This window comes from Pseudomonas sp. QS1027, assembly GCF_002814235.1.
Taxonomy (GTDB): domain Bacteria; phylum Pseudomonadota; class Gammaproteobacteria; order Pseudomonadales; family Pseudomonadaceae; genus Aquipseudomonas.
The window spans coordinates 1-57,032 of the sequence record NZ_PHSU01000039.1 but is presented as its reverse complement, the minus strand read 5'-3'; the positions used below and the strand labels follow the sequence as shown (position 1 = coordinate 57,032).

At 64.1% G+C, this 57,032-nt stretch carries 51 protein-coding genes (1 of these 51 running past the window's edge); 34 read left to right on the top strand and 17 right to left on the bottom strand.

Going from position 1 to position 57,032, the window contains the following annotated elements; all coding sequences use genetic code 11:
* Both CWE01_RS30395 and CWE01_RS30390 read left to right on the top strand, forming a co-directional pair.
* Nucleotides 1-846: the end of a hybrid sensor histidine kinase/response regulator gene (locus CWE01_RS30395; RefSeq protein ID WP_100944278.1), read on the top strand. Its footprint begins 1,941 nt before the window's first position; 846 of the gene's 2,787 nt are visible here — the last part of the coding sequence; its start codon lies beyond the left edge, outside the window; it ends in the stop codon at nucleotides 844-846.
* Nucleotides 847-962: 116 nt separating this feature from the next.
* Entirely contained in the window at nucleotides 963-1,562 is a 600-nt protein-coding gene (locus CWE01_RS30390) for a MarC family protein (RefSeq protein WP_100944277.1), read from the top strand.
* 58 nt (nucleotides 1,563-1,620) lie between these two features.
* On the opposite strand, the gene cobJ is transcribed toward CWE01_RS30390, so the two are convergent.
* The 4 genes from cobJ to cobG are packed head-to-tail and all read right to left on the bottom strand — an operon-like array spanning nucleotide 1,621 to nucleotide 5,999.
* Nucleotides 1,621-3,327: a precorrin-3B C(17)-methyltransferase gene (cobJ, locus tag CWE01_RS30385; protein WP_100944276.1), complete on the bottom strand. Its 1,707-nt coding sequence runs from the start codon at nucleotides 3,325-3,327 to the stop codon at nucleotides 1,621-1,623.
* A complete protein-coding gene (locus CWE01_RS30380) occupies nucleotides 3,324-4,055 on the bottom strand; it encodes a precorrin-2 C(20)-methyltransferase (RefSeq protein WP_100944275.1) in 732 nt (243 codons plus the stop codon). The genes cobJ and CWE01_RS30380 overlap by 4 nt, the downstream gene beginning before the upstream one ends.
* On the bottom strand, nucleotides 4,055-4,681 hold the full coding sequence (locus CWE01_RS30375; RefSeq protein WP_100944274.1) for a precorrin-8X methylmutase: 627 nt from the start codon (nucleotides 4,679-4,681) through the stop codon (nucleotides 4,055-4,057). The genes CWE01_RS30380 and CWE01_RS30375 overlap by 1 nt, the downstream gene beginning before the upstream one ends.
* Nucleotides 4,674-5,999, bottom strand: coding sequence for a precorrin-3B synthase (gene cobG / locus CWE01_RS30370; protein WP_256346865.1), 1,326 nt, complete (start codon nucleotides 5,997-5,999; stop codon nucleotides 4,674-4,676). The genes CWE01_RS30375 and cobG overlap by 8 nt, the downstream gene beginning before the upstream one ends.
* A gap of 137 nt (nucleotides 6,000-6,136) precedes the next feature.
* Here cobG and cbiE point away from each other — a divergent pair, with 137 nt between their 5' ends.
* The 25 genes from cbiE to ureC all read left to right on the top strand — a co-directional run bounded on the left by cbiE (nucleotide 6,137) and on the right by ureC (nucleotide 30,972).
* Nucleotides 6,137-7,339 (top strand): precorrin-6y C5,15-methyltransferase (decarboxylating) subunit CbiE, encoded by a 1,203-nt coding sequence (gene cbiE, locus CWE01_RS30365; RefSeq protein ID WP_100944272.1) that lies wholly within the window; start codon nucleotides 6,137-6,139, stop codon nucleotides 7,337-7,339.
* Nucleotides 7,340-7,366: 27 nt separating this feature from the next.
* A complete protein-coding gene (locus tag CWE01_RS30360; protein WP_100944271.1) occupies nucleotides 7,367-8,464 on the top strand; it encodes a cobalt-precorrin-5B (C(1))-methyltransferase in 1,098 nt (365 codons plus the stop codon).
* Nucleotides 8,461-9,192: a cobalt-precorrin-6A reductase gene (locus CWE01_RS30355; RefSeq protein ID WP_100944270.1), complete on the top strand. Its 732-nt coding sequence runs from the start codon at nucleotides 8,461-8,463 to the stop codon at nucleotides 9,190-9,192. Before CWE01_RS30360 ends, CWE01_RS30355 begins: the two co-directional genes overlap by 4 nt.
* Before the next feature lie 46 nt (nucleotides 9,193-9,238).
* Nucleotides 9,239-9,562, top strand: a complete 324-nt coding sequence (locus tag CWE01_RS30350; RefSeq protein ID WP_100944269.1) for a DNA-binding protein — start codon at nucleotides 9,239-9,241, stop codon at nucleotides 9,560-9,562.
* A 145-nt stretch (nucleotides 9,563-9,707) separates the two neighbouring features.
* Nucleotides 9,708-10,109, top strand: coding sequence for a DUF2946 domain-containing protein (locus CWE01_RS30345; RefSeq protein WP_100944268.1), 402 nt, complete (start codon nucleotides 9,708-9,710; stop codon nucleotides 10,107-10,109).
* Nucleotides 10,110-10,157: 48 nt separating this feature from the next.
* Nucleotides 10,158-10,652, top strand: coding sequence for a copper chaperone PCu(A)C (locus tag CWE01_RS30340; protein WP_100944267.1), 495 nt, complete (start codon nucleotides 10,158-10,160; stop codon nucleotides 10,650-10,652).
* Between the two features lie 21 nt (nucleotides 10,653-10,673).
* The gene (locus CWE01_RS30335) at nucleotides 10,674-11,099 is read left to right on the top strand and encodes a DUF2946 domain-containing protein (protein WP_100944266.1); all 426 of its coding nucleotides are present in this window, start codon (nucleotides 10,674-10,676) and stop codon (nucleotides 11,097-11,099) included.
* A gap of 97 nt (nucleotides 11,100-11,196) precedes the next feature.
* Nucleotides 11,197-13,317, top strand: coding sequence for a TonB-dependent copper receptor (locus CWE01_RS30330; protein ID WP_100944265.1), 2,121 nt, complete (start codon nucleotides 11,197-11,199; stop codon nucleotides 13,315-13,317).
* A 163-nt stretch (nucleotides 13,318-13,480) separates the two neighbouring features.
* Nucleotides 13,481-14,863 (top strand): PepSY domain-containing protein, encoded by a 1,383-nt coding sequence (locus CWE01_RS30325; protein WP_100944264.1) that lies wholly within the window; start codon nucleotides 13,481-13,483, stop codon nucleotides 14,861-14,863.
* Nucleotides 14,864-15,016: 153 nt separating this feature from the next.
* Nucleotides 15,017-17,143 carry a TonB-dependent siderophore receptor gene (locus CWE01_RS30320; protein ID WP_100944263.1) on the top strand — a complete coding sequence of 709 codons (2,127 nt, stop codon included), beginning with the start codon at nucleotides 15,017-15,019 and terminating at the stop codon, nucleotides 17,141-17,143.
* Nucleotides 17,144-17,233: 90 nt separating this feature from the next.
* Nucleotides 17,234-18,022 carry an ABC transporter ATP-binding protein gene (locus CWE01_RS30315; protein WP_100944262.1) on the top strand — a complete coding sequence of 263 codons (789 nt, stop codon included), beginning with the start codon at nucleotides 17,234-17,236 and terminating at the stop codon, nucleotides 18,020-18,022.
* A complete protein-coding gene (locus tag CWE01_RS30310; RefSeq protein ID WP_100944261.1) occupies nucleotides 18,019-18,969 on the top strand; it encodes an ABC transporter substrate-binding protein in 951 nt (316 codons plus the stop codon). Before CWE01_RS30315 ends, CWE01_RS30310 begins: the two co-directional genes overlap by 4 nt.
* A complete protein-coding gene (locus CWE01_RS30305; protein WP_100944260.1) occupies nucleotides 18,966-19,976 on the top strand; it encodes an iron ABC transporter permease in 1,011 nt (336 codons plus the stop codon). The genes CWE01_RS30310 and CWE01_RS30305 overlap by 4 nt, the downstream gene beginning before the upstream one ends.
* A gap of 267 nt (nucleotides 19,977-20,243) precedes the next feature.
* Nucleotides 20,244-20,672: a hypothetical protein gene (locus CWE01_RS30300; RefSeq protein WP_100944259.1), complete on the top strand. Its 429-nt coding sequence runs from the start codon at nucleotides 20,244-20,246 to the stop codon at nucleotides 20,670-20,672.
* A gap of 225 nt (nucleotides 20,673-20,897) precedes the next feature.
* Nucleotides 20,898-22,163 (top strand): urea ABC transporter substrate-binding protein, encoded by a 1,266-nt coding sequence (gene urtA / locus CWE01_RS30295; RefSeq protein WP_100944258.1) that lies wholly within the window; start codon nucleotides 20,898-20,900, stop codon nucleotides 22,161-22,163.
* 159 nt (nucleotides 22,164-22,322) lie between these two features.
* On the top strand, nucleotides 22,323-23,825 hold the full coding sequence (gene urtB, locus CWE01_RS30285) for an urea ABC transporter permease subunit UrtB (RefSeq protein ID WP_100944256.1): 1,503 nt from the start codon (nucleotides 22,323-22,325) through the stop codon (nucleotides 23,823-23,825).
* Nucleotides 23,825-24,904 (top strand): urea ABC transporter permease subunit UrtC, encoded by a 1,080-nt coding sequence (gene urtC / locus CWE01_RS30280; protein WP_100944255.1) that lies wholly within the window; start codon nucleotides 23,825-23,827, stop codon nucleotides 24,902-24,904. Before urtB ends, urtC begins: the two co-directional genes overlap by 1 nt.
* Nucleotides 24,901-25,761: an urea ABC transporter ATP-binding protein UrtD gene (gene urtD, locus CWE01_RS30275; RefSeq protein WP_100944254.1), complete on the top strand. Its 861-nt coding sequence runs from the start codon at nucleotides 24,901-24,903 to the stop codon at nucleotides 25,759-25,761. The genes urtC and urtD overlap by 4 nt, the downstream gene beginning before the upstream one ends.
* Nucleotides 25,762-25,787: 26 nt before the next feature.
* Nucleotides 25,788-26,486, top strand: coding sequence for an urea ABC transporter ATP-binding subunit UrtE (urtE, locus tag CWE01_RS30270; protein WP_100944253.1), 699 nt, complete (start codon nucleotides 25,788-25,790; stop codon nucleotides 26,484-26,486).
* A gap of 30 nt (nucleotides 26,487-26,516) precedes the next feature.
* Entirely contained in the window at nucleotides 26,517-27,356 is an 840-nt protein-coding gene (locus CWE01_RS30265; RefSeq protein WP_100944252.1) for an urease accessory protein UreD, read from the top strand.
* 43 nt (nucleotides 27,357-27,399) lie between these two features.
* A complete protein-coding gene (gene ureA, locus CWE01_RS30260) occupies nucleotides 27,400-27,702 on the top strand; it encodes an urease subunit gamma (RefSeq protein ID WP_007907366.1) in 303 nt (100 codons plus the stop codon).
* An 8-nt stretch (nucleotides 27,703-27,710) separates the two neighbouring features.
* Nucleotides 27,711-28,244 (top strand): GNAT family N-acetyltransferase, encoded by a 534-nt coding sequence (locus CWE01_RS30255; RefSeq protein WP_100944251.1) that lies wholly within the window; start codon nucleotides 27,711-27,713, stop codon nucleotides 28,242-28,244.
* A 6-nt stretch (nucleotides 28,245-28,250) separates the two neighbouring features.
* Nucleotides 28,251-28,784, top strand: coding sequence for a GNAT family N-acetyltransferase (locus tag CWE01_RS30250; protein ID WP_100944250.1), 534 nt, complete (start codon nucleotides 28,251-28,253; stop codon nucleotides 28,782-28,784).
* Entirely contained in the window at nucleotides 28,781-29,089 is a 309-nt protein-coding gene (locus tag CWE01_RS30245; RefSeq protein ID WP_100944249.1) for an urease subunit beta, read from the top strand. The genes CWE01_RS30250 and CWE01_RS30245 overlap by 4 nt, the downstream gene beginning before the upstream one ends.
* 182 nt (nucleotides 29,090-29,271) lie before the next feature.
* On the top strand, nucleotides 29,272-30,972 hold the full coding sequence (gene ureC, locus CWE01_RS30240) for an urease subunit alpha (RefSeq protein WP_100944248.1): 1,701 nt from the start codon (nucleotides 29,272-29,274) through the stop codon (nucleotides 30,970-30,972).
* Between the two features lie 30 nt (nucleotides 30,973-31,002).
* Here ureC and CWE01_RS30235 read toward each other — a convergent pair whose 3' ends face one another.
* Nucleotides 31,003-31,257 (bottom strand): hypothetical protein, encoded by a 255-nt coding sequence (locus CWE01_RS30235; protein WP_100944247.1) that lies wholly within the window; start codon nucleotides 31,255-31,257, stop codon nucleotides 31,003-31,005.
* Nucleotides 31,258-31,454: 197 nt separating this feature from the next.
* Between CWE01_RS30235 and CWE01_RS30230 the strand changes: the two genes are divergently transcribed.
* Nucleotides 31,455-32,594 carry a sensor histidine kinase KdpD gene (locus CWE01_RS30230; RefSeq protein WP_100944246.1) on the top strand — a complete coding sequence of 380 codons (1,140 nt, stop codon included), beginning with the start codon at nucleotides 31,455-31,457 and terminating at the stop codon, nucleotides 32,592-32,594.
* Between the two features lie 65 nt (nucleotides 32,595-32,659).
* Here the strand turns inward: CWE01_RS30230 and CWE01_RS30225 are convergent, their stop codons facing one another.
* Nucleotides 32,660-32,965 (bottom strand): chaperone modulator CbpM, encoded by a 306-nt coding sequence (locus CWE01_RS30225; protein ID WP_100944245.1) that lies wholly within the window; start codon nucleotides 32,963-32,965, stop codon nucleotides 32,660-32,662.
* Between the two features lie 3 nt (nucleotides 32,966-32,968).
* Nucleotides 32,969-33,919: a DnaJ C-terminal domain-containing protein gene (locus CWE01_RS30220; RefSeq protein ID WP_100944244.1), complete on the bottom strand. Its 951-nt coding sequence runs from the start codon at nucleotides 33,917-33,919 to the stop codon at nucleotides 32,969-32,971.
* Nucleotides 33,920-34,230: 311 nt separating this feature from the next.
* Between CWE01_RS30220 and CWE01_RS30215 the strand changes: the two genes are divergently transcribed.
* The gene (locus CWE01_RS30215; RefSeq protein ID WP_100944243.1) at nucleotides 34,231-35,496 is read left to right on the top strand and encodes an Hsp70 family protein; all 1,266 of its coding nucleotides are present in this window, start codon (nucleotides 34,231-34,233) and stop codon (nucleotides 35,494-35,496) included.
* 134 nt (nucleotides 35,497-35,630) lie between these two features.
* Here the strand turns inward: CWE01_RS30215 and CWE01_RS30210 are convergent, their stop codons facing one another.
* From CWE01_RS30210 to CWE01_RS30200, 3 genes are all read right to left on the bottom strand, one after another.
* Nucleotides 35,631-36,641, bottom strand: a complete 1,011-nt coding sequence (locus tag CWE01_RS30210) for an AI-2E family transporter (RefSeq protein WP_100944242.1) — start codon at nucleotides 36,639-36,641, stop codon at nucleotides 35,631-35,633.
* 373 nt (nucleotides 36,642-37,014) lie between these two features.
* Nucleotides 37,015-37,401, bottom strand: coding sequence for a PsiF family protein (locus CWE01_RS30205; RefSeq protein WP_100944241.1), 387 nt, complete (start codon nucleotides 37,399-37,401; stop codon nucleotides 37,015-37,017).
* Nucleotides 37,402-37,485: 84 nt separating this feature from the next.
* Nucleotides 37,486-38,271, bottom strand: coding sequence for a helix-turn-helix transcriptional regulator (locus CWE01_RS30200; RefSeq protein ID WP_100944240.1), 786 nt, complete (start codon nucleotides 38,269-38,271; stop codon nucleotides 37,486-37,488).
* Nucleotides 38,272-38,371: 100 nt separating this feature from the next.
* Here CWE01_RS30200 and CWE01_RS30195 point away from each other — a divergent pair, with 100 nt between their 5' ends.
* Entirely contained in the window at nucleotides 38,372-39,247 is an 876-nt protein-coding gene (locus CWE01_RS30195) for a DMT family transporter (protein ID WP_100944239.1), read from the top strand.
* Nucleotides 39,248-39,270: 23 nt separating this feature from the next.
* Here CWE01_RS30195 and CWE01_RS30190 read toward each other — a convergent pair whose 3' ends face one another.
* The 4 genes from CWE01_RS30190 to CWE01_RS30175 form a co-directional block, all read right to left on the bottom strand.
* The gene (locus CWE01_RS30190) at nucleotides 39,271-40,392 is read right to left on the bottom strand and encodes a GNAT family N-acetyltransferase (RefSeq protein ID WP_100944238.1); all 1,122 of its coding nucleotides are present in this window, start codon (nucleotides 40,390-40,392) and stop codon (nucleotides 39,271-39,273) included.
* Nucleotides 40,393-40,554: 162 nt separating this feature from the next.
* Nucleotides 40,555-41,058: an OmpA family protein gene (locus CWE01_RS30185; protein ID WP_100944237.1), complete on the bottom strand. Its 504-nt coding sequence runs from the start codon at nucleotides 41,056-41,058 to the stop codon at nucleotides 40,555-40,557.
* Between the two features lie 4 nt (nucleotides 41,059-41,062).
* Nucleotides 41,063-42,334, bottom strand: coding sequence for a diguanylate cyclase domain-containing protein (locus CWE01_RS30180; protein WP_100944236.1), 1,272 nt, complete (start codon nucleotides 42,332-42,334; stop codon nucleotides 41,063-41,065).
* The gene (locus CWE01_RS30175; protein ID WP_100944235.1) at nucleotides 42,331-42,906 is read right to left on the bottom strand and encodes a YfiR family protein; all 576 of its coding nucleotides are present in this window, start codon (nucleotides 42,904-42,906) and stop codon (nucleotides 42,331-42,333) included. Before CWE01_RS30175 ends, CWE01_RS30180 begins: the two co-directional genes overlap by 4 nt.
* Before the next feature lie 332 nt (nucleotides 42,907-43,238).
* Here CWE01_RS30175 and CWE01_RS30170 point away from each other — a divergent pair, with 332 nt between their 5' ends.
* The 4 genes from CWE01_RS30170 to CWE01_RS34090 all read left to right on the top strand — a co-directional run bounded on the left by CWE01_RS30170 (nucleotide 43,239) and on the right by CWE01_RS34090 (nucleotide 47,725).
* Entirely contained in the window at nucleotides 43,239-44,090 is an 852-nt protein-coding gene (locus tag CWE01_RS30170; protein WP_100944234.1) for a sugar phosphate isomerase/epimerase, read from the top strand.
* A 12-nt stretch (nucleotides 44,091-44,102) separates the two neighbouring features.
* Nucleotides 44,103-45,161, top strand: coding sequence for an isopenicillin N synthase family oxygenase (locus tag CWE01_RS30165; RefSeq protein WP_100944233.1), 1,059 nt, complete (start codon nucleotides 44,103-44,105; stop codon nucleotides 45,159-45,161).
* A gap of 43 nt (nucleotides 45,162-45,204) precedes the next feature.
* A complete protein-coding gene (locus CWE01_RS30160; RefSeq protein ID WP_100944232.1) occupies nucleotides 45,205-45,993 on the top strand; it encodes an ABC transporter substrate-binding protein in 789 nt (262 codons plus the stop codon).
* Nucleotides 45,994-46,171: 178 nt separating this feature from the next.
* The gene (locus CWE01_RS34090) at nucleotides 46,172-47,725 is read left to right on the top strand and encodes an amino acid ABC transporter permease/ATP-binding protein (protein WP_100944231.1); all 1,554 of its coding nucleotides are present in this window, start codon (nucleotides 46,172-46,174) and stop codon (nucleotides 47,723-47,725) included.
* Here the strand turns inward: CWE01_RS34090 and recD are convergent.
* Genes recD through recC form a run of 3 tightly spaced genes read right to left on the bottom strand, consistent with a single transcriptional unit; the run spans nucleotide 47,688 to nucleotide 56,919 of the window.
* Nucleotides 47,688-49,784 (bottom strand): exodeoxyribonuclease V subunit alpha, encoded by a 2,097-nt coding sequence (gene recD, locus CWE01_RS30150; protein WP_100944230.1) that lies wholly within the window; start codon nucleotides 49,782-49,784, stop codon nucleotides 47,688-47,690. The genes CWE01_RS34090 and recD overlap by 38 nt on opposite strands.
* Entirely contained in the window at nucleotides 49,781-53,464 is a 3,684-nt protein-coding gene (gene recB / locus CWE01_RS30145) for an exodeoxyribonuclease V subunit beta (RefSeq protein ID WP_100944229.1), read from the bottom strand. Before recB ends, recD begins: the two co-directional genes overlap by 4 nt.
* Nucleotides 53,461-56,919: an exodeoxyribonuclease V subunit gamma gene (gene recC, locus CWE01_RS30140; RefSeq protein ID WP_100944228.1), complete on the bottom strand. Its 3,459-nt coding sequence runs from the start codon at nucleotides 56,917-56,919 to the stop codon at nucleotides 53,461-53,463. The genes recB and recC overlap by 4 nt, the downstream gene beginning before the upstream one ends.
* Nucleotides 56,920-57,032 lie beyond the last annotated feature (113 nt).

Below are 57,032 nucleotides of genomic sequence, written 5' to 3'. Positions count from 1 at the left end.
GACAACGACACCTGCCGCAAGGTACTGGTGCAGCAATGCAGCGCCTGGGGCCTGAACGTCAGTGCCGTGCCGTCGGGCAAGGAGGCCCTGGCACTGCTGCGGACCAAGGCCCACCTGCGCGACTACTTCGATGCGGTGCTGCTGGACCAGAACATGCCCGGCATGACCGGCATGCAACTGGCGGCGAAGATCAAGGAAGACCCGAGCCTGAACCACGACATCCTGCTGATCATGCTCACCGGCATCAGCAACGCGCCGAGCAAGATCATCGCGCGTAATGCCGGGGTCAAGCGCATCCTCGCCAAGCCGGTGGCCGGCTACACCCTCAAGACCACCCTGGCGGACGAACTGGCCCAGCGCGACAAGCGGCCCGGATCGGGGCCGACGCCGCCGCCAGCCGCGAGTCCCGAGCCGGTGGAACCGATCACCGTGCCCAGCGACTTCCGCATCCTGGTGGCCGAAGACAACAGCATCTCCACCAAAGTGATCCGCGGCATGCTCGGCAAGCTCAACCTCAAGCCCGACACCGCCAGCAACGGCGAAGAGGCCCTGCGGGCGATGAAAGCCCAGCGCTACGACCTGGTGCTGATGGACTGCGAGATGCCGATCCTCGACGGTTTTTCCGCTACCCAGCAGCTACGGGCCTGGGAAGTCGGCAACCAGCGGGTGCGCACCCCGGTGGTGGCGCTGACCGCGCACATTCTCACCGAGCACAAGGAGCGCGCGCGCCAGGCCGGGATGGACGGGCACATGGCCAAGCCGGTGGAGCTGTCGCAATTGCGTGAGTTGGTGGAGCACTGGGTGGCCGAACGCGCGCTGCAGCAGGCCCAGGTTCCGACCCCCTGACGACGGGACAGAAAGCCGCCCCGTGACAATCGCCCCGGCCCGTCCCCGGACAGAGCCGACAGCGTGCGCAACCCCTGATAGACTGCCGTCGCCCTCCTCCGTTGCGAGCCCACACCATGCTCCACGTGTTATTCAGCGTTTACCTGAAGATGCTGGTGCTCTACAGCCCGTTCTTCGTCCTGTCCTGCTTTATCAGCCTGACCCGTGGTTACTCCAGTAGGGAGCGGCGGCGCCTGGCCTGGAAGGTCGCGCTGGCGACGCTGGTGTCCAGCGTGCTGCTGTATCTGTTCGGACGGGTGATCTTCAGCGTGTTCGGCATCACCGTGGATGCCTTCCGCATCGGCGCGGGCAGCGTGCTGTTTATTTCGGCGCTGGGCATGGCCCAGGGTAAATCGGCGGTGCAGACCGACAACCTGCAGCAGGACGTGACCATCGTCCCGCTGACCATCCCCCTGACCGTCGGCCCCGGCACCATCGGTGCCCTGCTGGTCATGGGGGTCAGCCAGCCGCACTGGGACGACAAGCTCTCGGCCATCGTCAGCATTGCGCTGGCGAGCCTGACCGTCGGCGTGGTGCTGTACCTGTCCCACCGGATCGAACGCCTCCTCGGCGACCAGGGCTTGCAGATCGTCAGCCGCCTGATGGGACTGTTCGTCTGCGCCCTGGCGGCGCAGATCATCTTTACCGGGGTGCGCGGGTATCTGGTGCCTTTATAGTCTTTTATAGACGATTATAGAGAATTATAGACGCCGTCCTTTTTGAGCCCGCAGCCCCTCAAGACCGTGGCTTTTCACCGTACCAGCGAGGGGTGTACACCCACTCGCCGCCCTCGGCACGGGGGAAGGTACAAGTGGTGGACGAGCCGATGATAACCATCGTGCGCATATCCACCTGGTCCGGCGTCAGCTCACCCAGGGTGGTCACCCGCAAGGTCTGTCCCGGCCGACCGATATCCCGTCCCAATACCACCGGCGTCTGCGCCGTGCGGTGCGTGGCGACGATCTCCAGGGCCCGGCCCAACTGCCAGGGGCGCGAGCGCGAGATCGGGTTGTAGAAAGCCAGGGCCAGGTCGGCCTGGGCCGCCAGGTCGAGACGCGTCTCGATGATGCTCCAGGGCTTGAGGTTGTCCGAGAGCGACATCACGCAGAAGTCATGCCCCAGCGGCGCACCAGCCTGGGCCGCCGTCGCCAGCGAGGCGGACACCCCCGGCAGGATTTCCAGGTCGACGCTGTGCCAGAGCGGGTCAGCCGACTCGTGCAAGGCTTCGAGCACCGCCGCCGCCATGGCGAATACGCCCGGATCGCCGGACGACACCACCACCACCGAACGCCCCTCGGCCGCCAACTCAAAGGCGTGTCGGGCGCGCTGCATCTCTTCGCGGTTATCGGTGCAATGCAGCACCTGATCGGCACGGAACGGGCCGGCCATGCGCACATAGGTTTCATAACCCAGCACATCGTTGGCCTTCGCCAATTCGGCCTTCACCGCCGGCACCATCAGTTCGGCGGCACCGGGACCGAGGCCGATCACCGCCAGGCGACCGCGCGGACGACCGATGCGCTCCGGTTCCAGTGGCTGGCTGGCGACCGCGATCGCCAGGCCCTCGCCGACAGAGATCGGCGGCAGCAACTGCGGTATCGCCTGTTGCGCCATTTCCGCGACCGAGCCGGTCGAGGCGACAAAACGCAACGGCACGCCCAACTCGACGGCCGCTTCGCGCAGCGCGGGACTGGCCATCTCGCTGTCCGCCGCCAACAGGCAGGCCAGCGACTGGCGGGCGATATTCGCGCCATGCAAGGCGTCGCGTACCGCACTGGCCAGCTCCGGCACACGGGCCGTGACCGCCACCAGCACGCTACGCGGATAAATCAGCAATTCATTGGCGGCCGGCACACGCTCGGCACTGCCGACATGAATCGACAGGCGCGCGTGGCTGTCTTCCGGCAAATGCGCCTGGGCCAGCCAGGGCGCCGCACCTTCGATACGCACGCTTTCACCGGCCAGCAGGTCCGAGACAAAACGCTTGCCCAGTTCCAGGTCGCCCAGGGCATAACCGCTCGGCGGGTTCAGCAGGCAGGTGCCGAAACGCAGCTCGCCGCTGGTGGTAATGGCGGCCGCGACACCGAGGCCGGCGGCCATTTCCCGGGCCATGACATTCACTCCGCCCAGACCGCCCAACAGCGGCACCACCGCACTACCGTCCTCGGCCACGGCCAGCACCGGCGGCTCGGCACCTTTTTCCAGCAGCACCGGAGCCAAGGTGCGGATCACGATACCAGCGGCGCACAGGGCAATGATCGGCGTGTCCTGCTGATAGAGCTGGCGCAGCGTCGCGCCAAACTCGTGATACAGCCGATCCGCGCCGTCGACCCGCTCCGCCAGCCCGTAGACCAGCGCATCCGGATAAATCTGTTGCAGCCGTCGGGCCGTCGCCAGGCTGCCATTGCCGAGGATGACAATGGCCGGTTGCGCGCGACTCATCCCTGCCACCGTTCGCCGGGCACGATGATCAGCGAGAAGTACGGCGAAGACATCGGCTCGACCTTATCCAGCGGGACGATCTTCTGGTTGGCCATGGTCGCGCGCTCCACATACAGCGCCCGGTCGGCCAGGCCCAGTTCTTCCAGCACCTGGCGCACCTTGGGGAAGTTGCGCCCCAGTTTCATGATCACCGCCGCATCGGCGTCGGCCAGGCGGCGCTTGAGTTCGTCATGGGGCAGCACGCCGGACAACACCGACAGGCTCTGGTTGCGATACACCAACGGTACGCCAAGCACCGAGGCGCCGCCGAGCATTGAGCACACGCCCGGAATCACCTCGGTCTCATAACGCTCGGCCAGGCGATCGTGCAGGTACATGTAGGAACCGTAGAAGAACGGATCGCCTTCGCAGATCACCGCCACATCACGACCGGCATCCAGGTGCGCGGCCACTTCCAGGCTGGCTTCGTCGTAGAAGTCGCTGATCACCTGCTCATAGGACAAGGGTGCGGGCAGCGCCTCGGTGGTCACCGGATAGACCAGCGGCAACAGGCCCTGGGCCTCCTGCAGGTGCGCCTCAATGATGCCGAAGGCGTTGCCTTTCTTGCCCTTGGCGACGAAGTACGCCACCACCGGCGACTCGCGCAACAGGCGCAGGGCCTTGACCGTAATCAGTTCCGGGTCACCGGGGCCCACGCCGAGGCCGATCAGACGTCCAGGCTGCTGCATCATTCAATCTCCGTAGCGAGGGCATTCACCGCGGCAGCGGCCATGGCGCTGCCGCCGAGCCGACCCTGCATGATCACGAACGGCACGCCACGGCTGTCGGCCGCGAGCATCGCCTTGGATTCGGCGGCGCCGACAAAACCCACCGGGAAACCGAGGATCAACGCCGGTTTCGGCGCGCCGGCATCGAGCATTTCCAGCAGGTAGAACAGCGCCGTCGGCGCATTGCCGATCACCACCACGCTGCCTTCCAGATGCGGCCGCCACAGTTCCAGCGCCGCCGCCGAACGGGTATTGCCCAGCTCCTGGGCCAACTCGGGAACACGCTCGTCGCGCAGGGTGCAGATCACCGGGTTGTTGGCCGGCAGGCGCGCACGGGTCACGCCCTCGCTGACCATCCGCGCATCGCAGAGAATCGCCGCGCCGGCCGCCAGGGCCTCGCGCCCGGCTTTGCCCGCGCCAGGGGAAAATTGCAGGCCGTCGATGGCATCGACCATGCCGCAAGCGTGGATCACCCGCACGGCGAGCTTCTCCAGATCCGCTGGAATCCGTGCCAGGTTGGCTTCCGCGCGAATGATCGCGAAGGAGTTGCGATAGATCTCCTGACCGTCGCGGATGTAATCAATCATCGGTGTTGCTCCGTGAGCGGGCTGCCAGCAAGGCGCCCGCCGCATCAATAGTAAGGTGGCGTGCGTGCAACCGGCCGAAGCCCGGGTGCGCGGCATCGCGGAAATAGAGGTCGTAATGGCCGGGCGCAACCGCCAGCAAGGTGGCCGGTGCCACATGGGCCGCCGCGCAGGAACGCGTGCAACCGGACAGGTGCACGCCCTGGGGCTGGTCCTGCAGGTGCAGCGCCAGCGTTCGGGCGTCGGCCTTGGTGTCGGCCAGGCCCTTGGCGCAACCGGCCGAGCCGGTGCAGGCGATCAGTTGCGCCAGGACGTCAGCGGCATCGCATAACAGTCCGAGGTGTTGCAGTTGCGTGGTAACGGCAGCCGCGTCTTCGGCCCGGATATTGGGCAGCAGCAAGCTCTGCCAGGGCGTCAGGCGCAGGCTGGCATCGCCGAACTCACTGGCCAATCGGGCCACGCCGTCGAGCATCGCCGCGTCGAGCCGGCCCAGGGGTGCCACTGCCCCCATGTACACACGCCCCGGCTGACGCTGTGGATAAGTACCGATATGCAGGAATTCGGGAACAGCGGATCGATGCCAGGACGAGACCAGCACAGGTTCGAAGCCAAGGCGCCGGGTCAATTGGGCAAGGAATTCAGCGGGCGAGATTTCAGCCAGCAGATGGCGCATGCGCGTCTGCTCGGGGCGGGCCAGATCGAGAAACAGCTCCAGCACCGCCACCACCAGCCCATGCCCCGCGGACAGGGGCACGGCGGCCAGCGGCAGGTCGTTGGCCGGGCAACCGGCCAGGCCGAACGCCAGGTACGGCTGATCGTCCAGCAGCAACGCCGACAGCCACAGGTCGTGGGGATGCTCCAGCATCGCCAGGGCTTCGCCGCCGTCCAGTTGCACGGCGAACTTGGCCGACAGCTCATGAAAACGTGGATGAGTCTGCAAGGTCGCCAGGATCTGCTCGGCCAGGGGCCGGGTGTCGATCAACAACTGACGGTCGATACCCGCGCTCGGGCTGAGCATCAGGTTGCGCACATCGTCGCCCGCTGGCGTGGTCGGTCCCAGCCCGGCGTCCAGCAATTCGTCGATCAGCGCTGCCTGTTGCTCGCCGATACCGCGAATCTGCAGGTTGGCCCGGTTGGTCGCCTCGATCACGCCACCGGCATAACGTGCGGCCGCCCGGGCCACGGCCTGGGCCTGGGCGCTGCCGATCACCCCGCCGGCCAGCTTGATCCGGCAGATACCGCCGTCCAGCGCCGGGACGATGCGCAGCAACCCCGGACAGGCCGAGGGACGAATAGCAGTGGCGGGCGGGCGTTGGTTCAAGGGGCAACCGGCAGTAAAGGAAAGGTATAGGCTGTTATCGAAGAGCATTTCGCCCTCGAAGGCACGGTATTATGCCTGCTTTGTCCGATGGCATGAAAAGCCTGCCCGTCGGAACCGCTGTGTTTTGAGGATTTTAGATGGTGCCTTGGCTGACAATCGTGGGAATCGGTGAAGACGGCTTCAGTGGCCTGGGTCAGCAGGCCCAGGCAGCTCTGTCGGCAGCTTCGCGGGTATTCGGCGGCCCGCGTCAGCTCGACCTGTTGCCGGCCGAGATCAGCGCCGAGCGCCTGAACTGGCCGAGCCCGTTTTCCCTGGAGCCGGTGTTGGCCCTGCGCGGTGAGCCGATCTGCGTACTGGCCAGCGGCGACCCGATGCTGTTCGGCGTCGGCGCCAGCCTGGCGCGTCGGGTTGCCACCGAGGAAATGCAGGTGCTGTCCGCGCCTTCCTCCTGCTCACTGGCCGCCGCCCGCCTGGGCTGGGCCTTGCAGGATGTGGTGACGCTCTCGGTGGTCGCCCGCCCGCTGGCCGCCCTCAATGCACATCTGCACAGCGGCGTGCGTCTGCTGGTGCTGAGCAATGACGGCCTGAGTCCCGCGGCGATTGCCGCGTTGCTGCGCGAACGGGGTTTCGGCCCGAGCCGGATCAGCGTGCTGGAACACCTGGGTGGCCCGGCGGAACGGCGGATCGACGGACTGGCTGACGACTGGAGCGATCCGGCGATTGCCGACCTGAACCTGGTCGCCATCGAATGCCTGGCCGCTCTTGGCACGCCGCGTCTGTCGCGCATCGGCGGGCTGCCGGACAGCGCCTTCGAGCATGACGGACAGCTGACCAAACGTGATGTCCGCGCCATCACCCTCGCCCGCCTCGCCCCTGTGCCGGGCGAACTGCTGTGGGATGTCGGCGCGGGCAGCGGCTCCATCGGTATCGAATGGATGCGCGCCCACCCCAGTTGCCGGGCCATTGCCATCGAGGCCGATGCCGGTCGCCAGCAGTTGATCGAGCGCAACCGGGATACCCTCGGCGTGCCGGGCCTGCAATTGATTCGCGGCAGTGCGCCCGAGGCCCTGGAAGGACTGGAGCCGCCGGATGCGATCTTTATCGGCGGCGGCGTCACCCGTCCCGGGGTGCTGGATAGCTGTTGGGCACAGCTCAAGCCGGGAGGCCGACTGGTGGCGAATGCCGTGACCCTGCAAAGCGAGCTGCTGTTGATGGATTGGCGCCAGGCCCATGGCGGCGAACTGACTCGCATCCATATCGCCCAGGCCCAACCGCTGGGGGATTTCGACACCTGGCGCCAGGCCCTGCCGATCACCTTGCTCGACGTGGTCAAGCCTTGAACAGCCCGAGCCCACAGGTGGTTCACCATGCGTGACGAAACCGCCGAACAACCCGCGCCCCTGCGCAGCGGCCTGACCACCGGCAGCTGCGCCACCGCGACTGCCCTCGCGGCGGCGCGCCTGCTGCTCAGCGGCGTCAGCTGCGATGCGGTGCAGATCACCCTGCCCAAGGGCAAGCGCGTGGACATGCGCCTGGAGTTCTGTCGCCGCCATGACGACAGCGCCGAGGCCGGCACGCTGAAGGATGCCGGTGACGACCCGGATGTCACCCACGGTGCCCTGCTCTACTCGCAAGTGCGGCTGATCGCCGAACCCGGCGTGCGCTTTCATGCGGGAAAAGGTGTCGGCACTGTCACCCGCCCCGGCCTGGTCCTGGCCGTCGGCGAGCCGGCGATCAACCCGGTGCCGCGTCGGATGATCACTGACCATCTGCTGCAATTGGCCGCCGAACTGGACTACACCGGCGGTTTCGCGGTCACCGTCAATGTCCGCGACGGTGAGGCCCTGGCCCTGAAAACCATGAACCCACGGCTGGGGATTCTCGGCGGGCTGTCGATCCTCGGCACCAGCGGTATCGTCCGGCCATTTTCCTGCGCGGCCTATATCGCCTCGATCCACCAGGGCATCGACGTCGCCAAGACCAACGGCTACCTGCATATCGCTGCCTGCACCGGCAACGCCAGCGAGGACACCATGCGCCGCGTCTACAACCTGCCGGAGATCGCCCTGATCGAAATGGGCGACTTCGTCGGTGCCGTGCTCAAGCACCTGCGCAAGGTCCCGGTGGAAAAACTGAGCCTGTGCGGCGGCTTCGGCAAGATCAGCAAACTGGCGGCCGGGCACATGGACCTGCACAGCCGGCATTCGAGTATCGACCTGCCACAACTGGCCGAATGGGCCGCCGAGGTGGGAGCCGATCAGGCCCTGCAGGATGCGATTGTCCAGGCCAATACCAGCCAGCAGGCGCTGGCCATGGCCAGTGCAGCCGGCATCGCCCTCGGTGACGCGGTCTGCCAGCGCGCCCGCGACTTCGCCCGTAGCGTGGTCCCCAGGCAGGTGCAGGTGGAAGTCTTCGCCATCGACCGCCAGGGCGGCGTCGTGGGTCATGCGGGAGTGCTGTCATGAAGCGCCTGTTGCTGCTCGGCGGCGTCACCGAGGCGCTGGCGATTGCCCGGACCTTGGGCCCGGCACATATCTACAGCCTGGCTGGAGTCGGGCGGGTACCGACGGACTTGCAGTGCCAGGTCCGGGTCGGCGGTTATGGCGGCGCCGAGGGCCTGGCGCAATTTATCCGGGAGGAAGGCATCGACCTGCTGCTGGACGCCACCCATCCCTACGCCGCGCAAATCAGCGGCAACGCCGCCACGGCCGCCCACTTGAGCGACGTTCCCTGCTGGGCGCTACGGCGCCCGGCCTGGGTCGCGGAACCCGGCGACGACTGGCGCGAAGTATCCGACTGGGCTGGTCTGGTCGAAGCGCTCAAACCCTTCCAGCGCCCGCTGTTCACCCTGGGCCGCGAGCCGCTGCAACATCTGGAAGAAATTCCCTCCGGACAGTTCTGGACCCTGCGCGCCCTCGATGAATATCCCGGCAACGCCCGCTGCGAAGTGATCGGCGCCCGTGGGCCGTTTCTGCTGGAAGACGAACGCGCCTTGTTCAAGCGCCGCGCCATCGACGTGCTGATCAGCAAGAACAGCGGCAGCAGTGCAACCGAACCCAAGTTGCAGGTGGCCCGGGAACTCGGGATACCGGTGCTGATTCTCCAGCGCCCGGCATTGCCGCCGGTGGACCGGGAGTTCCAGGCGCTCACTGAAACACTTGCTGCGTTGGCAAAGTACCTGCCACAAAAGTAACCTGAAGGTTACCTTCAAAGCGCAATGATCAATGTCGAAAAATCTCATGGCCCTTACTCGCAGCTTCAAACAGACCATCGCCGAGCGGGCACAGCGTGACCCGGCATTCGCCCAGGCTCTGCTGGATGAAGCCGCCACCCTGTTTCTCAATGGCGAACCCGAGATTGCACGGGTGATCCTGCGTGATCTGGTCAACGCTACCGTCGGCTTCGAGGGCCTGGCCAAGGAAACCGACAAGCCGAGCAAAAGCCTGCACCGCATGCTCTCAGCCAAGGGGAATCCGAGCATGGACAACCTGGCCGCTATCTTCAGTGTGATTCGTGCCACCCTGGGCGTGAAGATTGAAGTCCATGCCGTTCCGACCCTGTGACGGCATCCTGCTACGCTTGTGCACAAGGATCACCGACAAAGCCTACGCAAGCTTGCGACCTTTCACCGCAGCTCGCGCTTTTACTTATGAAGGACGTTCAGGCTAAATAACCCATCTGTTTGAAAACACTCACGGAAATCCTTCCATGCCCCGACAACGGCTAGCCATTGCCTGGATCGCCTGCTTTGCAGTGCTGTTCAATCTGCTCGCCATGCCGATGTCCGGAGCCATGGCGCAAGCCTCGGAAAACTCGATCCCGGAACAACTGTTGTGGGGCAGTTTCTGCTCGGCCAGTGGCACCCGGCTGGTGGCCATCGACCTCGGCAAGCTGGAACAGCAAGCCCCGCAGAACGATGACCATTCCAACATGCAGCACTGCTGGTGCTGTGCAGGCTTTGCCTCACTACTGGCGTTGCCCGGCCATGTTCCCCAGTTGCCGGTGGCGCAGGACGAAACCCACCCGGCACGCCCCGCCATCCAGATCGACATCCCCACCCCACGCCAGCAATGGCCCTCGCTCAATCCCAGGGCTTCTCCGCCAGCCTGATTCACACCCACAACCTGTGTGCGTCATGAATCGTTATGGAGAACAACCATGTTCAAGAATGCCCTGTTGCTGGCCGCCCTGCTGCTGCCCGCCTGCTTTGCCAATGCCCATGAGTTCAAGGTCGGTGACCTGCAGATCACCCATCCCTGGTCCCAGGAACTGCCACCCAACGCGCCGACGGTGGCGGCCTATTTCGTGATCCACAACCCGGGTACCACGGCCGACCGCCTGACCGGCGTCGACAGTCCCATCGCCGGCAAGGCCGAACTGCATGAGCACGTGATGCAGCTCGACCTGATGAAAATGCAGCAGGTCGCCAGCGTCGACGTACCCGCCGGCGGCGAAGTGAAATTCGCCCCCATGGCCTTTCATGTGATGTTGCTGGACCTCAAGGACCGCAGCCTGCTGCAGGATGGCAAGCACTTCCCGCTGACACTGCACTTTGAAAAGGCCGGTGACGTGACCGTCGAGGTATCGGTGCGCAAACAGCCGCCTGCCGGGACGAATGAGATGAGCCACATGGATCACGCGCCCGCTCAGTAATCGACGCCGCCCTTGAACGCCATGCGCGCCGTACGCCTCAGGTCACCCCGCTCCCGCGCCCAAGTACGCGGCAGTTGGCTGAGCCTGTTCGCCATGTTGATGATCTTTATCGGACCGCTGATTTCCCAGGCGATGCCGATGGATCACCGCATGCCCATGCCGATGGGCATGGACATGTCGATGGAGATGCCCGGGCAGGCTGGCGAGGCCATGGCGCCAAGCGCCGACGAGCATCACGTCCCCAGCGCCGAGCACCACGCACTGTGGGAAAAATGCGGTTATTGCACCCTGCTGTTCAGTTGCCCGGCCCTGCCGCAAACCCTGAGCTTCGCCGCCCTTGACGGCCCCAGGCTCACGGCCGTCGTCGTAACCCAGCCCCACCTGGGCCACGCCCGGCAAACCACCTTCCCGGGTGCCCGCACCCGCGCTCCGCCCGCGTTCCATTAAGCAACGACACCTTACCTTCTCACCCGGCCCGCCTGGACTGTAAATCGCAGTGCCAGGGCGGCAGCCGTGTTGTATTCGCTTGAATGATGGAACGCTTATGTCCACTGCAAACACTCGCCTGCGCACTGCCCGGGCGTCTTCCCTGTTCGCCCTGAACGAGGCCCGCGCCCGCCTGCGCCAGGGCACCGCGCTGATGTGCGGCGCCCTGCTCGCCCCCGCTGTCTTCGCCGCCGACGCGCCGGACGACACCGCCCGGGAAATCGCCCCGACAGTGATTACCGCCATCGCCCCCAGCTCGCCACTGACGGTGATCACCGACCCCAAGGACCCGCGCCAGCCGGTCCCCGCCAGTGACGGCGGCGACTACCTCAAGACCATCCCCGGCTTTGCCCTGGTGCGCAACGGCGGCACCAACGGCGACCCGGTGCTGCGCGGCATGTTCGGCTCGCGGCTGAACATCCTCACCAATGGCGGCCAGATGCTCGGCGCCTGCCCGGGGCGGATGGACGCACCGACCTCCTACATTTCCCCGGAAACCTACGACAAGCTGACGGTGATCAAGGGGCCGCAAACGGTACTCTGGGGCCCGGGCGCCTCGGCCGGGACCATCCTCTTCGACCGTGAGCCGGAGCACTTCGGCGAACTCGGCACGCGGGTCAATGCCAGTGTGCTGGCCGGCTCCAACGGGCGTTTCGACAAGGTGCTCGATGCCGCCGCCGGCGGCCCGTCGGGCTATGTCCGGGTGATCGGCAACCAGGCCCGTGCCGGCGACTACAAGGACGGCAACGGCGACCGCGTGCCCTCGCGTTACGACAAGTGGAATGGCGACGTCGCACTGGGTTGGACGCCGGATGCCGACACCCTGCTGGAACTGACCGCCGGCAAGGGCGACGGTGAAGCCCGCTATGCCGGGCGCGGCATGGACGGCTCGCAGTTCAAGCGTGAAAGCCTCGGCCTGCGTTTTGAAAGATCGAATCTCGGCGAGGTGCTCGACAAGCTCGAGGCCCAGGTCTACTACAACTACGCCGACCACGTGATGGATAACTACAGCCTGCGCCAACCCTCCGGCACCGGGATGATGGCCGGGCCCATGGCCTCCAATGTCGACCGGCGCACCCTCGGCGCACGACTCAAGGCGACCTGGCGCTGGGCTGACTGGCAACTGATCGGCGGCCTCGATGGGCAGACCGACGAACACCGCCAGCGCAGCAGCATGGGCATCGACACTTACGAGAGTCTGCCGCGCAAGCAGGATGCCGAGTTCCACAACTACGGCGTCTTCGGTGAACTGACCTGGTACGCCGCCGAGCGGGACCGCCTGATCAGCGGCGCGCGGCTGGACCGCGCCTCGGCCAGGGATTTCCGCCAGCGCATCGGTTCCGGGATGAGTGCCCAGCCCAATCCGACCGCCGGCCAGACCCGCGCAGACAGCCTGCCCAGCGGTTTCATGCGCTACGAGCATGACCTGGCCGACAGCCCGACCACCCTGTACGCCGGCCTCGGTCACGCCGAACGTTTCCCCGACTACTGGGAACTGTTCTCCCCCGACCAGGGCCCGAGTGGCTCGCTCAACGCCTTCGATGCGATCAAGCCGGAGAAAACCACCCAGCTGGATGTCGGCCTGCAGTACAAGACCGAAGACCTGGAAGCCTGGGCCTCGGGATATGTCGGCCAGGTGCGCGACTTCATCCTGTTCAACTACCAACCGGGAATGATGGGCACGACCTCCCAGGCGCGCAATGTCGACGCGCGGATCATGGGCGGCGAGCTCGGCGCGGCCTATCGGTTGACCTCCAACTGGAAAGCCGATGCCAGCCTGGCCTATGCCTGGGGCAAGAACACCAGCGACGGCAGGGCACTGCCGCAGATGCCGCCGCTGGACACCCGCCTGGGCCTGACCTATAGCCGTGACAACTGGAGTGCCGGAGGTCTGTGGCGGGTGGTTGCGCGACAGAACCGTATCGACCTGAACGAGGGCAATGTGGTCGGCAAGGACTTTTCCAAAAGTGCCGGCTTCGGCGTGTTCTCCCTCAACGGCGCCTATCGGATCAACAGTCACGTGAAGGTCAGCAGCGGCGTCGACAACCTGTTCAACAAGGCTTACTCCGAGCACCTGAACCTGGCGGGCAACGCCGGGTTCGGCTACCCGGCCAATGACCCACGGGCCATCAACGAACCGGGGCGCACGTTCTGGACCAAGGTGGACATGAGCTTCTAGACGCCAAAACCTGTAGGAGCCGGCTTGCTGGCGATGGCGGCCGAAAGATCGATGCAGGTCTCAAGGGCCTTATCGCCAGCAAGCCGGCTCCTGCAAGGATTGCGGTGTCGGGAACCACGACATCAGACGACCAAAAACAATCAAACCTTGCGGAGCGCTCCTGATGAGCCAACCTAAGATCTCCTTCTACAACCTGGCCTGGCGCTGGCATTTCTATGCCGGACTGTTCGTTGCCCCATTCATGGTCCTGCTGGCCCTGACCGGAATCATCTACCTGTTCAAACCGCAACTCGACCCGCTGCTGTACAGCGACCTGATGACGGTCCAGACCGGTCATCACAGCCTCAGCGCCGACGATCAATTACGCCGCATCGAGATGGCTTATCCCCAGGTGCGGATCAAGCAATACCTGCCTCCGATCAACGCCGAACGCAGTGCGCAGTTCGTGGTGATCCGCGACGGTCGCGAGCTCAACGTGTTCCTCGACCCCTATCGCGGCAATGTCCTCGGCGAGCAGGATGCCAAGCTCAACCTGCAAGCCGTCGCCCGGGCCCTGCACGGCGAGTTGATGATCGGCACGCTCGGCGACCGCCTGGTGGAACTGGCCGCCGGTTGGGGCGTGATGCTGGTGGTGTCCGGTCTCTACCTCTGGTGGCCGCGAGGTCGTTCCAGCGCCGGCGTGCTCTGGCCACGCCTGAACCAGCGCGGACGCATCGTCTGGCGCGACCTGCATGCCGTCACCGGCTTCTGGGGCGCCGGGTTGCTGCTGTTCATGTTGCTCAGCGGCATGACCTGGACCGGGGTCTGGGGCAAGCAGTACGCCGAGGTCTGGAACAGGTTTCCCGACGCCATGTGGAACAACATGCCCAAGTCTGACCTGGAGGCCCGCAGCCTCAACGACGCGACCCGCCAGACCGTGCCCTGGGCCCTGGAAAACACACCGATGCCGATGTCCGGCGCCCATGCCGAACACATGAACCACGGTGCGACTTCGACCGGCCCGGCGGCACCGGGCATCAGCCTGCAACAGGTGGTGGACATCGCCACGGCGCGCCAGGTCGAGCCCGGCTACAGCATCACCCTGCCGAGCACTGCCGAAGGCGTGTTCACCATCGCCGTGTTCGCCGACGACCCGCGCAACGACGCCACCCTGCATGTCGACCAGTACAACGGCACGGTCCTGGCCGATGTGCGCTGGCAGCAATACGGCAATGTCGCCCGGGCCACGGAGATGGGCGTGATGCTCCATGAAGGCAAGCTGTTCGGGACGATCAATCAGTTGGTCATGTTGCTGGTGTGCCTGATGATCCTGCTCAGTGCCGTCAGCGGCGTGGTGATGTGGTGGAAGCGTCGCCCGCAAGGAGGCTTCGGCGTACCGCCTCTGCGCCACGATCTACCGCGCTGGAAAACCGCCCTGGTGATCATGTTCGCCCTGGCGATCCTGTTTCCTTTGGTCGGGGTCTCGCTGATCGTCGTCTGGTTGCTGGATTGGGCACTGCTGTCGCGTCTCAAGGGCCAACCTGAATCGGCCTCATCTTCAACCTGAACAGGTTGAGAGGTGCATTCCAGAGGAGTCTGTAGACTTTTGAAGAGAATATGTTGCAATTACATATTGTTATAATATAACAATATGCAACATCCCTACCCGCAGTCCCTGGCTGCGGGTATCGCCTCTGAAAATAAGCGACTCCCTGTCCCGATGAACAAGTACCTCCTGTCCGGCCTCTGCCTGCTGGCGTTTAACCATGCCCAGGCCGATGGCACCCTGACCCTGCCGACTGGCACCATTACCGCGCCTGCCGTCGACGAAGATCACATCGATCTGAAGACGCCGACCACGGCCGGCTCACGCCTGGGCCTGACGGCACTGGAAACCCCCGCCAGTACAGACAGCCTGAGCGGTGAACAGATTCGCGAACACGGCGATATCAGTGTGCAGGATGCCGCATCGCGCAGCGCCGGGATCAGCCGTACCGGCAACCCGGGCGATGGCGGCACTTCGTTGCAGGCGCGGGGGTTTACCGGGCAGAACTCGGTGATGCAGTTGTATGACGGCACCCGGATGTACGCTGGCGCCGGCACCGTGACCTTCCCGGTGGATGCCTGGGCGGTCGAGCGGGTCGATGTGCTACGCGGCCCGGCATCGGTGCTGTATGGCGAAGGCGCCACCGGCGCGGTGATCAACACCATCCCGAAAAAGCCGTTCGAAGGCGAGATCGAAAACCATGTGCGTCTGGGCTATGGCTCCTACGGCAGCCAGCAAGAGGCACTGGACAGCGGCGGCTCGCTGACCGACAGCCTGAGCTATCGGGTCAATCTCAACCGCCTGAGCAGCAACGGCTGGGTCGACCGTGGCGATTCGAGCAGCAACTTCTTCAGCGGCGCCTTGCGCTGGCAGGCCAACGATGACCTGGTGTTCACCCTGTCCAGCGACTACGGCGACCAGGAGCCCACCGACTACTTCGGCGTGCCGCTGATCAACGGCCACTACCAGGAAAACCTGCGTTTCAAGAACTACAACGTCAGCGACGACAAGCTGCACTACAACGACCAGTGGACACGCCTGCGCACCGACTGGCAGATCTCCGATACCGTCAGTTCCAGCAACGAACTGTATTACCTCAAGGCCCAACGCCGCTGGCAGAACGCCGAGAACTACAATTTCGACCCGACGACGCAAACCCTGTCGCGTGCCAGCTACATCAGCATCAAGCATGAAGAAGAGCAGACCGGCGACCGCCAGACCTTCACCTTCCAACACACGCTGTTCGGCCTCGACAGCCAGACGCTGACCGGTGTGGATATCAACCGCATCCGCTTCAAGCTCAACAGCAACGCAGGTTTCGACGACCTGCCCGGCAGCCCGCCACTGGACCTGGGCAACCCGCAACCCGGCCAGTTCGAGAGTGCCGACGCCTATCGGCCACAGTTCTCGGCCACCACCAGGCAGTTCTCGCTGTTCGCCGAAAACCGCACCCGGTTGAGTGAGCGCTGGTCCCTGGTGACCGGTGTAAGACGTGACTATGTGCACATCGACAATGACAACCTGATCACCGACACCCGCAGCGACAAGAGCCTGACCGGCAACAACTGGAAGGCCGGCCTGGTCTTTGCGTTGACCGACGACACCTCGCTGTACGGTCAGTATTCCACCAGCACCGAGGGCGTCGACGGCCTGGTGACCCTGGGCGCCAACGCACAGCAGTTCGGCCTGTCCACCGCCAAGCAGTCCGAAGTGGGCCTCAAGCAGATGTTCTGGGACCAGCGCGGCGAATGGACCCTGGCGGCCTATCACATCGTTAAAAAGAAGCTGCTCGTCGCCGACCCGAGCGCCCCGAACGACCCGAGCAAACAACTGCAGGTCGGGCAGCAATCGTCGGATGGACTGGAAGCCAGTCTCGACCTGAAGTTGGTACACGACTGGCAGTTGCAGGCCAACGCGTCGATCGTCAGGGCTCAATATGATGACTTCGACCAGTCGGTCAATAACGAGATCGTCTCCTACGCAGGCAACCGCCCTACGGATGTTCCACGGCGCACCGCCAACCTCTGGCTGAGCAAGGCGATCACCGATGACGTGCGCGCCGGTGCGGGCGTACGTTATGTGGATGCGCGTTACGCCGACCTGGCCAATACCGTCGAGCTGCCGAGCTATACCGTGGTGGATGCCACCGTCTCGTGGAAAGCCCTGCGCAACACGACGCTGGGCCTGCAATTGAACAACTTGTTCGACCGCCAATACGCCCTGAGCGAATACAATGACGGCCAGCAATGGATCCTGGGGCAACCACGGTCGGTCTTTGTGACGGCGGACTACACCTTTTAAAAACTGACCTGTGTGCGACACAAACCTGTAGGAGCCGGCTTGCTGGCTCCTACAAGGGGTTTGTGTGTATTTCCCGAGAATGAGTAACGAATGACCTCGCTGACCCTCACCGATCTCGCCTGGGCACCTCCCGGCCATGACCGCTGCCAACACCAGTTCCAACTGCGTGATGCCAACCTGCGGGTGGCGGCCGGTGAGTTCGTCGGCCTGATCGGTCCCAATGGCAGTGGCAAGACCAGCCTGCTGCGTTGCGCCTATCGCTTCAGCCAGCCGGAACACGGCGAGGTCCTGCTCGAACACCAGAACGTCTGGAAACAATCGCCACGCTGGTGCGCCCAGCGCATCGCCGTGGTGCTCCAGGAATTCCCCGATGCCTTTGGCCTGACCGTTGACGAAGTGGTCGCCATGGGCCGCACCCCGCACAAGAAACTCTTCGACGGCGACACCGAGGCCGACCGCCAACTGATTCGCCAATCCATTGAATCAGTAGGCATGCAGGGCTTCGAAGATCACGCCTTCGCCACCCTCTCCGGCGGCGAAAAGCAACGCGTGATCCTCGCCCGTGCGCTGGCCCAGCAACCACAACTGCTGATCCTCGACGAACCGACCAACCACCTCGACCCACGCTTCCAGCTGGAGCTGTTGCGCCTGGTCAGACAGTTGAAGATCGGCACCCTGGCGAGCATCCACGACCTCAACCTGGCCGCAGCCTTCTGCGACCGGCTGTATGTGCTCCAGCACGGGCGCATCGTCGCCAGCGGCACACCCGCCGAGGTCCTGACCGTCGAGTTGCTGCGCGAAGTCTTTGGCGTCGAAGCGCTGATCGATACCCACCCACTCTCCGGCTACCCGCGAATCACCTGGATAACCCAACCATGAAGCTACGGCACCTGGCGCTTTGCCTCGGTTCACTGTTCACGTCCATGGCCGCCCTGGCCGAGTCGACGCATTACCCGTTGACGGTCCAGAGCTGCAACCGCGAAGTGACCTTCAAGGAAGCGCCCAAGCACGCGGTCAGCCATGACATCAACATGACCCAGATGATGCTCGCCCTCGGCCTCAAGCCACGCATGGCCGGCTACAGCGGGATCAGCGGCTGGAAATCGGTCACCCCGGAAATGGCCAAGACCCTCGACGGCCTGCCGGAACTGGCGGCCAAGTACCCGTCGGTGGAAACCCTGCTCAATGCCAACGTCGACTTCTTCTTCGCCGGCTGGGATTACGGCATGACGGTCGGCGGTGCCCTCACCCCGGCGACGCTGACGCCCCTGGGCATCAACGTCTACGAGCTGACCGAGTCCTGCGCCTTCGTGATGAAGCGCGCGGGCGCCAGCCTCGACGACACCTACAACGACCTGCGCAACCTGGGCAGGATCTTCGATGTTCAGGACCGTGCCAACACCCTGATCAGCGAGATGCAGGCGCGAGTGGCCACGGTGCAGAAAACCCTGCCGGCCGACCGTCCACGGGTGTTCCTCTATGACAGCGGCGAAGACCGCGCCATGACCTCCGGCCGCCTGGCCATGCCCCAGGCGCTGATCGAAGCCGCCGGCGGACGCAATATCCTCGACGACGTCGATGCCAGCTGGACCCGGGTCAACTGGGAAAGCGTGGTGGAGAAGAATCCCCAGGTGATCGTGATCGTCGACTACAGCGAAGTCACCGCAGAACAGAAGCAACACTTCCTGGAGACCAACCCGGCGCTGCAGTCGGTGGACGCTATCCGCAACAAGCGCTTCGTGGTCATTCCGTATGTCGAGGCCACGCCAGGCATCGATAACGTCAAGGCCATCGAAACCCTCGCCAAGGCCTTCCACCCACAATGATGAACCGCCGCTATGGCTCGCTGCTGGCCGCCCTCGGCGCCTTGTTGCTGCTGTCCTGCGTCCTCTCCCTGGGCTTCGGCCCGGCGCGGGTGCCGGTGGATGTCGTGTGGCGGATTCTCTCTTACAAGGCGCTGGGCCTGGGCGAGGTGAACTGGAGCGCCGGGCAGGAGCATATCGTCTGGCTGATCCGCGTGCCGCGCATGTTCCTCGGCGTGCTGGTGGGCGCCGGGTTGGCGCTGATCGGCGCAGTCTTGCAGGCGGTCACGCGCAATCCCCTGGCCGACCCGCACCTGCTCGGGGTGACTTCCGGGGCGACCCTCGGCGCGGTGATCGTGGTCCTGCATGTGGGCGAAATCGTCGGCCTGCTGACCTTGCCCATCGCCGCCTTTATCGGCGCCCTGGCCAGCATGCTGGCGGTGCTCGCCATCGCCAGTCGCAACGGTCGGCTGGACAGTGACCGGCTGCTGCTGTGCGGGGTCGCGGTGTCCTTCGTGATGATGGCGCTGGCCAACCTGCTGCTGTTTCTCGGCGACCACCGGGCCAGCTCCGCGGTGTTGTTCTGGATGCTCGGCGGCCTCGGCCTGGCCCGTTGGGAGCTGCTGCCGATACCGGCGGCGAGCGTGCTGTTGGGGCTGGTGCTGCTGGTGAGCATGGCCCGGCCGTTGAATGCCCTGATGGCCGGCGAACAGACTGCCGTGACCCTCGGCCTGAGTGCGCGCAATGTGCGCCTGAAGGTGTTCCTGATCGCTTCGCTGATGACCGGCGTGCTGGTTTCCATCAGCGGCTCCATCGGTTTTGTCGGCCTGATGGTGCCGCATATCGCCCGCTACCTGGTGGGCGCGGAACACCGGCGCCTGCTGCCGGTATCGGCGCTGCTGGGAAGCCTGTTCCTGGTCTGGGTCGATGTCGCGGCACGTACCCTGATCGCTCCGGAAGATCTGCCGATCGGAGTGGCCACGGCGGCCATTGGCGGGTTGTTTTTTATCGGTTTGATGCGCAAGAAATAAAACCCGGCACACCGGCTCGCTCAAAACACTCAGGGCGAGCCCCTTGAATCAAACTGTTTCAAGGGAACCTGCTGCTTCATCTATCGCGAGACACTCCCTATCACTCAAGGCTTGAAAACAATTGTCTTGATTTCTTTTAATACACCCCGCATTAAAAGCCATACTTTCCTACGCAACCAACACATTAAAAACGTGTCGAGCCTGTATCAATACAGCAAATCTCTTACAAAAAAACTCTTAAGGACTACAACTCAAGGGAGAGTTAGCATGTTCAATAAAATCATCGCCACCCTCGCATTCGTTTCGCTTCACGCCTTCGCACAACCCGCTCTCGCCTCTTTCACGGGAACAGACTACAGCGGCCATTACACTTGCAAGGGCAATGACAGTCACATCGGCGAGTTCACAGGAACAGTCGAAATGAAACTGGACAGCGGACAAAGTACTGGGGAACACGGTGCCTACACCTTCAAACTGACGCTGGCCGACAACTCCGAGTACGATGGTTTCGCGGCCGCGAACTCGAACTCACTGGCGATGTATTTCGCACATAAGGACCCGACGCTTAAAGACTATGGTGTCGGCATCGCCCCTATCCAGTCAGATGCCGAAGGGAAAATATCTTTTACCAAATATTATTACGCTCCAGAATACCAAGACGGTGGCCATGGCACGGAAGTCTGCGTAAAAAGTTGAACAACCCCAAGAGCCCGGCGCGCAATGGCGGTGCCAGCACCAATCTGGCGCCGACCGCGCACCGCAACGCCCATGTCGCCCCCGCATGGTGCGACTGTTCAGACCAGCGCCGCTCAAACACGACGGTTTCCTGCCTTTCCCCGACTAGGCACAGCCTTTGCAAAAGCCTCTTCAGTGTCTGCATCTGCCAACCAAAAAAACTTTGAACATCTGGAGATCGCACCAATGAAGCGTCGTAGCTTGATCAAGGCTTTCACACTGACGGCATCCATTGCCGCCATGGGCATGACCTGGACCGTCCAGGCCGCCGAGACCATCAAGGTCGGCATCCTGCACTCGCTGTCCGGCACCATGGCAATCTCCGAAACCTCGCTCAAAGACATGGCGCTGATGACCATCGACGAGATCAACGCCAAGGGCGGGGTCAACGGCAAGATGCTCGAACCGGTGGTGGTCGACCCGGCGTCCAACTGGCCGCTGTTCGCCGAAAAAAGCCGGCAGTTGCTGACCCAGGACAAGGTCGCCGTGGTGTTCGGTTGCTGGACGTCGGTGTCGCGCAAATCGGTACTGCCGGTGTTCGAGGAACTCAACGGCCTGCTGTTCTACCCGGTGCAGTATGAAGGCGAGGAAATGTCGCCGAACGTGTTCTACACCGGTGCCGCGCCGAACCAGCAGGCGATCCCGGCGGTGGAATACCTGATGAGCGAAGACGGCGGCGCGGCCAAGCGCTTCTTCCTGCTGGGCACCGACTACGTCTACCCACGCACCACCAACAAGATCCTGCGCTCGTTCCTGCACTCCAAGGGTGTCGCGGACAAGGACATCGAAGAGGTCTACACCCCGTTCGGCCACGCCGACTACCAGACCATCGTCGCCAACATCAAGAAGTTCTCCGCCGGCGGCAAGACCGCCGTCATTTCCACCGTCAACGGCGACTCCAACGTGCCGTTCTACAAGGAACTGGCCAACCAGGGCCTGAAAGCCACCGACGTACCGGTGGTGGCCTTCTCCGTGGGCGAAGAAGAACTGCGCGGCATCGACACCAAACCATTGGTGGGCAATCTCGCGGCGTGGAACTACTTCGAGTCGGTGGATAACCCGGTGAACAAGAAATTCGTCGCCGACTGGAAAGCCTACGCCAAGAAGAAAAACCTCCCGGGCGCCGACAAGGCTGTAACCAACGACCCGATGGAGGCCACCTACGTCGGCATCCACATGTGGGCCCAGGCGGCGGAGAAAGCCAAGTCCACCGACGTCGACAAGGTTCGTGAAGCCATGGCCGGCCAGACCTTCGCTGCACCATCGGGCTTCACCCTGACCATGGACAAGACCAACCACCACCTGCACAAGCCGGTGATGATCGGCGAGATCCAGGCCGACGGGCAGTTCAACGTGGTCTGGCAGACCAAGGAACCAATCCGTGCCCAGCCGTGGAGCCCGTTTATCCCGGGTAACGACAAGAAGCCGGATTATGCGGTGAAGAGCAACTGAGTCACCGCTGACGGTCGGCCCGGCAGGTATTCGCGGGCCGACCCAATCCCCCTGTAGGAGCCGGCTTGCTGGCGATGAGGCCCGCAAGCCCTGCATCGCCCCTCCGGCCACCATCGCCAGCAAGCCGGCTCCTACAAGGTCTTATGCAAGGCCGATGATATGTCCACTGCCCTTTACCGCCTTTTCCTCGCCCTCGCACTGCTGTTGCCGATGGCCGCTCACGCCGGGGACGCCGAAGACTTCGTCGCCGCCGACTCCAGCCAACAGGCCGCCCTGCTGGAAACCTGGGCCGCGCACCCGGAGCCGGCGCGCATCGAGCTGATCAACGCCCTGCAAAGCGGCCAGTTGACCCTCAATGGCGAAACCAAGACCCTGCGCCTGAACAACCGCCTGCGCGGCCTGATCGACACCGCCGTCGCCGCCCAGCAACTGCTCGCCGCCGATGCCAAGGTGCGCCTGGCCGCCGCCCAGCAACTGCAAAAAAGCGCCAAGCCGGCACAACTGAAATTCCTCGACCAGCAACTGGCCGGCGAAACCAACGCCGATGTCCACGCCGCCCTGAGCCTGGCCCTGGCCAATCTGCAACTGGTCGACGGCGATCCAGCCGTCCGCCTTGCCGCCGTGCGCCTGCTCGGTGACAGTGGCGACCCACTGGCCCGCACCCGCCTCGAAGGCCTGCTGCAACCCGGGGTCGAGGCCGATGCCGGCGTGCACACCGCCGCCGAAACCAGCCTGGCGCAAGTCAAACGCAAGCTGATGATCGGCGAATGGCTCGGCCAGGCCTTCAGCGGCCTGTCCCTGGGTTCGATCCTGCTGCTGGCGGCCCTCGGCCTGGCGATCACCTTCGGCCTGCTCGGGGTGATCAACATGGCCCACGGCGAAATGCTCATGCTCGGCGCCTATGCCACCTACGTCGTGCAGTTGCTGTTCCAGCGCTTCCTGCCCCAGGCCATCGAGTTCTACCCGCTGGTGGCCCTGCCGGTGGCGTTCTTCGTCACCGCCGGGATCGGCATGGTCCTGGAACGCACGATCATCCGCCATCTCTACGGGCGCCCACTGGAAACCCTGCTCGCCACCTGGGGTATCAGCCTGATGCTGATCCAGTTGGTCCGCCTGGTGTTCGGCGCCCAGAACGTCGAGGTGGCCAACCCGGCCTGGCTCTCCGGCGGTATCCAGGTGCTGCCCAACCTGGTCCTGCCCTACAACCGCCTGGTGATCATCGCCTTCGCGCTGTTCGTGGTGGTCCTCACCTGGCTGCTGCTGAACAAGACCCGCCTGGGCCTGAATGTCCGTGCCGTCACCCAGAACCGCAACATGGCCGCCTGCTGCGGCGTGCCCACCGGACGGGTGGACATGCTCGCCTTCGGCCTCGGCTCCGGCATCGCCGGCCTCGGCGGTGTCGCCCTGAGCCAGATCGGCAACGTCGGTCCGGACCTGGGCCAGAGCTACATCATCGACTCCTTCCTGGTGGTGGTGCTCGGCGGGGTCGGCCAGTTGGCCGGTAGCGTCATGGCCGCCTTCGGCCTGGGCATCGCCAACAAGATCCTCGAGCCGCAGATCGGTGCGGTGCTGGGCAAGATCCTGATCCTCGCGCTGATCATTCTGTTTATCCAGAAACGCCCGCAAGGACTCTTCGCACTGAAAGGACGGGTGATCGACTGATGAACCAGCCCCTGATGCTCACCGCCAGCCAAAAAGTCGGGCCCGGCCTGACGATTGCCATCGGCGCGATCGTGCTGGCGCTGCTGCTGGCCTTGCCGCTGCTGTCGCTGCTGCCGCCGGAGAACCTGTTCCACGTCTCGGCCTACACCCTGACGCTGGTGGGCAAGATTCTCTGCTACGCCATCGTCGCCCTGGCCCTGGACCTGGTCTGGGGTTACGCCGGCCTGCTGTCCCTCGGCCATGGCCTGTTCTTCGCCCTCGGCGGCTATGCCATGGGCATGTACCTGATGCGCCAGGCGTCCGGCGACGAGCTGCCGGCGTTCATGACCTTCCTGTCCTGGACCGAACTGCCCTGGTACTGGACCGGCACCAGCCACTTTCTCTGGGCCCTGTGCCTGGTGGTGCTGGCGCCGGGGCTGCTGGCGCTGGTGTTCGGCTTCTTCGCCTTCCGTTCGCGGATCAAGGGCGTGTACTTCTCGATCATGACCCAGGCCCTGACCTTCGCCGGGATGCTGCTGTTCTTCCGCAACGAGACCGGCTTCGGCGGCAATAACGGTTTCACCAACTTTCGCAGCATCCTCGGTTTCGGCATCACCGAGCCGGGCACCCGCGCGGTGCTGTTCTTCGCCACCGTGGTCCTGCTGGTCGCCAGCCTCTACAGCGGCTGGCGCCTGGCCCGAAGCAAGTTCGGCCGAGTGCTGACGGCGCTGCGCGACGCGGAAAACCGCCTGATGTTCTGCGGTTACGATCCCCGTGGTTTCAAGCTCTTCGTCTGGGTCTTGAGCGCCGTGTTGTGCGGCCTGGCCGGGGCGCTGTATGTGCCGCAGGTGGGGATCATCAACCCCAGCGAAATGTCACCGACCAACTCCATCGAGGCCGCCGTCTGGGTGGCCCTCGGCGGGCGCGGCAGCCTGATCGGCCCGTTGCTCGGCGCGGGCATGGTCAACGGCATGAAGAGCTGGTTCACCGTGGCCTTTCCCGAGTACTGGCTGTTCTTCCTCGGCGCACTGTTTATCGTCGTGACCCTGTACCTGCCCAAGGGCGTGATCGGGTTGCTGAAGAAAAGGGGCGAACAATGAGAGTCACAGCGACCGCCGAATTCATGCTCGAACCGATCCTTGAGCCAAACAAGGATGCCGGCAGCAGCCGCGACGCCATCGGCCTCGGCCAGGCCAAGGGCGACGGCCTGGACACCCGCCACGGCACCATCCTGACCCTGGAAGACATCAGCGTCAGCTTCGACGGCTTCAAGGCCCTGAACAACCTGAACCTGTACATCGGCGTCGGCGAACTGCGCTGCATCATCGGCCCCAATGGCGCGGGCAAGACCACCCTGATGGACGTGATCACCGGCAAGACCCGGCCCAGCCATGGCAAAGCCTGGTTCGGCGAAACCCTCGACCTGTCGTCGATGAGCGAAGTGCAGATCGCCCAGGCCGGGATCGGCCGCAAGTTCCAGAAGCCGACGGTGTTCGAGGCCCTGACGGTGTTCGAAAACCTGGAACTGGCGCAGAAGACCGACAAATCGGTATGGGCGAGCCTGCGGGCACGCTTGAGCGGCGAACAGAAAGACGGGATTGCCCAGGTCCTGGAAACCATTCGCCTGACCGGTTCGGTCAATCGCCCGGCCGGTTTGTTGTCCCACGGCCAGAAGCAGTTCCTGGAGATCGGCATGCTGCTGGTACAGGACCCGCAACTGCTGCTGCTCGACGAGCCGGTGGCAGGCATGACCGATGCCGAGACCGAGTTCACCGCCGAGCTGTTCAAGAGCCTGGCCGGCAAGCATTCGCTGATGGTGGTGGAGCACGACATGGGCTTTGTCGGCGCGATTGCCGACCATGTCACCGTGCTGCACCAGGGCAGCGTGCTGGCCGAAGGGTCGCTGGAGCAGGTGCAGGAAAACGAGCGGGTGATCGAGGTCTACCTCGGTCGATGAAAGCCCCCCTATTCAGGAACACAACCATGCTCCAAGTCGACAAACTGCACCAGTACTACGGCGGCAGCCACATCCTGCGGGGCTTGTCCTTTGACGTGAAAGTCGGCGAAGTCACCTGCCTGCTGGGCCGTAACGGGGTGGGCAAGACCACCCTGCTCAAGTGCCTGATGGGCCTGCTGCCGGCCAAGGAAGGGGCGGTACAGTGGGAAGGTAAAACCATCACGAATTTCAAACCGCACCAACGGGTCCACGCCGGTATCGCCTACGTACCCCAGGGTCGGGAAATCTTCGGCCGCCTGACCGTGGAAGAAAACCTGCTGATGGGCCTGTCGCGTTTCCCGGGCGCCGAAGCCAGGGAAGTGCCCGCGTTCATTTACGAACTGTTCCCGGTCCTGCTGCAAATGAAGCAACGCCGTGGCGGCGACCTTTCCGGCGGCCAGCAGCAACAGCTGGCCATCGGTCGGGCCCTGGCCAGCCGCCCGCGCCTGCTGATCCTCGACGAACCCACCGAAGGCATCCAGCCCTCGGTGATCAAGGAGATCGGCGCAGTGATCAGGAAGCTTGCCGCCCGCGGCGACATGGCGATCCTGCTGGTGGAGCAGTTCTACGATTTCGCCGCCGAGTTGGCCGATCAGTACCTGGTGATGTCCCGGGGCGAGATTGTCCAGCAAGGTCGCGGAGAAAATATGGAAGCCGAAGGTGTGCGCGGACTGGTTACGATCTAACCTGTAACGTCACGACGATAATTAGAAACCATGAATTCAACTGCCACTCACGCCCTGTTCACCCCCAGCTGGCACGCCGAGCTGGAACTCGGCTACGCCCGCTTCGGCGATTGCACGCGCCCGGTCACCCGGCGCCACCTGGGCCCATTGCGGGTGCAGAAACACCTGTACGCCGAAGGCCCGCAAGTCTGCCAGCACATCATCGTCCACCCGCCGGGCGGGATTGCCGGCGGTGACCGCCTGGCCATCAGCGCCCGTGTCGAAGCCGATGCCTGGGCGCAACTGACCAGCCCCGGCGCCGCCAAGTGGTATCGCGCCGTCGGGCCGGCCTACCAGACCCTGGACCTGAAGATCGCCGCCGGCGCGACCCTGGAATGGCTGCCCCAGGAAACCATCGTCTTCAGCGCGGCCCAGGCCGAACTGCGCACCACCATCGACCTTGAAGGCGACGCCCGGCTGTTCTACTGGGATATGGTCGCCCTCGGGCGCCCCGCCAGCGGTGAACGCTTTGATCGCGGGCATTTCCAGTCACAGCTGGATATCCGTCGCGACGGCCAACTGCTCTGGCACGAACGCCAACGCATCCAGGGCGGCGACGGCCTGCTCGATTCGCCCATCGGCCTCGATGGCCAGCCGGTCTTCGCCACCTTGCTGGTGAGCGGCGAGATCGACAGCAAGTTGCTCGAACGCTGCCGTTCAGTGCCGACCCGGGTGCGCGGCGACCTCACCCAACTGCCCGGCCTGCTGGTGGCCCGCTGCCTGGCCGGCGAGGCCCTGCATGCGCGCGCCTGGCTGATCGAACTGTGGCGGCTGTTGCGCCCGGCCCTGCTGGGGCGCGAGGCCGTGCCGCCGAGGATCTGGAACACATGAATATACCGACCTTTTTTTACTGCCTGCCAACGGACTCCGAACCATGGACCTGACACCCCGCGAAAAAGACAAACTGCTGATTTTTACCGCTGGTCTGGTGGCCGAACGGCGCCTGGCCCGTGGGGTGAAACTCAACTATCCGGAAGCCATGGCCTACATCTCGGCGGCCCTGCTGGAAGGTGCTCGCGATGGCCAGACCGTGGCCGAGCTGATGCACTTCGGCACCACCCTGCTCAGCCGCGAACAAGTGATGGAAGGCATCCCGGAAATGATCCCGGAGATCCAGGTCGAAGCCACCTTCCCCGATGGCACCAAGCTGGTCACCGTCCATCAACCCATTGCCTGAGGCCGAGCATGTCCTACGTAATCCGCGATGCAGTCCACGCCGACCTTCCGGCGATTCGCGACATCTACAACGACGCGGTGCTCAACACCACGGCGATCTGGAACGAACAGCCGGTGGACCTGGGCAATCGCCAGGCCTGGTTCAGCACCCGCCAGGGCCAGGGTTATCCGATCCTGGTGATCGTCGACGGCCACAACAGCGTCCTCGGTTATGCCTCCTTCGGCGACTGGCGGCCCTTCGAGGGCTTCCGCCACACCGTCGAGCACTCGGTGTACGTGCGCAGCGACCAGCGTGGCAATGGTCTCGGCCCGCAACTGATGGCGATGCTGATCGAGCGCGCCCGTGGCTGTGGCAAACATGTGATGGTCGCCGCCATTGAGAGTGGTAATGCCGCGTCCATTCGCCTGCATGAACGCCAGGGTTTCACCCTCACCGGGCAGATGCCCCAGGTCGGGGTGAAATTCGGTCGCTGGCTGGACCTGACCTTTATGCAACTGACTCTGAATCCGGGCGCCCTGCCGCCTGCTGTCAACCAGGAGTAACCCGCCATGAACGCCGCCCAACTGCGTCGTGTGAATAACGAAAGCTTTGCGCACTACCGCCAGGGTTTGATCGATTTGCTGCTTGACGCCGTTCGGCACGGCGCCAGCGTAGGTTTCATGGCCGACCTCGACGCCGGCCAGGCCCGTGACTACTTCGACACGGTGCAAACCGCACTGCAGGACGGCAGTCTGCTGCTCTGGGTAGTGGTGCGTGACGAACAGGTGCTGGCCAGTGTGCAACTGAGCCTGTGCCAGAAGGCCAACGGCCTGAACCGCGCCGAAATCCAGAAACTGCTGGTGTACAGCGAGGCCCGTCATCGCGGTCTCGGCCAGCAACTGATCCAGGCCCTGGAGCAGGCGGCGAAACAGCACAAGCGTGGCCTGCTGCACCTCGACACCGAGGCCGGCTCCGAAGCCGAAGCCTTCTACAGCGCCCTGGGCTACACCCGGGTCGGCGAACTGCCGAACTACTGCGCGACACCGGATGGTCGCTACAAGGCCACCGCCATTTACTTCAAGACCCTGGGACAACCCGAATGATTCCTGGCGAATATCAGATCCAGCCCGGCGACATCGAACTCAATGTCGGTCGCCGCACCCTCAGCCTGAATGTGGCGAACAGCGGTGACCGACCGATCCAGGTCGGTTCGCACTATCACTTTTTCGAGACCAACGACGCCTTGAGCTTCGATCGCGCCGCCAGCCGCGGCATGCGCCTGAATATCCCCGCCGGCACCGCCGTGCGCTTCGAACCGGGGCAGAGCCGGGACGTTGAATTGGTGGAGCTGGCGGGGTTGCGGCGGGTGTTCGGCTTTGCCGGACGGGTGATGGGCGACCTGGATTGAGCGGTTGCCTGTACTGACGCCTTCGCGGGCAAGCCCTGCTCCTACAGGTTTGTGGTGGTACACCGAATCTGTGTTCGACACCGCCCTGTAGGAGCAGGGCTTGCCCGCGAAGACGGACTCAAATTCGCCATCGCCGGTTCGCCTGACGCCGGATGAGTGTTCGCCCTTTTTAAGGACCCACAATGAAGATTTCCAGACAAGCCTACGCCGACATGTTCGGCCCCACCGTCGGCGACAAGGTGCGCCTGGCCGACACCGAACTGTGGATCGAAGTGGAAAAGGACTTCACCACCTACGGTGAAGAAGTGAAATTCGGCGGCGGCAAGGTGATCCGCGACGGCATGGGCCAGGGCCAGCTGCTGGCCGCCGAGGTCGTCGACACCCTGATCACCAACGCCCTGATCATCGACCACTGGGGCATCGTCAAGGCCGACGTCGGCCTCAAGGACGGCCGCATCGCCGCCATCGGCAAGGCCGGCAACCCGGATATCCAGCCCGACGTGACCATCGCCATCGGCGCCAGCACCGAAGTCATCGCCGGTGAAGGCATGATCCTCACCGCCGGCGGCATCGACACCCATATCCACTTCATCTGCCCGCAGCAGATCGAAGAAGCGCTGATGAGCGGCGTCACCACCATGATCGGTGGCGGCACGGGCCCCGCCACCGGCACCAACGCCACCACCTGCACCTCCGGGCCCTGGCACCTGGCGCGCATGCTCCAGGCCGCCGACGCCTTCCCGATGAACATCGGCTTCACCGGCAAGGGCAACGCCAGCCTGCCGCAACCGCTGATCGAGCAGGTCGAGGCCGGCGCCATCGGCCTCAAGCTCCACGAAGACTGGGGCACCACCCCGGCGGCCATCGACAACTGCCTGAGCGTGGCCGACCAGTACGACGTGCAGGTGGCGATCCACACCGACACCCTCAACGAGTCCGGCTTTGTCGAAACCACCCTCGGCGCCTTCAAGGGCCGCACCATCCACACCTATCACACCGAAGGCGCGGGCGGCGGCCATGCCCCGGACATCATCAAGGCCTGCGGCTTCCCCAACGTACTGCCGAGCTCGACCAACCCGACCCGGCCGTTTACCCGCAACACCATCGACGAACACCTCGACATGCTGATGGTCTGCCATCACCTCGACCCGAGCATCGCCGAGGACGTGGCCTTCGCCGAGAGCCGTATCCGCCGGGAAACCATCGCCGCCGAGGACATCCTCCACGACCTCGGCGCGTTCTCGATGATCAGCTCCGACAGCCAGGCCATGGGCCGCGTCGGCGAAGTCATCACGCGGACCTGGCAGACCGCCGACAAGATGAAGAAACAACGCGGGCCGCTGCCGGGCGACGGTGACGGCAACAGCAACTTCCGGGTCAAGCGCTACATCGCCAAATACACCATCAACCCGGCGATCACCCACGGCATCAGCCATGAAGTGGGCTCGATCGAAGTCGGCAAATGGGCCGACCTGGTGCTCTGGCGCCCGGCGTTCTTCGGCGTCAAGCCGACGCTGATCCTCAAGGGCGGGGCGATTGCCGCCAGCCTGATGGGCGACGCCAACGCCTCGATCCCGACGCCGCAGCCGGTGCACTACCGGCCGATGTTCGCCAGCTATGGCGGCTCGTTGCACGCCACCAGCCTGACCTTTATCAGCCAGGCGGCGCTGGCTGCGGGGATTCCCCAGAGCCTGGGCTTGAAGAAAAAGATCGCCGTGGTCAAAGGCTGCCGCGATGTGCAGAAAACCGACCTGATCCACAACGACTACCTGCCGCAGATCGATGTCGATCCGCAGACCTACCAGGTCAAGGCCGATGGCGTACTGCTGTGGTGCGAACCGGCGGACGTGCTGCCGATGGCGCAGCGCTACTTTCTCTTCTGACACCAGGGCCAGCCACGGATGGCTTGGCCGTCAGGATTGAATGGCGGCAAAGAAGGTTTTCGAAGTCTCGACCAACCCCAACTGCTGCAGGCAATCATTGATCCCGTCCATCATGCCCAGGTCCCCTGGATGGGGCTTGCCGTCCAACACACGATGCAAGGCACACAGGAACAATAATTTGCCGACGGCATTGTCGTTGGCCATGTCCTTTTTCCCGTCAGCAATACTCAGTGCCGCCTGGCTGATCTGGCCTTCGCTGTAGCTCAAAAAGTCTGCTTTGTTCATGACATCCGCTCCTCTATAGATGCGGTGTTTTGAATGAAGACATCACGAACTCACACTAAGCCCATCGAAGAAACGCCGTCTACTGTCAGAAATGACAGGTATAGACGAGCCGGGCAGCCTGCAATCCGCCCCGCCAGAGGGACGGAAAGGCGCTAAGCTAGCCGTTAAACTGGCGCCTACCCTTCGAGATAACGAGCATGCACCTATCAACCTTTATCGTGCAGCAGGTCGATGTCATCGTCGATGAATGGGAAGAGTTCGCCAAAACCCTGACCCCCGCCGCGGATGCCATGGGCCGCGTCGCCTTGCGCGACCATGCCAAGTCGATCCTGCTGGCCGCCGCCCGGGACATGCAAACCGCCCAGAGCGCCAGCGAACAGACCGCCAAATCCAAGGGTGACAACCCGGACAGCAGCCCGAGCCTGGACATCGCCGCCGCCAGCCATGGCGAACTGCGGCACACCGCCGGTTTCGACCTGGTGCAGATGACCTCGGAATTCCGTCACCTGCGCGCCTGTGTGATTCGCCGTTGGGTCAACAGCCTGGCTTCACCGGAGCTGGCGTATTTCCAGGACATGATTCGCTTCAACGAAGCCATCGACGAAGCCCTGGCCGAATCCACCGCCGCCTACGCCGAACAGGTGAACCGTTCACGGGATATTTTCCTCGCCATTCTCGGCCATGACCTGCGAGCGCCCTTGCAGGCCGTGAGCATGTCCACCGAAATGCTGGTGCGCAAGGCCCGCCTCGATGCCGACGGCCTGGTCTATGTCGCCAATATCAAAAGTGGCACCCGGCACATGAGCAGCATGATCAGCGACCTGCTGGAATTTGTCCGCAGCCGCCTGGGCAGCAGCTTGCCCATCGATCCGGCACCGATGGACCTGAGTCGTGTGGCGAAGGCCGCCATCAATGAAGCCTGGGCCGGGCAGCCGGATTGCCTGCCGCTGCTGAAGGTGGAAGGTGACGTCAACGGGGTGTGGGATCGCGGACGCATCGAGCAGTTGCTGCAAAACCTGATCGGCAATGCCCTGCAACATGGTGCCAGCCATCGGCCGCTGACCCTGAGCCTGGACGGTAGAGCGGACGCTGTCTGCCTGACCATGCACAACTTCGGTACGCCGATCCCGCAGGAATCCCTGGCGACGATCTTCGATCCGCTGGTGCGCGGCGCCACTGAAGAGATCGGCCAGCCGGGCACCGCCACCAGCCTGGGATTGGGGCTGTATATCGCCAAGGAAGTGGTGACGGCCCATCAGGGCACGATAGAGGTCAGCTCCAGCGCTGAAGACGGCACACGTTTTACCGTGGTCCTGCCGAGGATCTCGCGGGCCTAGGCCAGGGCTGTGTGGGAGCCGGCTTGCTGGCGATCCGCCCCAGGCGGCCATTCACCCCCACACCTTCACTCGTGCACAAAGCGCCCCAGGCGCTGGCGCAGCATCTGGTTCTCCGCCCGCAGCAGTTGCACCTCTGCCAGCAGGTCCAGCGCCAGGGCGACGCCTTCCCACTCCAGCTCCAACTCCCGGTGCAGCTTCACCGCGCGGCGGGCAATGCCCGCAGCGTCGTTGCCAAAACGCCAGGCCTCGGGCGAACGCCCCAGAGGTTCAAGAATGCCGTGTTCGACGATTTCGATCACGTAGGCGACCGGCAATTGGGTCTCCTCACAAAAAGCCTGCATATCCAGTTGAACGCTCACGGGGCTGCTCATGATTTAGCTACTCCATTGCTCTCTCGGGTCGAAGGCGGCCTTTTTCGCCAATTCCTGCCACAACGCCTTGACGGCATCGTCGTTCTGTCGCGGCATCACTGCCTTGAGCTGCACAAACAGATAACCGCGCTCCCCGGCCTTGTTCAGCAGGCCGTGGCCCTTGGCCCGCATGCGCTGGCCGTTCTGGCTGCCCGCCGGGACCTTGAGGTTGATCTTGCCGGTCAGGGTCGGCACCGCGATCTCCGCCCCCAGCGCCAGTTCCCAGGGAGCCAGCGGCAGGGTGATGATCAGGTTCTCTCCTTCGACATCGAACTTGGGGTGAGGTGCGAAACGAATCGTCAGGTACAGGTCGCCATTCGCCCCACCGCCGACACCCGGCGCGCCCTGGCCCTTGAGGCGGATACGCTCGCCGTCGGCGACACCGGCCGGAATCTTCACGTTCAGGCTCTTGCTGGTGTTGCTGACATGCTGCCCGGCGGCATTGTGCTGCGGGATCTGGAAGCTGACCTTCTTCGACTCGTTGGAGAGGCTTTCTTCCAGGAAGATCGGTAGCTCCAGTTCCACGTCCTGCCCTCGCCGGCCGGCGCTGCGGCCCGGTTGTCCACCGCCAAAACCGTTGCCGCGCGAGCCGAAGATCGAACTGAAGAAGTCCGAGAAGTCGCCCGTGTCCGCGCCGCCGCCGCCAAAGCCGCCACGGCCCTGCCAACCCGGCGGGCCCTGGAACGGCTGGCCGTGCTGGCCGTATTTGCGCAGGTCGTCGTATTCGGCGCGCTTGTCGGCGCTTTTCAGCGCTTCATAGGCTTCCGACGCGTCCTTGAATTTAGACTCGGCGTCCTTTTCCTTGCTGACATCCGGGTGATACTTGCGCGCCAGCTTGCGGTACGCGGCCTTGATGGTCTTGTCGTCCGCCGTCGGCTCCACACCCAGGATCTTGTAATAGTCTTTGAAGTCCATCTAAGGATCACCATCCGTTATTCGATATCGCGCCGCTCGGCAAGACACAGCATGCGCGCATCGGCGCGACAAAGATTGACCGATCTCAAGGCTGTGACTCAGGGGCGCTGCAGAAGTTTATCGGCCGTCACTGGAATTTCTTGTCATCGACATGGCACTGGCCGAACCAATGAGTGCAAGTTTGGGGACGATTGCCCGCCTTTCAAGTCCAACCCCCTGCAAGAACCGCCATTTAACGGATAACCGGCCTTCGAATCCGAGCGCGACTGACATACACTGCGCGGCCGTTTTGCAACCGGAACCCGAACACCATGAACAACGCCTCTCCAGCCCGTGCCTGCGGTATCGACTTCGGCACCTCCAACTCCACCGTCGGCTGGATACGTCCCGGCATGGAAACGCTGATCGCGCTGGAAGACGACAAGATCACCCTGCCTTCCGTGGTCTTTTTCAATTTCGAGGAACGCCGCCCGGTCTATGGCCGGCTGGCCCTGCACGAGTACCTGGAAGGCTATGAAGGCCGGCTGATGCGCTCGCTCAAGAGCCTGCTGGGCTCCAAGCTGATCAAGCACGACACCAGCGTGCTCGGCACCGCGATGCCATTCAAGGACCTGCTGGGGCTGTTTATCGGCCAGTTGAAGCAACGCGCCGAAACCACCGCCGGACGTGAGTTCGAGCAGGTGGTTCTGGGCCGCCCGGTGTTCTTCGTCGACGAAGACCCGGCCGCCGACCAGGAAGCCGAAGACACCCTGGCCGAAGTGGCGAAGAAGCTCGGTTTCAAGGAAGTGTCCTTCCAGTACGAACCGATCGCCGCGGCCTTCGACTATGAGTCGACCCTGGACCGCGAAGAGCTGGTGCTGATCGTCGACATCGGCGGTGGTACCTCGGACTTCTCCCTGGTGCGCCTGTCGCCGGAGCGCCGGGGCCTGGACAACCGTCACGACGACATCCTCGCCACCGGCGGCGTGCACATCGGCGGGACCGACTTCGACAAGCAACTTTCGCTGGCCGGCGTGATGCCGCTGTTCGGCTACGGCAGCCGGATGAAGAGCGGCGCCTACATGCCCACCAGCCATCACATGAACCTGGCGACCTGGCACACCATCAACTCGGTGTACTCGCAGAAAACCCATCTGGCCCTGGGCAGCATGCGCTACGACATCGAGGACACCGGCGGCATCGATCGCCTGTTCAAGCTGATCGAACAGCGCGCCGGCCACTGGCTGGCGATGGAAATCGAGGAAACCAAGATCGAGCTGACCCATGCCGAACAGCGCCATGTGCCGCTGGATCGGATCGAGCCGGGTTTGAGCGTGGAGTTGAGCCGGGCATTGTTCGAGTCGGCCATCGATAACCTGCTGGAGCGCATCCGTAACAGCGTCACCCAGTTGCTCGATGATGCCGGGGTGGGTGTCGCGCAGGTCGATACGGTGTTCTTCACCGGCGGTTCGAGCGCCATTCCGGCACTGCGCCAGAGCGTCTCGGCGATGCTGCCCAATGCCCGGCATGTGGAAGGCAATATCTTCGGCAGCATCGGCAGCGGCCTGGCAATCGAAGCGAAGAAGCGCTACGGCTGACACTTCCGGGACCACGGATCAAACACGGCCCCCTGTAGGAGCCGGCTTGCTGGCGATAGCGGCCGATCAGGCGATGCAAGGCTCACGGGCCTCATCGCCAGCAAGCCGGTCCTGGTGGAGTGACGCCAGTCGCGTCAGACCAGCTCCGCCAGCTTCAGCTCACTCTTGATGTACGCATAATAGATCGGCCCCGCCACCACGCCCGGCAGGCCGAATGCGGCCTCGAACACCAGCATTGCCATGAGCAACTCCCAGGACTTGGCACTGATCTGCCCACCGACGATCCGCGCGTTGAGGAAGTATTCCAGCTTGTGGATAAACATCAGGTAACCCAACGCCGCCGCCGCGACCCAGATCGACAGCGACAAGCCGACGATGGTGATCAGGGTGTTGGACATCAGGTTGCCGATCACCGGCAACAGGCCGAGCAGGAAGGTCAGGACGATCAGGGTCTTGGTCAGCGGCAGCTTGATCCCGCACAGCGGCAGGATCACCGCCAGGAAGATCGCGGTGAACGCGGTGTTCAGCGCCGAGATCTTGATCTGGGCGAAGACGATATTGCGGAACGCCTGCACCAGCAGCCGCAGGCGGTCGAACAGCGCCGCCGCCAGGGGTTTGCGCTGGGTGACGTCAGAGGCATGCTGCAAGGCCACGATCGCCCCCAGCACCATGCCGATCAGCAGGGTCACGAACATATGCGCCGCGTCCTTGCCTACCAGTTGCAACTCACTCAGGTGCTTGGTCAGCCACTCGCCGATCGCGACCTGGAATTCGGCCGCACTGGCCGGCAGATAGGCGTCGATAAACGGCGGCAACTGCCCACGCGCCTTGTCCACCACCACCATGAATTTGCCGAGGGACGCCCCGGGGTTTTCCGCTTCGTGCAGCAGGAAACTGATGGCGCCGGCAAAGATCAGGCTCAGCACACTGACGATCAAGGTGCCCAGCAACGCCACCGCCAGCCAACGCGCACGCCGCCCGGCAATCAGGTGTTCAAGCTTGGGCGTGAGCATGTTGACCAACTCGAAAACCAACAAACCGGCCAACAGACTGGGCAGCAATCGCAACGGCAACGCCAACAACAACCCACCGAAAACAAGGATCAAACTGGCCAGGACTACGTAACGCTGGGAAAACGCTGACATACAGCCTCAAAAAGAACGGCGCGAAAAGACAGGCAGTCTGCCAGCCTTCTCCAGGGAGGACCAGCGGCAGGCGCCAGAAGGACGGTGGCCTGGCATCTTAATGAACGGTTGTGACAGGCAGGCATCACGGCTTCATGAAATTTCACGGAGGTGGGGCTTGCCGCAATGCCACGAAAATCCAAAGCCGAGCACGGTCTTGTGGCGAGCGGGCTTGCCCGCGCTCGGCTGCGAAGCAGTCGTAAAACCAGTCACCTCGATCTGCCTGAAAAACCGCATCAGCCGGGTTTTGGGCCGCTTCGCGCCCCAACGCGGGCAAGCCCGCTCGCCACAATGACAAGCGCGCTCGACTTCAAATCGCCTTGCAGGCCCGAAACTACTTTTTCTTCAGGCAGGTGCTGATGTAGGTCTTGTACGCATCACCCTTCAGCCCCTCGGGCCGGTTGGCGTTGCAGTCCTTCATCTTCTGCTGCTGCGGGGTCAGCACCTTGGCCGGCGTGGTTGTGGCAGCCGCCTTGCTCGCGGGCATGGCCGGCGTGGCGGCAGGCGTCATCGCAGGAGTGGCGGCGGGCGTTGCCGCCGCAGCTGCCGGAGCGGCTTTCAGGCAATTACTCATAAACGCCTTGCGTGCATCACCCGCCAGATTCTGGGTCTTGGCGTTCGCGTTGCAAGTGGTCATCCTGCTTTGCTGAGCCGTCGCCGCAAACCCCTGCGAGCAAAGTAACAAGCCGATCAACAACAATGGGATACGGAGCATCTTCATGGAGTTTTCTCCTTGTTACCGTACCGAAGGGCACGGCATGCCTTCAGTGTAGACAAACGCTGTTACACATCCAGCGAGGCCTGGCTAGGCCTGGCGCGCCTGGCGCCGGTACTGCTCCGGTGAACAACCGGCCTGGCGCTGAAACATCGCAATAAACGCCGAGGCGGTGCTGTAACCCAGGTCAAAGGCGATCTCCTGCACGCCGCGGCTGGTTTCCAAGGCCTGCAGCGCGCCGATAAAGCGCAGGCGCTGGCGCCACTCACCGAAGCTGACCCCCAGCTCGCGGACGAACAGCCGGGCCAGGGTTCGCTCACTGACATGCAACTGCGCGGCCCACTGCGCCAGCGGGCGATTGTCCGCCGGGTCCTGCTGCAAGCCTTCCAGCACCCTGAGCAGGGCCGGGTCGTCGGAATACGGCAGGTAACAGTCGCGCACCCTGGCCTGGTGCACCTGGTCCACCAGTACCTGCGCCAGGCGCACATCCGCGGGGGTGGCGGGGATTTTCACGTCGCGCTGGGCGAAGTCATTGAGGATCGACTTGAGGATATCGCTGATGGACAGGGTGCTCGCCTCGGCGGGCAAGTCGCGGCAATGCTCCTCGGCCAGGTACACCGAGCGGTAGACAATCGCCTGGGCGTTGTGGGAGCTGTGCACGGTGTTCGGCGGTATCCACAACGCATAGCGCGACGGCGACATGAACCGCCGACCAGCCACTTCGTACTGGATGACGCCGTGGGACACATAGTCGAGCGAACCCCAGGGATGACAATGGGCTGCCGCATGACGGTCGGGGCCGAACTCGGCATAGCGGAAGTACACCGAGGCCGGTAAAGAGGGAAAATCGGGGATATCGATGTAGTGCTTGCCCATGCTGTCCGGATTCCAACGCAGATTGACCGGATCGAAGTATAGGCTTTCATCCAGACACGAGGATAATCCCCCCTCATTGACGATTCTGGTTGTAACCCTCATGCAATACGCGTTTCCCCTGCTGGCGATCTTTATCTGGGCCGGCAACACCGTGGTCAACAAGATGGCGGTCGGCGCGATCTTCCCGGCGGAGATCGGCTTCTACCGCTGGCTGCTGGCGGCCCTGCTGTTCACCCCGTTCATGTTCCGCCAGGTGCTGGCCCACTGGAGCCAGATCCGCCCGAACCTGGGTCGGATCTTCGTGCTCGGGGTGCTCGGCATGGCGGTCTACCAGAGCCTGGCGTACTTCGCCGCGACCCTGACCTCGGCCACCAACATGGGCATCATCCTGTCGTTGATGCCCTTGATGTCCTTGACCCTGGCGATCTTCAGCCTCGGCCAGCGCCTGACCGCCGGCGCATTGGCCGGGGCGGTGCTGTCGTTTGCCGGGGTGCTGGTGGTGGTGTCGACCGGCAGCCTGACGGCGCTGCTGAGCCATGGCGTGAACCTGGGCGACGCGATGATGCTGATTGCCACCCTGGCCTATGCGATCTACAGCACCCTGCTGAAAAAATGGCAACTGCGCCTGCCGCCGCTGGTGTTGCTGTACCTGCAGGTGCTGGTGGCGGTGGTGGTGCTGTTCCCACTGTTCTGGCTGTCGCCGAAGATCGGGCTGAACCTGCACAATGCCGGGCTGGTGCTGTATGCCTGCCTGTTGGCGTCGATGCTGGCGCCGCTGGCGTGGATGCGCTCGGTGGCCACCCTCGGGCCGAGCCGGACCACGCTGTTTTTCAACCTGCTGCCGCTGATCACCGCACTGATCGCCGCCGCGGTCCTGCACGAAGCGTTGGCCTGGTATCACCTGCTGGGCGGGGCTCTGACCCTCGGTGGGGTGATCCTCTCGGAACGCTGGACCACAGCGTTGCGCCGCGCCTGAGCGGGATGGGGTAATAACCGCCCCTACTGTTCCTCGGCCATGGTCTGCAGATCCGGGTCCAGGCTCTGCCAGGTAATGCCCTTGGCCACCGCACCGAAGACCCGATTCAGCAACGGATTGCGATGACGGCAATAGCAGTCCAGCGCCACCAGGTGATGACCGAGCTCACGTTTGACCCGGTAGCCGGTCTGGCCACTGTCCAGACGCGTGGCGCCGACACTGTAGGACCACTTCACCGCCCGCTCCCAGAGCTGGAAATACAGGTGCAGCTGCTTGTCCGCCTGGTAATCGATACCGATGAACTTGTTGATCGCCTTGTCACCGAGCAGGAAGCAGAGCATGAACGCCACCATCTTGCCGGTCTTTTCATCGCTCAACAGGATGAAATGCGACTCGGGCTTGAGGGCAATCTGGCGAAAGAACTCGAACGTGAGCTTCTCGAATTTGGTCTTGCCCTTCTCGTAGGTTTGCAGAAAAAGGCTGTACAGCTCTTGCAGCGTTTTTTCATCCGGTTGCTGCACGATCTGCACCGTCAGGGCGCCCGGCAGCAGACCGTGTTTGAGTTTCTTTTTCAGCAGATAACGGTGACGGCTCTTGAGGGTCTTGAGATAACCCTCGAAACCACCCGGGGCCAGTTCGACCGCCGTGCCCGGAAAACTCACCATGGGAAACAGTCCGTGGGTTGCGCACAGCCCTTCAAACGCCGCTTTCTGTTCTTCGGCAAAGTCCTTCCAGACGGTCATCGCCGCGTTCCTGGCTTTCGCCCGCAGGCTCAGCGCGTCTTGCAGCGGCCCGAGGATATCCGCCAGCGAATGCCCCGGCAGCAAGCCGATGGTGCCCTCGTCGGAACAGGGTGAGCCGACGAACAGGGTGCGCTGGTAACGCAGTGCCGGGATTACCCGGAGCATCCTGGCAATCACCGGCGGGACAACCAGTTCCATGGGCACGTTCATGATGAACGTGGGAGCCAAGCCAATCGGCTGCCCATCTTTCTCCAGAATGGCGTAGGCAAATTCGAACTGATCTTCAAGCCCTCCGTCTTCCAGGGCTTCGTACCACCAACGACCTTCGACGCCGCTAAAACAGCTTTCCCACAGTGTCGCGGGAACAGACGCAGCGTGGCTGGCCCATTGAACTTGAAGCATTAAAACATCCTCTCAGTCGACTCCCTCCTGAGAGGGCCCATCCTTATACCCGCATGCAGGTGCATCGAGAAAGGATGGAAGCCAATTATTTCAACCGCTGCAGCGCGGTTCGCCACGTCGCCAAAGACCGCGCCCAGGCAGTGTTCAGGCGACGTGCGGTGCTCAGTCGGCAATCACCACAATCGACACCCGACGGTTCTCGGTGCGCCCCGCCACCGTGTCGTTGCTGGCCACCGGCTCGCGGCTGCCCAAGCCGCGCAGCTGGATATTCTCGTGCTTCATGCCGGACTGCTCGAGCACGGTCGCCACGCTGTTGGCCCGGCGCATGGACAGTTGTTCGTTGTAGGACTCCTTGCCGGACGCATCGGTATGCCCGTCCACCCGCACCCGCTGGATACCCACGCTCAACAGCGCCTTGGCGATGCGCTCGACGATGTCGTGGCTCTCCTTGTTCAACACTTCCAGGTCACTGCCGAACAGCACCTTGCCCGACAGGCCGAAGGCCCAGCCCTCGTCCGTCAGCTCGAAGCCCTGTTGCTTGAGCACGGCAATCTGCGCCGCGCTCAGGCCTTTGGGGGGCGCGGTCTGGCAGCCGGCCAGCGCCAGCAGCGCGGTGAACAGGGCCAGGGTGAAAAAACGCAGGGTCCGGCGAGTCAGTGTGTGCAAGGGTTCAACTCCTGGTTTGAACGATGGCGGCGGGGTGCTCCGACTCCGCCGTGTGTTGCCCGCCTCGGGCGAGGCGCTTGGCATGGTACATCGCCGCATCGGCGGCGTTGAGCAAGGTGCCCGGGGTGGCGCCATGGTCGGGGTAAACCGCGATGCCGATGCTCAGCGAGGTCAGCACCTGGGCTTCACCGGGGACCGCAATGGGTGCGTCCATGCTGGCGATGATCTTGTCGGCAATGCGCTGGGCGTCTTCGATCTTGTGCAGCGGCGTGAGCAGCACGGCGAACTCGTCACCGCCCAGGCGCGCCACCAGGTCCTCTTCACGCAGTTGCGCGCGCACCCGCGTAGCCACGGCGACCAGCACCGCATCGCCCGCCGCATGGCCGAAGTTGTCGTTGATCTGCTTGAAACGATCGCTGTCGAGAAACAGCACGCCGACCCGCTCGCCCTGCTTGGCGGCATTGCGCAGGGCGCGCATCAGCCGGCCTTCGAAGAAGGCCCGGTTCGGCAGGCCGGTCAGGCTGTCGTGGCTGGCCTGGTGGGCCAGGGATTCGTTTTCGCTCTGCAGGTGGGTCTGCCAGGACTCCAGTTCGTCGAGCAGGGCATTGAAGTCGATGCCCAGGTTGTCCAGCTCGGCAATCTGCGCTGGCGGCACGCGCCGGTCGAAGGCCCGCTCGCGGCGCGCGGCGTGGGCCACGTCGGCGAGGCTGCGCAACGGGCCGATAATGCCCCGCAGCAGACGTCGCGCCAGATACAACCCAAGCCACGCCGCCAGGGCGCTGCAGACCACGATGCCGAGCAGGCCGCTGATCAGGAAACGCAGCAGGCTGCCGCCATGCCCGGTCAGGCGAATGCTGCCGACCTCACGGTCCTGATGGATTATCGGCAGGCGGATCGGTTGTTCGAGCAGGGCCCGCGCCAGCTGCATCTCCACTTCGGAGAGCAGGCCGGTTTCCGGCCGCTGCCAGCGCGCCAGCAATTGACCGTGGGCATCGAAGACTTCGGCATCGGCCACTTCTTCGGTCTCGGCAATCAGGGCCAGGGCCTCGGTGGCCGCGCTGCTGTCGTTGAACACCACCGCGGCTTCCACGGTGTAGCTGATGGAACGGGCGATCAGGTGCAGGTTATGGTCGGCATAGACCCGCAGGGCCAGCACGCCGAGAAAGGTCAGCGACACGCTCACCAGGCCCACGGCGGCCATGGCCGCCAGCAAGTGCCCACGGCCCAGCACCGAGCGCAGGCTGGGGCGCGCGCCGGACCTGATCCAGCCGATCATGGCTGCGGGCTCCGGCGCCGCGAGAGTTGCAGCACGCTGGGGTGAATGCGCACGCCACTGCGGGCGACCGAGTCGAGATTGACCTCGAACGACACCTGGCTGTCGGCGACCCGCAGGCAGAACAGGCTGCCGACCGTGCATTGATCGCCGCCTTCGCTGATGCTCAGCACCGCGTGGCCGTTCAAGGCACTGAAGAGTTGGCTGCGTTCTTCGCTGCTCAGCTTGCCGATATAGACGGCATCACAGGCACTGCCCAGGGTCGGGCTGCTCGCCAGCAGGCGCTGGACCAGCACCGGTCGCCCGGAGGCCTGGGTGGTGCCCTTGACCAGATCGTCGGTGTACTCGGTGGGACCGACAATGCACAAGCGCAGTTGCGCAGGCTCCACCGGCCAGCGCGCATAGCTGAGAATCCCCAGCACCACCTGGGTGACCGCCTGGGCACGCTGATCGGCAGCGCCGCTGGGCGCGGTGTCCTGGGCAAAGCTGATGTGCGTCAACAAACAGAGAAGGGCAGACAGGCAGAACTGTTTCCACCCCCAAAATCGCCCTGTCGTCGAGACAGCCACGTTCATGCAGGAATTCTCTTAAAACTACGTAGGAATAATGCCGAAACAATAGCATATCCCTCAGGTCGCCAGGATGGCTGCCGGACATATAGATAGCCCACTAATAGTTTATGAATTCATGAAGTATGGATTTGAGCTTTCCTATTCTTCTGCGCACGCTGAGCTGCCTAAGATCGACGCCATGCTCCTGCCGGGGAATCCCCTCCCCTGGCCTGATGTGAGACCGGTTCCGCAGAGAACCGGCTCGACGAAAACCCTTGATCACTGCCGTCACCGCTCGTCCCGGCTCCACTCCGTGACGCGCACCGTGCCGTTCAAGGCGTCGTTGAGGCTCACCGATGAAACTGGAGATTTTCCGTACCCTTTGGGGTTACACCGCAAGCAAGGCCCAGGCCCTTGAAGAGCTGCTGGCCGCCGGCTTCGACGGCCTCGAGGCGCGCCTGCCGCTGGACGCAGCCGAACGCAGCGAGTTCGCCGCCTTTCTGCGGGCCAACCGCCTGGGTTATATCAGCACCGTTTTCACGGCCAACGACGTGCTCCCCGTCCAGGCCGCCGCGCCCGCCGAACACCTGCAGGACCTGGACCGCAAACTGGCCTGGGCCGCCGAGCTGGAGCCGCGCTTCGTCAATCTGCTGGCCGGCAACGACCGCTGGCCCCTGGCGCAGCAGGTGGAGTTCTTCGGCCAGGCCATGGCCCTGGCGAAGCGTCACGGTCAGTTCTGCACCTTCGAAACCCACCGCTCGCGCTCGCTATTCAATCCCTGGGTCACCCTGGAACTGATCCGGCAACTGCCCGACCTGCGCTTCACCAGCGACATCAGCCACTGGATCGTCACCTGCGAACGCCTGCTCGACGATCCCGCCGATGACCTCAGCGCCTTTGTCGAACGCGTTCACCATATCCAGGCCCGGGTCGGCTACGACCAGGGCCCGCAGGTGCCACACCCCGGCGCCCCGGAATACGCCCGTGAGCTGGCCTTCCACCAGGCCCACTGGGAAAGCATCTGGCGGGCCCAGCAGGCACGCGGCTACACGGTCACCACGCTGACCCCGGAGTTCGGCGCCGACGGCTACCTGCATCACCTGCCCTTCACCAATGTGCCGGTCGCCGACCTGTGGTCGCTGAACGTCTGGATGGCCCGGACCGAGCGCGAACATTTCCAGCGTTTCAGCCAATCAACCCAATCGTGAGGTGCTTGCGTCATGTCTGAGAACACACCCAACCGCCCGGCCCAAGCCAACTTCAAGAGCATCCCGCAGGTGAACATCGCCGGGCTGTTCAGCGTCGAACTCGAACACCGGCTGGCGGTAGCCGAGCAACTGGGGGCCGCCGCCAGCGAGGTGGGCTTCCTCTACATCACCGAGCACGGCATCGATCCGCTGCTGATCGACAATCTGCGCCAGGCGGCCAAGGATTATTTCGCCCAGCCGTTCGAAACCAAGATGCAGCATTACATCGGCACTTCGGAGTCCCACAAGGGTTTTGTCCCGGAAGGCGAAGAGGTGTACGCCAAGGGCAAACCGGATCACAAGGAAGCCTTCGACATCGGCTTCGAAGTGCCGGCGGACGATCCACTGGTACTGGCCGGCACGCCGCTGCTGGGACCGAATGACTGGCCGACACTGCCGGGCTTCAAGGACGCGGTGCAGGCCTATTACGCGGCGGTGTTCGCCCTCGGTCGCAAGCTGTTCGGCGGCTTTGCCCTGGCCCTGGGCCTGGAAGAGAACACCTTCGACGCCCTGGTCACCCGTCCGCCGTCGAAACTGCGGCTGATCCACTACCCCTTCGACGACGCCGCCCAGGACGCTCCCGGCATCGGCGCCCACACCGACTACGAGTGCTTCACCATCCTGCTGGCGGATAAACCGGGCCTGGAAGTGATGAACGACCAGGGCCAGTGGATCGATGCGCCGCCGCTGCCCGGGGCGTTCGTGGTGAATATCGGCGACATGCTCGAAGTGATGAGCGCCGGGGCCTTTGTCGCCACCGCCCACCGGGTGCGCACGGTGAGCGAGGAGCGTTATTCCTTCCCACTGTTCTACGCCTGCGACTTCCACACCCTGATCCAGCCGCTGCCGGGGTTCGCCCAGGCCGGCCAGGACTATGAACAGATCGCCATTGGCGAACACATGTACGGCCAGGCCTTGCAGACCTACCAGTACCTGCGCAAGCGCGTGGAAAACGGCGAGATCGCCCTGCCGGAGAAAGCCCGCAAGCCGTCGAGTTTCGGCCATTTGAAAAACCAGGCGCAGCCGTCCTGAAACCCAGCCCTCACACCCCAGACTTCACCTCGGAGCACCGAACATGCACAAGAACACCACGCGCCTGACCCTGATCGCCGCCGGCCTGCTGTCCAGCAGCGCAGCCTTCGCCGCCACGGCCACCCCGGGCCAATTGAAAGTCGGGATGGAAATCACCTACCCGCCGTTCGAGTCCTATGACGCCGACAAGAATGTGGTCGGTTCCGATCCCGAGTTGTCCCAGGCCCTGGCCAAGCACCTGGACGCCAAGGCGCAGTTCGTCGACACCAAGTTCCCGAGCCTGATCCTCGGCCTCAATGCCGGGCACTACGACGCGATCATTTCCGGCATGTACATCACCCCTGAGCGCCAGACCCAGGCCATGACCATTCCCTACGCCAAGACCGGCGCGGCGATCATGGTGCCCAGCAACAGCACGCTGAAACCGGGTACGCCGGAGGAGCTCTGCGGCTTGAAGATCGGCCTTGAGCAGGGTACCACCTGGGTGGCGCAGTTCCAGAAGCTGTCGACTGATTACTGCGTGCCCAAGGGCAAGGGCGCGATCACCGTGAACGAGTACCCCTCGGCTCCGGAAGTGACCCAGGCGCTGCTGTCGAACAACGTCCAGGCGCAGGTGGAAATTGCCGGTGCGGCGAAGCTGATCGCCGAGAAGACCAAGGGCCGGGTGGTGGTGAGCAGCGAACACCTGATCTATTCGCAGACCCTCGGGATCTTTGTGAAGAAGGGCAATGACGCGACCTACCAGGCGCTACTCAAGGCGTTCGAGGAGACGAAGAAGAGTGGCGAGTACGCGGCGCTCCTGAGCAAGTACAGCCTGGAAGCGGCGGAGTAAAACCGGCTGTTTCTGGAGTAGACCATTGCTGTCTGTAGGCACACGGACTGCAGGAGCTGGGCTTGCCCGCGAAGGGGCCCTCAAGGCCGCCAAAAGCTTCGCGGGCAAGCCCAGCCCCTACAAGGATCGGGTCGCCTCAGAGAGGCTGTAGCAGCGTCAATGCAACACCGAGGTATCTATGCAATTCGATTGGCCCTATTTCTTTTCGCTGTTCTCGATGCCGGCCTTCTGGCAAGCCTGCGTCACGGTGGTCGAGCTCAGCGCCCTGGCCTGGTTTATCGGCATGCTGCTGGGCTTTGTCCTGGCGTCGGCCAAACTCTCCAGTTCGGCCTGGCTACGTGTACCGGCGGCCACCTATATCTGGTTCTTTCGCAGCATCCCGCTGCTGGTGCTGGTGGTGTTCGTCTACAACCTGCCGCAGCTGTTCCCGGTCACCGGCAGCGTGCTGTCCAACCCGTTCTATTCCGGCTTGTTCGCCCTGGTGGTCACCGAGGCCGCGTATATGGCCGAGATCCATCGCGGCGGCCTGATCTCGGTCGCCAAAGGCCAGAAGGAAGCCGGCCGCGCCCTGGGCATCGGCGTGCTGGGGCTGCAACGCCTGATCGTGATTCCCCAGGCCTTTCGTATCTCGCTGCCGACCCTGATCAACGAATACATCACGGTGGTGAAACTGACTTCGCTGATCTCGGTGATCTCCCTCACCGAGCTGCTGACTGTCGGCCAGCGCCTCTACGCGCAGAACTTCCTGGTGATGGAAACCCTCGGCGCGGTGGCGGTGTACTACGTGCTGATCGTCAGTCTGTTCGGCTGGCTTCTGCAGCGCCTGGAGCGGCATCTGGACCTCGGCCAGCGCACGCCGCAAACCCTCGACGAGGCCAGCGTCGCCAGGCTCAGGGCGGCGCAGCAACCGCTGGCCCAACCCGCTCGCGTGCAGTCGGTGGCCGGCGCGGCACCGGCGCTGTACCTGCAGAATATCCACAAGCGTTATGGCGACCATGAAGTGCTCAAGGGCATTGACCTGGCGGTCGGCAGCGGCCAGGTGATCTCCATTATCGGTCCGTCCGGCTCGGGCAAGACCTCACTGATCCGCACCATCAACGGCCTGGAAAGCATCGACCAGGGCGAGATCGTGCTGTTCGGCGAAAGCTTCATCAGCGCCGCCGACCACCCCAACAGCCCGCAGATCCGCCGGGGCGTGCGGCGCATCGGCATGGTGTTCCAGAACTTCAACCTGTTCCCCCATCGCTGCATTCTCGACAACATCACCCTGGCGCCGCGTTACCACGGGGCGGCCCGCGAAGTGAGTGAGCAGCGGGCACTGGCCTTGCTGGACAAGGTCGGCTTGCTGGCCCATGCGCGCAAGTATCCGCATCAACTGTCCGGCGGTCAGCAGCAGCGGGTGGCGATTGCCCGGGCGCTGGCGATGGAGCCGCAGATCATGCTGTTCGACGAACCGACCTCGGCGCTGGACCCGGAGCTGGTGGGGGAGGTGCTGAAGGTGATCCGCGCGTTGGCGGATGAAGGGATGACGATGTTGATCGTCACCCATGAGATGGATTTCGCGATGTCGATTTCCGATCGGGTGGTGTTCATGGAGAACGGGGTGGTGCAGCTGGACGCCAGCCCGCGGGCGATTCGCGAGGAGCAGCGCGGCGAGCGGGTGCGGCGGTTCATGGGGATTGAAGCCGCCCCCATCAATGCTCCGCACCCAGCTCCAGCATCAATCCGCTAAGCCGCTTGACCTTGCGCCCCACCGCCTCTTCGAACACCCCGCCACGGGGTTCGATCAGGCTGAACCAGTCCTTGGCCCGGGTGATGCCGGTGTAGATCAGCTCCTTGGTCAACACCGGGTTCAACGCCTGCGGCAGGATCAACGCGGTATGAGCGAACTCCGAGCCCTGGGACTTGTGCACCGTCATGGCGTACACCGTCTCCACATCGTTCAATCGGCTGGGCAGGACAAAACGCACCCCACCCTGCCCATCATTACGCGGGAAGGCCACCCTTAGTACCGGCTGGCCAGCCTCGGGTCCGTCACGCTCCGGCAGTTTCAAGGCAATGCCGATATCGCCGTTCATCAGGCCCAAACCATAATCGTTGCGGGTCATCAGCACCGGACGCCCTTCGTACCAATGCTGGTCGCTGTCGATCAGCCGATGGGCGAACAACGCCGTGGTAATCCGCTGGTTCAAACCTTCGACGCCCCAGGGTCCCTTGCGCACGGCACAGAGCAACTGGAACGCGTCGAAAGCCTGGAGCACCGTGCGCGCCCAATCGGTCCAGCGCGCATCCGCCAGATCAGTGCCGGCGTCCGGACGCCGGCTACGCAACACCCCCAGATAGTGCCGGTAGCCTTTCGGACCGGTGCCCTGGCCATCCAGCACCAGACGCTCGAACTGCTTGTCCTGCTCCCCCTTGAGTGACAGCGCAAACAGATCCGCATGACTGCCGGCCGCCAGCAGCGCCCGCGCCTCATCCGCTGACTGACGATTGACCAGGCGGGCCAGTTGGCCGATACCGCTGCCTTCGCCGAAGCGCCGGGAGTGCCGCAACATCACCACCTGCTGGGCCAGCGGATGGCTGTCGTCCACGTCTTCCTGCAAAGCGCTGCTGCTCAAGTCCTCGCCACTGACCGCTTGCAGCCAGCCACGGGTCCGCGCGCTGTACCAGCCCTCCTCGGCATCACGGCACAGGTCACCCAAGACCGCGCCGGCTTCCACCGACGCCAGTTGGTCCTTGTCGCCCAGCAGCACCAGGCGAGCATGGTCAGGCAAGGCATCGAGCAGATTGGCCATCATTTCCAGGTCGATCATCGACGCTTCGTCCACCACCAGCACATCCAGAGGCAGGCGGTTACCCGCATTGTGGCGGAAGTGCCGCGTGCCCGGCCGGCTACCCAGCAGACGGTGCACGGTGGTGACGTCGCTGGGGATCTTGCCGCGCACAGCATCGTCGATCTCCAGCGAGCGCACCTGGGCACTGATGGATTCGGTCAGCCGCGCGGCAGCCTTGCCGGTGGGTGCCGCCAGGCGGATGCGCAAGGGTTTTCCTGCCGCCACCGCCGGCGCCTGGAGCAAGGCCAGCAGACGGACTACGGTGGTGGTCTTGCCCGTGCCGGGACCACCGGTGACGATACTGAACGCCCCCCGCGTGGCCAGGGCACAGGCGAGTTTCTGCCAGTCGACAAGCGCGCCGGGTTGCGCCACGCCGAACAGTGCGGTCAGGCGTTGCGCCAGGTCGTCCGGGGTCTCTTCCTGTTCCGCCAGGCGTCGGCGCAAGGCCTCATCGATACGCCGTTCGTAAGACCAGTAGCGACGCAGGTACAGGCGTCGCCCGCTGAGTACCAGTGGACGCTGTGCCGCCTCGATGCCCGCCTCGTCCGCCAGCGCCACCAGCGAGCTTGTTTGCAGCGCGTGACACCAGTGCTCGCCATCCAGGGCCACCAGCAACTGCGACGGCAACAGCAACGCCCCACCCTGCACATCGCCTTCCGGCGGCAAGGACAGGGCAAAGTCCGGCTCCTGCAAGGTGGCGAACAGATCGAGGCAGACATGCCCGTGTCCCAGTTGGTGGCTGGTCAGCGCCGCCGCCAGCAGCACCAGCGGATCGGCCTCGGGATCGAGCTCATGGAGAAAGGCCACGAAGGCCTTGTCCAGTGCCCGCAACCAACCCCGTTCGACCCAGCGTTCCAACAGCAGCAACAAGTCCGCCGCGCGGCCCAGGGGCGTCAGTTCAGCCAGGCTGTCGTCACTCAGTGCCGTCGGCAGGATTTCCGAAAAAGAACGTTTCATAACAGACTCCCCTGCTCCCAGACGGGCTCGCCGCGGGGCACCGGTTTACCCTGGAACAGCAGGTCCAGGTGCTCGATCAGCTCGCGGGGCGGCCGGGTGAAAAACACACCCTGGCTCGGCGCCCGGGTACCGCGCAGGAACAGGTACAAGGCGCCGCCCATATGCCGCTCGTAGTCGTAATCCGGCAGCCGCACCTTGAGCTGGCGATGCAGGGCCAGCAGATAGAGCACGTATTGCAGGTCGTAGCGGTTGTCGAGGATCGACAGGTTCATGGCCTGCTCGGTGTAGGCCGCGTCATCGGCGCCCAGCCAGTTGGATTTGTAGTCGGCCACGTAGTAGCGCCCCTGGTGTTCGAACGTCAGGTCGATAAAACCCTTGAACATGCCATTGAGCGAGACCGGCTCGGCCTTGGCCCGGGCCACACCGCCGTGGGTGTGGCGGCGCACCAGTTCATCGACCTTGAGCACGTCGACCGTGTGGCTGGCGAACCAGAATTCCATTTCCACCCGGTAGGCCTTCAGGTCCTGGAAGACCACCGGCGGCTGATCGTTGCCCAGGCGCAAAGGGGTTGTCAGCAGATCGGCGAGCCAGTCGCCGAGGGCGGTGATCCAGCCTTTCCAGCCCCGCAGGTTGCAGCGGGGCGCGACGGCTTTTTCGATCAGCGTGCGGTCGGCATTAAAGCCCTCGTCACCCGCCCATTCGAGCAGGCCGTGGAGAAAGGTGCCAGGGTTCGGACCACGGGGGAAGCGGTGAATATCACTACCGCTCGGTACCAGGTCGCGGGGCGCGGCCGGGTCGAGGCGTTCGTCGTCAAAGAGTTTTTGCGCCTGGGGGCTTTCCGGTGCTTCGTCAGTGTCAGCGCTCTGCGCCTCACCGATGCGCAAGGCGCTGTAGGAGGCGATCCACCAGTACTCGGAAGCACTGCGTTTGGGCAGGCGCGGGGCGAGCAGGATCGCCTCATTGCGCGGCGGCTGGAAGGCTTCGGCAGTGGCCGCTGGCAGCGCTTCACAGGCCAGCGCCGGGCAGCCCTCCTGCAGGTCCAGCAACCAGCGTTCAAGGCCGCCGGACTCGCCCAGCACGGCACCGCCACCGAGCAGATAACCAAGAGCGGACAAGTGCAACACCGAAGCGTTGTGATTGCCACGCTTGAGGTCGGCCACCCCCAGCCAGCAGGCATGTTGAGCCCGGGTCAGGGCGACGTAGAGCAGGCGCAGGTCTTCGGCCAGGCGCTCGTCATCGGCCTGGGCGATCAACTCGGCGGTGGGCTTCAGGCTGACCTGGGCCTTGCGCTCGGCATCGTGGTAATGCAGTGGCAGGCGACTGCCGTCCACCGGTTTGACCGAGCAGATAAACGGCAGGAACACCAGGGGGTATTCCAGGCCCTTGGACTTGTGGATGGTCACCACCTTGACCAGTTGCTCGTCGCTTTCCAGGCGCAGGATCTGTTCTTCACCGGCCTGGCCGGAGGACGCCAGGTGCTCGCCTAGATGGCGGATCAGCGCCTGTTCGCCGTCGAGCTCGGCAGCCGCCTGTTGCAGCAGTTCGGACAGGTGCAGCAAGTTGGTCAGCACCCGCTCGCCGTCGCTGCGGGCCATCAGCGCCTGGGGCAAGTGGAAGTCATGGATCAGCCGACGGAGCATCGGCAGCACGCCTTGTTTGCGCCAGATCTCACGGTAGCGGCGGAACTGCATGACCCGCTCCTCCCACGCCAGTTCGTCCTGGTTCAGCCGCTCCAGTTCAGCCAGCGACAGGTTCAGGGTGATGCAGGCCAGGGCCGCCCGCAGCGGACGTTCGACATCCGGCTCGGCGCAGGCCTTGAGCCAGGCCAGCAGGTCATGGGCCTCCTGGGCGGCGAACACCGAATCCTTGTCCGAGAGATAGACGCTGCGCACGCCACGGCTCGCCAGCTCGCCACGGACCGCCTGGGCCTCCTTGCCGTCACGCACCAGGATCGCGATATCGGAGGGCAGCACGCCCCTGAGCGCACCGTCGCGAACGAAACCGGCACGCTGCTGCTGGCCGCCATTGAGTAATTCGACAATACGAGTGGCGCAGGCTGCAGCCAACTGCTGGCGATACAACGCGCCGGACACCGGCTGCTCGGTTACCAGTTGCCAGAGGTTGAGCGCCGCCACGGGCTGGCCGTCGACCTGCAAGACTTCCTTGCGCCCCTGGGCCGCCACCGGCAGAAACGGCACCGGGTTCTCAGCGCCCTGACGAAACAGGAATGCACCCCGCCCTTGCTCGCGCTGCTCGGCGCGCTCGAAGACATGGTTGACCGCCGTGACCATCGCCTGGCTGGAACGGAAGTTGGTCCCCAGGGTATGCAGCCGCCCCTCGGTGGCCTGGCGCGCCCGCAGGTAGGTGTAGATGTCGGCGCCACGGAAGGCGTAGATCGCCTGCTTCGGGTCGCCGATCAGGAACAGGCCGCACTCGGGGTTGTTGTCCTCGATGCGGTAGATACTCTCGAAGATCCGGTACTGCACCGGATCGGTGTCCTGGAACTCGTCGATCAGGGCCACCGGGAATTGCTCGCGGATCAGGCTCGCCAGACGCTCGCCACCGTCGGCCTGGAGCGCGGCGTCGAGACGCAGGAGCATATCGTCGAAGCCCATCTCGGCACGCCGGCGCTTCTCTTCTTCGAAGCGCGCACCGACCCAGCGGGCCGCGTGTTCGAGTACGGCGGCATCAGGCGTGGGCAAGGCATCGAGGCTGGCTTTCAAGCCGGCCATGGCGTCGAGGGCCGGGTGGCTCGGCGGCTCACCCTTCCAGGCTTCGGCCAGGCCAGCGGCGGTCAGACGACTGAAGCCGGTGCCGATATCCAGTTGCTCAAGGGTTTCATCCGCGGCCCAGGCGCTGAGTTTCTCGAACCAGGGCTCGAAGTAGCGCGCCTGCATCTTGCGCCCGTCGACGGTCTTGTTCGCCACGCCTTGCAGGCAGATATCCCGCAGCTCGGCGGCCCATTGCAGCCAGGGTGTCTTGAGCTGCACCAGGGCCTGGCGACGTTCCTGGATACAGGCCTCGATCAGCTCGGCCGGTTCCTGCGGGTTGTCGTTGCGTCGCTCGCTGCCGAACAGGGCGCGCACCCGGGGCAACAGTGTCGCCGGTCCGCCCCAGTTGGCCCGGACCCAGTTCAGCGCATCGCCGTGCATCTTGTAGCAGAACAGTCGCCAGTAATCGCGCAGCACTTCACCCAGCAGTTCGCTGTGGTCGGTTTCCAGGGTCTGGGTAAACAGGCTGCCGCTGTCGAAGGCGTGTTCGCGCAACATCCGCTGGCACCAGCCGTGGATCGTCGATACGGCCGCTTCGTCCATCCATTGGGCAGCGATATCCAGGCGGTTGGCACATGCCGGCCAGTGTTCGACCGGGTATTCGTCGCGCAGCTGGGCGATCAACCCATCGGTGGCCGGGATCTCGTCGCGGAAGAACCGCGCGGCTTCCGCCAGGCGGGTGCGGATACGGTCACGCAGCTCCTGGGTGGCGGCGTCGGTGAAGGTCACCACGAGGATTTGCGGGGGCAGCAATTCGCGGCCGAAACCGGAGTCTTCGCCACCGTGGCCGAGGACCAGGCGCAGGTAGAGCGCGGAGATGGTGAAGGTCTTGCCGGTGCCGGCACTGGCTTCGATCAACTGGCTGCCGCGCAGCGGGAAGGCCAGCGCCAGGGGCTTGTTATCGGTCATGAGCGCGCCTCCTCGGCAGCGAGTGAACGCCAGGGCGCTTCGAGCAACGGGCGATAGAGCGCATCGCACCAACCTTCGAATTCCTCGCTGGCGATCAGCGCGTTGTAGTCGGCGAACTGGCGGGCCAGGGCTGCGCTTTCCCGGCGTTCGCCTTCGCTGTTCACACCATCGCCGTCATAGGCCTTGCGCGCTGCGTCCTGCGCTTTGAGCGGGTCGGATTGGGTGAGCCAGGCAAAGGCGGTCTTCACTGCGATCGGCAGCGGACCGCGCATGCCGGACTGCCAGGCCAGCAACAGGTGAGCGAGGATCTCGGCGGCACGCGGCGGTTCGAACGGTGCCAGCAGCAAGGTGTCATCGCTGGCCACCAGGGCGGTGGTCATCGACAGCCCGCAGGCACAGGCCACCAGGTGCTCGACCCAGGGCCGGGTCAGGCGGTGCCATTTGCGCGTCTTGATCGAGCCGATACTGTTGGGGATGGTCATCACCGCGAGCAGGCCACCGTCACTGCGTTGATGCAGGCCACTCAGCCAGCCTTCCACCCGGGTGGCTCCCGCGTCGAAGGCCACGGGCACGGCACTGGTCAGCGGGGTCGGCCAGAGGCTGAGCAGTTGTTGATAACGTTGCAGCAGATCCGGCAGCGGTTCGATCAGTTCGTGTTGCAGTAGCTCGCCGAAGCCGGCCATGGGCAGCAGGCCGCTGGCCTGCAATCGCCGGGCCTGGTGCTGCAAGGCCTCGTCCGGGTTGTCCGCCTGGAGCAGCGCCGCTTGCAGCAGGCTGTCGCTGAGGCTGTAGCGTTGCAAGGCATCGAGTACGAACGGTTCTTCGTCGGCCAGCGGTACCTGGGCCGCTTCGAAGAAGACCTTCAGGCGCTGGCTGAAAAAGTGCCGGACGGGATTGCGCAGGAAGTCCTGGAGCTGGGCCAGGGTCAGCGGCTCGTCCTGTTGGTAGGCGTCGAGTTCGGCACTCGTGTCGTTAGGGCCTTGGGCTTCGTGCAGTTGCTGCCACTCGCGGGCATAGCTGAACAGCTCGGCGTGGCTGTCATGGAAATAGCGAGCGCTGAAGGGTTGCAGCGGGTGCGCCTGGGTCAGGGCTTTCAGCAGTTGCTCACCGTCGCCGTCCGGCAATCGCCAGCCAGCGGCGAGATGGTCGCGCAACTGGCCGATCAGGACCGAGGCCGGGCGCTCGCTGTTGTCGCGGATGCTGTGACCGACCCAGCTGATATAGAGCTGATGCCGGGCCGAGAGCAGGGCTTCGAGCAACAGGTAGCGGTCGTCTTCACGTCGCGAGCGGTCGCCGGGACGGTAGTCGCTGCCCATCAGGTCGAAGTCCAATGGCGGCTGTGCACGGGGGTAGTCGCCGTCGTTCATGCCCAGCAGGCAGACCAGCTTGAATGGGATGGCACGCATCGGCATCAGGGTGCAGAAGTTCACCGCTCCGGCGAGGAAACGCTGGGACAGGCGGCCCTGGTCGAGGCCGGCCAGCCAGGCTTCGCGGACCACGGTCAGCGGCAAGACTTCCTGCAGGTTGACGGCTTCGCAGGTTTCCAGCCAGTCGGCGCGCAGTTGTTCGAGCTGGATCAGCAGGTAATCGTCGTGCTCGGTGCTGGCGAGGAAAAACAGCTGGATCAGGGCGTGCAGGCGCTCGCCCCATTGCTGCGGGAGGGCCGGCTCGGAGAGTTCCTGGTGGGCGATTTCCAGGGCATCGAGCAAGGCCACCAGCGGACCGATCAAGGCGGCGTCCAGGCCACCGATCTCATCGTAGGGTTCGATGCCTTCGCAGGCTTCGCCACTGCCGACCGCATAGCCCAGCAGCATACGGCGCAAGCCGAACTGCCAGCTGTTCTGTTCCAGTGCATCGGGCAGGCCGAGGCCGGCGCGTTGTTCGGCGTTCATGCCCCAGCGCACACCGGCGCCTTCGATCCAGCGATGCAGAGTGGGTAGGTCGCGCTCTTGCACATTGAAGCGCGCGCGCAAGGCCGGGACGTCCAGCAGGTCGAGGATCTCGCTGACCGGGAAGCGGCTGTCGGGCAATTTGAGCAGGTGTTCGACGGCAATCAGCAGCGGGTCGCGACCACGCTGGCCCTGGTCGGCCAGGGTGAAGGGGATGAAACGCGGGTCGTTGCGTTCGAGCTGGCCGAACACTGCGCGGATATGCGGGGCGTAGCTGTCGATATCCGGGACCATGACGATGATGTCACGGGGTCGCAGGTCCGGCTCGGCACTGAAGCGTTCGAGCAACTGGTCGTGGAGGATCTCCACTTCACGCTGGGCGCTGTGGGCGATATGGAAACGGATCGACTGATCGTGCTCGAGATTGATCGCCGGCCAGTGCTCGCGGGTTTCATTGAGCGGGCGCAGTTCGAGGATATCGTCCTGCAATTGATTGAGCAGGCTCGTCGGCGTGCTGTCGCTGAACAGGTCGATGCGGCCGTCGCGGAAAGCCGCGCGGTAGCTGGCGGGATCGTCGTAGCTGTCCAGCAGGTTGATGTAGTCGCGGCCCTGCTTGCCCCACGCAGCCAGCAGCGGATGCGCGTGCTGGTGCAGGGTTTGCGGGTCGAGGGCCAATGGCATCCCGGCCTTGCGGCTCTGGCGTTTGTATTGGTTACGCAGCAGGTCCTTGTCGGCAACGATATCGGACCAGTGATGGCGGCAGGGGTTGTGCACGCAGAGCAGCACCTGGCTGAAACGAGCCAGTCCGGCGAGGGCTTCGAGGGCCTGGGCGGGTAGCGAGGAGATACCGAACACGATGACCCGTGGAGGCAAACCTGGCGGTGCGCTCTCCAGCTGGTTGATCCGTTCGATAAAGCGCTGGTGCACACCCGCGCGACTCTGGGCCATACCGGAGGCGCCGACATCCAGCAGCAATGCGCGCCACAGCTCGGCCTGCCAGCAATTGGCGGACGGCAGGGGCTTGATCTCGCCACGGCCGCTGCGCAGTTGATGGCGACCGGCGGCCCAGTCTTCCAGCCAGTCGGCGCGGTAGACCTGGTATTGGTCGAACAGGTCGGCAAGACGCTCGGCCAGTTGGTAGCGTTTGCGCAGGTCGGTGTCGTGGGTGAGGAAGCGTTGCAATGGCTCGAAGTGCGGCTGGTCGATCAGTTCCGGCAGCAGGCGCATCAGGCGCCAGGTCAGCGGGCCCTTGTCGAGCAGGGATTTGGCCGGGATCTCGTCGCGGCCCAGGACCATGCGGTAGAGCTGCCACATAAAGCTGCCGGGCAGTTGCACGTCGATGGCGGCGGCGATGCCGCAGCCGCCCTGGTCGTCACCTTCCGGGTCTTCGGCCAGGGCAAGTTTCAGCCACTGGGCGATGCCGTTGCTCTGCACCAGGGCAATTTCGTTCTCCAGGGGCGCCAGGGGATAACGTCGCATCACGTTGATCACCAGGCTGCGCAGTTCCTCAGGGCTGTTGCTCTGCACCACCATGAAGGCGGGATTGAGTGACGTCGCGTCCGGCATGCCGACTTCCTTGGAGAATTCAAAACGAAGGCAGGACTTTAACACCTCCGGCGCGGCCAATCCCCCTGCCGGAAGGCGGTGGCGCTCGGGTATTTCGGCGGCACAAAAACAAA

Bases quoted from the DNA above. Each gene is read 5' to 3' on its own strand.
- CWE01_RS30390 (WP_100944277.1), top strand. From the start codon at position 963: ATGCTCCACGTGTTATTCAGCGTTTACCTGAAGATGCTGGTGCTCTAC.
- cobJ (WP_100944276.1), bottom strand. From the start codon at position 3,327: ATGAGTCGCGCGCAACCGGCCATTGTCATCCTCGGCAATGGCAGCCTG.
- CWE01_RS30380 (WP_100944275.1), bottom strand. From the start codon at position 4,055: ATGCAGCAGCCTGGACGTCTGATCGGCCTCGGCGTGGGCCCCGGTGAC.
- CWE01_RS30375 (WP_100944274.1), bottom strand. From the start codon at position 4,681: ATGATTGATTACATCCGCGACGGTCAGGAGATCTATCGCAACTCCTTC.
- cbiE (WP_100944272.1), top strand. From the start codon at position 6,137: ATGGTGCCTTGGCTGACAATCGTGGGAATCGGTGAAGACGGCTTCAGT.
- CWE01_RS30360 (WP_100944271.1), top strand. From the start codon at position 7,367: ATGCGTGACGAAACCGCCGAACAACCCGCGCCCCTGCGCAGCGGCCTG.
- CWE01_RS30355 (WP_100944270.1), top strand. From the start codon at position 8,461: ATGAAGCGCCTGTTGCTGCTCGGCGGCGTCACCGAGGCGCTGGCGATT.
- CWE01_RS30350 (WP_100944269.1), top strand. From the start codon at position 9,239: ATGGCCCTTACTCGCAGCTTCAAACAGACCATCGCCGAGCGGGCACAG.
- CWE01_RS30345 (WP_100944268.1), top strand. From the start codon at position 9,708: ATGCCCCGACAACGGCTAGCCATTGCCTGGATCGCCTGCTTTGCAGTG.
- CWE01_RS30340 (WP_100944267.1), top strand. From the start codon at position 10,158: ATGTTCAAGAATGCCCTGTTGCTGGCCGCCCTGCTGCTGCCCGCCTGC.
- CWE01_RS30335 (WP_100944266.1), top strand. From the start codon at position 10,674: ATGCGCGCCGTACGCCTCAGGTCACCCCGCTCCCGCGCCCAAGTACGC.
- CWE01_RS30330 (WP_100944265.1), top strand. From the start codon at position 11,197: ATGTCCACTGCAAACACTCGCCTGCGCACTGCCCGGGCGTCTTCCCTG.
- CWE01_RS30325 (WP_100944264.1), top strand. From the start codon at position 13,481: ATGAGCCAACCTAAGATCTCCTTCTACAACCTGGCCTGGCGCTGGCAT.
- CWE01_RS30320 (WP_100944263.1), top strand. From the start codon at position 15,017: ATGAACAAGTACCTCCTGTCCGGCCTCTGCCTGCTGGCGTTTAACCAT.
- CWE01_RS30315 (WP_100944262.1), top strand. From the start codon at position 17,234: ATGACCTCGCTGACCCTCACCGATCTCGCCTGGGCACCTCCCGGCCAT.
- CWE01_RS30310 (WP_100944261.1), top strand. From the start codon at position 18,019: ATGAAGCTACGGCACCTGGCGCTTTGCCTCGGTTCACTGTTCACGTCC.
- CWE01_RS30305 (WP_100944260.1), top strand. From the start codon at position 18,966: ATGATGAACCGCCGCTATGGCTCGCTGCTGGCCGCCCTCGGCGCCTTG.
- CWE01_RS30300 (WP_100944259.1), top strand. From the start codon at position 20,244: ATGTTCAATAAAATCATCGCCACCCTCGCATTCGTTTCGCTTCACGCC.
- urtA (WP_100944258.1), top strand. From the start codon at position 20,898: ATGAAGCGTCGTAGCTTGATCAAGGCTTTCACACTGACGGCATCCATT.
- urtB (WP_100944256.1), top strand. From the start codon at position 22,323: ATGTCCACTGCCCTTTACCGCCTTTTCCTCGCCCTCGCACTGCTGTTG.
- urtC (WP_100944255.1), top strand. From the start codon at position 23,825: ATGAACCAGCCCCTGATGCTCACCGCCAGCCAAAAAGTCGGGCCCGGC.
- urtD (WP_100944254.1), top strand. From the start codon at position 24,901: ATGAGAGTCACAGCGACCGCCGAATTCATGCTCGAACCGATCCTTGAG.
- urtE (WP_100944253.1), top strand. From the start codon at position 25,788: ATGCTCCAAGTCGACAAACTGCACCAGTACTACGGCGGCAGCCACATC.
- CWE01_RS30265 (WP_100944252.1), top strand. From the start codon at position 26,517: ATGAATTCAACTGCCACTCACGCCCTGTTCACCCCCAGCTGGCACGCC.
- ureA (WP_007907366.1), top strand. From the start codon at position 27,400: ATGGACCTGACACCCCGCGAAAAAGACAAACTGCTGATTTTTACCGCT.
- CWE01_RS30255 (WP_100944251.1), top strand. From the start codon at position 27,711: ATGTCCTACGTAATCCGCGATGCAGTCCACGCCGACCTTCCGGCGATT.
- CWE01_RS30250 (WP_100944250.1), top strand. From the start codon at position 28,251: ATGAACGCCGCCCAACTGCGTCGTGTGAATAACGAAAGCTTTGCGCAC.
- CWE01_RS30245 (WP_100944249.1), top strand. From the start codon at position 28,781: ATGATTCCTGGCGAATATCAGATCCAGCCCGGCGACATCGAACTCAAT.
- ureC (WP_100944248.1), top strand. From the start codon at position 29,272: ATGAAGATTTCCAGACAAGCCTACGCCGACATGTTCGGCCCCACCGTC.
- CWE01_RS30235 (WP_100944247.1), bottom strand. From the start codon at position 31,257: ATGAACAAAGCAGACTTTTTGAGCTACAGCGAAGGCCAGATCAGCCAG.
- CWE01_RS30230 (WP_100944246.1), top strand. From the start codon at position 31,455: ATGCACCTATCAACCTTTATCGTGCAGCAGGTCGATGTCATCGTCGAT.
- CWE01_RS30225 (WP_100944245.1), bottom strand. From the start codon at position 32,965: ATGAGCAGCCCCGTGAGCGTTCAACTGGATATGCAGGCTTTTTGTGAG.
- CWE01_RS30220 (WP_100944244.1), bottom strand. From the start codon at position 33,919: ATGGACTTCAAAGACTATTACAAGATCCTGGGTGTGGAGCCGACGGCG.
- CWE01_RS30215 (WP_100944243.1), top strand. From the start codon at position 34,231: ATGAACAACGCCTCTCCAGCCCGTGCCTGCGGTATCGACTTCGGCACC.
- CWE01_RS30210 (WP_100944242.1), bottom strand. From the start codon at position 36,641: ATGTCAGCGTTTTCCCAGCGTTACGTAGTCCTGGCCAGTTTGATCCTT.
- CWE01_RS30205 (WP_100944241.1), bottom strand. From the start codon at position 37,401: ATGAAGATGCTCCGTATCCCATTGTTGTTGATCGGCTTGTTACTTTGC.
- CWE01_RS30200 (WP_100944240.1), bottom strand. From the start codon at position 38,271: ATGGGCAAGCACTACATCGATATCCCCGATTTTCCCTCTTTACCGGCC.
- CWE01_RS30195 (WP_100944239.1), top strand. From the start codon at position 38,372: ATGCAATACGCGTTTCCCCTGCTGGCGATCTTTATCTGGGCCGGCAAC.
- CWE01_RS30190 (WP_100944238.1), bottom strand. From the start codon at position 40,392: ATGCTTCAAGTTCAATGGGCCAGCCACGCTGCGTCTGTTCCCGCGACA.
- CWE01_RS30180 (WP_100944236.1), bottom strand. From the start codon at position 42,334: ATGATCGGCTGGATCAGGTCCGGCGCGCGCCCCAGCCTGCGCTCGGTG.
- CWE01_RS30175 (WP_100944235.1), bottom strand. From the start codon at position 42,906: ATGAACGTGGCTGTCTCGACGACAGGGCGATTTTGGGGGTGGAAACAG.
- CWE01_RS30170 (WP_100944234.1), top strand. From the start codon at position 43,239: ATGAAACTGGAGATTTTCCGTACCCTTTGGGGTTACACCGCAAGCAAG.
- CWE01_RS30165 (WP_100944233.1), top strand. From the start codon at position 44,103: ATGTCTGAGAACACACCCAACCGCCCGGCCCAAGCCAACTTCAAGAGC.
- CWE01_RS30160 (WP_100944232.1), top strand. From the start codon at position 45,205: ATGCACAAGAACACCACGCGCCTGACCCTGATCGCCGCCGGCCTGCTG.
- CWE01_RS34090 (WP_100944231.1), top strand. From the start codon at position 46,172: ATGCAATTCGATTGGCCCTATTTCTTTTCGCTGTTCTCGATGCCGGCC.
- recD (WP_100944230.1), bottom strand. From the start codon at position 49,784: ATGAAACGTTCTTTTTCGGAAATCCTGCCGACGGCACTGAGTGACGAC.
- recB (WP_100944229.1), bottom strand. From the start codon at position 53,464: ATGACCGATAACAAGCCCCTGGCGCTGGCCTTCCCGCTGCGCGGCAGC.
- recC (WP_100944228.1), bottom strand. From the start codon at position 56,919: ATGCCGGACGCGACGTCACTCAATCCCGCCTTCATGGTGGTGCAGAGC.